General features: G+C 69.0%; 56 protein-coding genes and 1 pseudogene. 35 read left to right on the forward strand and 22 right to left on the reverse strand.

From position 1 onward, the window contains the following. Positions 1-181: 181 nt before the first annotated feature. The gene (locus ACFVAV_RS25580; RefSeq protein ID WP_379037800.1) at positions 182-355 is read right to left on the reverse strand and encodes a hypothetical protein; all 174 of its coding nucleotides are present in this window, start codon (positions 353-355) and stop codon (positions 182-184) included. 143 nt (positions 356-498) lie between these two features. On the opposite strand from ACFVAV_RS25580, the gene ACFVAV_RS25585 reads away from it, so the two are divergent. The 5 genes from ACFVAV_RS25585 to recN are packed head-to-tail and all read left to right on the forward strand — an operon-like array spanning position 499 to position 5,216. After that, positions 499-1,392 (forward strand): HAD-IIA family hydrolase, encoded by an 894-nt coding sequence (locus ACFVAV_RS25585; RefSeq protein WP_379037801.1) that lies wholly within the window; start codon positions 499-501, stop codon positions 1,390-1,392. Positions 1,393-1,405: 13 nt separating this feature from the next. Further along, positions 1,406-1,693: a hypothetical protein gene (locus ACFVAV_RS25590; RefSeq protein ID WP_379037803.1), complete on the forward strand. Its 288-nt coding sequence runs from the start codon at positions 1,406-1,408 to the stop codon at positions 1,691-1,693. 1 nt (position 1,694) lies between these two features. Beyond that, a complete protein-coding gene (locus ACFVAV_RS25595) occupies positions 1,695-2,516 on the forward strand; it encodes a TlyA family RNA methyltransferase (RefSeq protein ID WP_379037804.1) in 822 nt (273 codons plus the stop codon). Next, complete coding sequence (locus tag ACFVAV_RS25600; protein ID WP_379037805.1) at positions 2,513-3,469, forward strand: NAD kinase; 957 nt, start codon at positions 2,513-2,515, stop codon at positions 3,467-3,469. Before ACFVAV_RS25595 ends, ACFVAV_RS25600 begins: the two co-directional genes overlap by 4 nt. Further along, positions 3,447-5,216 (forward strand): DNA repair protein RecN, encoded by a 1,770-nt coding sequence (gene recN / locus ACFVAV_RS25605; RefSeq protein WP_379037807.1) that lies wholly within the window; start codon positions 3,447-3,449, stop codon positions 5,214-5,216. Before ACFVAV_RS25600 ends, recN begins: the two co-directional genes overlap by 23 nt. A 47-nt stretch (positions 5,217-5,263) precedes the next feature. On the opposite strand, the gene ACFVAV_RS25610 is transcribed toward recN, so the two are convergent. After that, complete coding sequence (locus tag ACFVAV_RS25610) at positions 5,264-5,683, reverse strand: SRPBCC family protein (protein ID WP_379037808.1); 420 nt, start codon at positions 5,681-5,683, stop codon at positions 5,264-5,266. Positions 5,684-5,901: 218 nt separating this feature from the next. On the opposite strand from ACFVAV_RS25610, the gene steA reads away from it, so the two are divergent. The 12 genes and pseudogenes from steA (at position 5,902) to ACFVAV_RS25670 (ending at position 17,829) form a co-directional block, all read left to right on the forward strand. Then, positions 5,902-7,104, forward strand: a complete 1,203-nt coding sequence (steA, locus tag ACFVAV_RS25615; protein WP_379037809.1) for a putative cytokinetic ring protein SteA — start codon at positions 5,902-5,904, stop codon at positions 7,102-7,104. 20 nt (positions 7,105-7,124) lie between these two features. Then, a pseudogene (locus ACFVAV_RS25620) lies at positions 7,125-7,507 on the forward strand (copper transporter). A gap of 172 nt (positions 7,508-7,679) precedes the next feature. Further along, positions 7,680-9,401 (forward strand): CTP synthase, encoded by a 1,722-nt coding sequence (locus tag ACFVAV_RS25625; RefSeq protein ID WP_379037811.1) that lies wholly within the window; start codon positions 7,680-7,682, stop codon positions 9,399-9,401. Between the two features lie 88 nt (positions 9,402-9,489). Next, the gene (locus ACFVAV_RS25630) at positions 9,490-10,143 is read left to right on the forward strand and encodes an NUDIX domain-containing protein (RefSeq protein ID WP_379037812.1); all 654 of its coding nucleotides are present in this window, start codon (positions 9,490-9,492) and stop codon (positions 10,141-10,143) included. Positions 10,144-10,203: 60 nt separating this feature from the next. Continuing rightward, entirely contained in the window at positions 10,204-11,142 is a 939-nt protein-coding gene (xerD, locus tag ACFVAV_RS25635) for a site-specific tyrosine recombinase XerD (RefSeq protein ID WP_379037813.1), read from the forward strand. A gap of 250 nt (positions 11,143-11,392) precedes the next feature. Then, a complete protein-coding gene (locus ACFVAV_RS25640) occupies positions 11,393-12,226 on the forward strand; it encodes a ParA family protein (RefSeq protein WP_229740260.1) in 834 nt (277 codons plus the stop codon). Next, positions 12,223-13,107, forward strand: coding sequence for a segregation and condensation protein A (locus ACFVAV_RS25645; protein ID WP_379037814.1), 885 nt, complete (start codon positions 12,223-12,225; stop codon positions 13,105-13,107). Before ACFVAV_RS25640 ends, ACFVAV_RS25645 begins: the two co-directional genes overlap by 4 nt. A 70-nt stretch (positions 13,108-13,177) precedes the next feature. Further along, complete coding sequence (scpB, locus tag ACFVAV_RS25650) at positions 13,178-13,834, forward strand: SMC-Scp complex subunit ScpB (RefSeq protein ID WP_379037815.1); 657 nt, start codon at positions 13,178-13,180, stop codon at positions 13,832-13,834. 8 nt (positions 13,835-13,842) lie between these two features. Next, positions 13,843-15,201 carry a pseudouridine synthase gene (locus ACFVAV_RS25655; protein ID WP_379037817.1) on the forward strand — a complete coding sequence of 453 codons (1,359 nt, stop codon included), beginning with the start codon at positions 13,843-13,845 and terminating at the stop codon, positions 15,199-15,201. Positions 15,202-15,239: 38 nt separating this feature from the next. Beyond that, the gene (cmk, locus tag ACFVAV_RS25660; protein WP_379037981.1) at positions 15,240-15,944 is read left to right on the forward strand and encodes a (d)CMP kinase; all 705 of its coding nucleotides are present in this window, start codon (positions 15,240-15,242) and stop codon (positions 15,942-15,944) included. Continuing rightward, positions 15,941-17,359, forward strand: coding sequence for a ribosome biogenesis GTPase Der (gene der / locus ACFVAV_RS25665; protein WP_379037818.1), 1,419 nt, complete (start codon positions 15,941-15,943; stop codon positions 17,357-17,359). Before cmk ends, der begins: the two co-directional genes overlap by 4 nt. 194 nt (positions 17,360-17,553) lie before the next feature. Continuing rightward, on the forward strand, positions 17,554-17,829 hold the full coding sequence (locus tag ACFVAV_RS25670; RefSeq protein WP_379037819.1) for a YggT family protein: 276 nt from the start codon (positions 17,554-17,556) through the stop codon (positions 17,827-17,829). 25 nt (positions 17,830-17,854) lie between these two features. On the opposite strand, the gene ACFVAV_RS25675 is transcribed toward ACFVAV_RS25670, so the two are convergent. After that, complete coding sequence (locus ACFVAV_RS25675) at positions 17,855-18,451, reverse strand: TetR/AcrR family transcriptional regulator (RefSeq protein WP_379037820.1); 597 nt, start codon at positions 18,449-18,451, stop codon at positions 17,855-17,857. A gap of 101 nt (positions 18,452-18,552) precedes the next feature. Between ACFVAV_RS25675 and ACFVAV_RS25680 the strand changes: the two genes are divergently transcribed. Continuing rightward, positions 18,553-19,440, forward strand: a complete 888-nt coding sequence (locus ACFVAV_RS25680; RefSeq protein WP_379037821.1) for an alpha/beta fold hydrolase — start codon at positions 18,553-18,555, stop codon at positions 19,438-19,440. Positions 19,441-19,608: 168 nt separating this feature from the next. Then, positions 19,609-20,190: a hypothetical protein gene (locus ACFVAV_RS25685; RefSeq protein ID WP_379037823.1), complete on the forward strand. Its 582-nt coding sequence runs from the start codon at positions 19,609-19,611 to the stop codon at positions 20,188-20,190. A 114-nt stretch (positions 20,191-20,304) separates the two neighbouring features. Here ACFVAV_RS25685 and ACFVAV_RS25690 read toward each other — a convergent pair whose 3' ends face one another. Next, the gene (locus tag ACFVAV_RS25690; protein WP_379037824.1) at positions 20,305-21,429 is read right to left on the reverse strand and encodes an ACT domain-containing protein; all 1,125 of its coding nucleotides are present in this window, start codon (positions 21,427-21,429) and stop codon (positions 20,305-20,307) included. Positions 21,430-21,629: 200 nt separating this feature from the next. Here ACFVAV_RS25690 and ACFVAV_RS25695 point away from each other — a divergent pair, with 200 nt between their 5' ends. Next, positions 21,630-22,886, forward strand: a complete 1,257-nt coding sequence (locus ACFVAV_RS25695) for an aspartate kinase (RefSeq protein WP_379037825.1) — start codon at positions 21,630-21,632, stop codon at positions 22,884-22,886. A 68-nt stretch (positions 22,887-22,954) separates the two neighbouring features. Further along, entirely contained in the window at positions 22,955-23,803 is an 849-nt protein-coding gene (locus ACFVAV_RS25700) for an alpha/beta fold hydrolase (protein ID WP_379037826.1), read from the forward strand. 6 nt (positions 23,804-23,809) lie between these two features. Here ACFVAV_RS25700 and ACFVAV_RS25705 read toward each other — a convergent pair whose 3' ends face one another. Further along, complete coding sequence (locus tag ACFVAV_RS25705) at positions 23,810-24,526, reverse strand: GNAT family N-acetyltransferase (RefSeq protein ID WP_379037827.1); 717 nt, start codon at positions 24,524-24,526, stop codon at positions 23,810-23,812. 187 nt (positions 24,527-24,713) lie between these two features. Continuing rightward, entirely contained in the window at positions 24,714-25,538 is an 825-nt protein-coding gene (locus tag ACFVAV_RS25710; RefSeq protein WP_379037828.1) for an SAM-dependent methyltransferase, read from the reverse strand. A gap of 574 nt (positions 25,539-26,112) precedes the next feature. On the opposite strand from ACFVAV_RS25710, the gene ACFVAV_RS25715 reads away from it, so the two are divergent. After that, entirely contained in the window at positions 26,113-26,397 is a 285-nt protein-coding gene (locus ACFVAV_RS25715) for a hypothetical protein (RefSeq protein ID WP_379037829.1), read from the forward strand. Between the two features lie 11 nt (positions 26,398-26,408). Here the strand turns inward: ACFVAV_RS25715 and ACFVAV_RS25720 are convergent, their stop codons facing one another. Together ACFVAV_RS25720 and ACFVAV_RS25725 are read right to left on the reverse strand one after the other, a co-directional pair. After that, positions 26,409-26,891 (reverse strand): cation:proton antiporter regulatory subunit, encoded by a 483-nt coding sequence (locus tag ACFVAV_RS25720; protein WP_379037830.1) that lies wholly within the window; start codon positions 26,889-26,891, stop codon positions 26,409-26,411. Positions 26,892-27,021: 130 nt separating this feature from the next. Continuing rightward, positions 27,022-27,861 carry an SDR family oxidoreductase gene (locus tag ACFVAV_RS25725; RefSeq protein ID WP_379037831.1) on the reverse strand — a complete coding sequence of 280 codons (840 nt, stop codon included), beginning with the start codon at positions 27,859-27,861 and terminating at the stop codon, positions 27,022-27,024. Between the two features lie 105 nt (positions 27,862-27,966). Here ACFVAV_RS25725 and ACFVAV_RS25730 point away from each other — a divergent pair, with 105 nt between their 5' ends. Beyond that, positions 27,967-28,704: a PaaX domain-containing protein, C- domain protein gene (locus ACFVAV_RS25730; protein ID WP_379037832.1), complete on the forward strand. Its 738-nt coding sequence runs from the start codon at positions 27,967-27,969 to the stop codon at positions 28,702-28,704. A 366-nt stretch (positions 28,705-29,070) separates the two neighbouring features. Here the strand turns inward: ACFVAV_RS25730 and ACFVAV_RS25735 are convergent, their stop codons facing one another. After that, positions 29,071-29,943 (reverse strand): TetR family transcriptional regulator, encoded by an 873-nt coding sequence (locus tag ACFVAV_RS25735; RefSeq protein ID WP_379037833.1) that lies wholly within the window; start codon positions 29,941-29,943, stop codon positions 29,071-29,073. Positions 29,944-30,072: 129 nt separating this feature from the next. Here ACFVAV_RS25735 and ACFVAV_RS25740 point away from each other — a divergent pair, with 129 nt between their 5' ends. Genes ACFVAV_RS25740 through ACFVAV_RS25750 form a run of 3 tightly spaced genes read left to right on the forward strand, consistent with a single transcriptional unit; the run spans position 30,073 to position 33,034 of the window. Next, positions 30,073-31,281, forward strand: a complete 1,209-nt coding sequence (locus ACFVAV_RS25740) for an acyl-CoA dehydrogenase family protein (RefSeq protein WP_379037835.1) — start codon at positions 30,073-30,075, stop codon at positions 31,279-31,281. Next, on the forward strand, positions 31,278-32,300 hold the full coding sequence (locus tag ACFVAV_RS25745; protein WP_379037836.1) for a phosphotransferase family protein: 1,023 nt from the start codon (positions 31,278-31,280) through the stop codon (positions 32,298-32,300). The genes ACFVAV_RS25740 and ACFVAV_RS25745 overlap by 4 nt, the downstream gene beginning before the upstream one ends. Further along, a complete protein-coding gene (locus tag ACFVAV_RS25750; RefSeq protein ID WP_379037837.1) occupies positions 32,297-33,034 on the forward strand; it encodes an SDR family NAD(P)-dependent oxidoreductase in 738 nt (245 codons plus the stop codon). Before ACFVAV_RS25745 ends, ACFVAV_RS25750 begins: the two co-directional genes overlap by 4 nt. Positions 33,035-33,055: 21 nt before the next feature. On the opposite strand, the gene ACFVAV_RS25755 is transcribed toward ACFVAV_RS25750, so the two are convergent. Together ACFVAV_RS25755 and ACFVAV_RS25760 are read right to left on the reverse strand one after the other, a co-directional pair. Beyond that, positions 33,056-34,036, reverse strand: a complete 981-nt coding sequence (locus ACFVAV_RS25755; protein WP_379037838.1) for a diiron oxygenase — start codon at positions 34,034-34,036, stop codon at positions 33,056-33,058. Between the two features lie 111 nt (positions 34,037-34,147). Then, entirely contained in the window at positions 34,148-34,996 is an 849-nt protein-coding gene (locus ACFVAV_RS25760; protein WP_379037839.1) for an SDR family NAD(P)-dependent oxidoreductase, read from the reverse strand. Between the two features lie 42 nt (positions 34,997-35,038). Here ACFVAV_RS25760 and ACFVAV_RS25765 point away from each other — a divergent pair, with 42 nt between their 5' ends. Then, entirely contained in the window at positions 35,039-36,034 is a 996-nt protein-coding gene (locus tag ACFVAV_RS25765; protein WP_379037840.1) for an alpha/beta fold hydrolase, read from the forward strand. A gap of 104 nt (positions 36,035-36,138) precedes the next feature. Beyond that, the gene (locus ACFVAV_RS25770; protein ID WP_379037842.1) at positions 36,139-36,495 is read left to right on the forward strand and encodes a calmodulin; all 357 of its coding nucleotides are present in this window, start codon (positions 36,139-36,141) and stop codon (positions 36,493-36,495) included. A 78-nt stretch (positions 36,496-36,573) separates the two neighbouring features. Here the strand turns inward: ACFVAV_RS25770 and ACFVAV_RS25775 are convergent, their stop codons facing one another. Continuing rightward, positions 36,574-37,221, reverse strand: a complete 648-nt coding sequence (locus ACFVAV_RS25775; protein ID WP_379037982.1) for a TetR/AcrR family transcriptional regulator — start codon at positions 37,219-37,221, stop codon at positions 36,574-36,576. Between the two features lie 108 nt (positions 37,222-37,329). Between ACFVAV_RS25775 and ACFVAV_RS25780 the strand changes: the two genes are divergently transcribed. Genes ACFVAV_RS25780 through ACFVAV_RS25795 form a run of 4 tightly spaced genes read left to right on the forward strand, consistent with a single transcriptional unit; the run spans position 37,330 to position 41,163 of the window. After that, entirely contained in the window at positions 37,330-38,166 is an 837-nt protein-coding gene (locus ACFVAV_RS25780; RefSeq protein ID WP_379037843.1) for an SDR family NAD(P)-dependent oxidoreductase, read from the forward strand. Positions 38,167-38,192: 26 nt separating this feature from the next. Continuing rightward, positions 38,193-39,116, forward strand: coding sequence for a ferritin-like domain-containing protein (locus ACFVAV_RS25785; RefSeq protein ID WP_379037844.1), 924 nt, complete (start codon positions 38,193-38,195; stop codon positions 39,114-39,116). Beyond that, a complete protein-coding gene (locus tag ACFVAV_RS25790) occupies positions 39,113-39,682 on the forward strand; it encodes an NAD(P)/FAD-dependent oxidoreductase (RefSeq protein WP_379037845.1) in 570 nt (189 codons plus the stop codon). The genes ACFVAV_RS25785 and ACFVAV_RS25790 overlap by 4 nt, the downstream gene beginning before the upstream one ends. Then, entirely contained in the window at positions 39,679-41,163 is a 1,485-nt protein-coding gene (locus ACFVAV_RS25795) for a flavin-containing monooxygenase (protein ID WP_379037847.1), read from the forward strand. The genes ACFVAV_RS25790 and ACFVAV_RS25795 overlap by 4 nt, the downstream gene beginning before the upstream one ends. Before the next feature lie 12 nt (positions 41,164-41,175). On the opposite strand, the gene ACFVAV_RS25800 is transcribed toward ACFVAV_RS25795, so the two are convergent. The 7 genes from ACFVAV_RS25800 to ACFVAV_RS25830 form a co-directional block, all read right to left on the reverse strand. Further along, a complete protein-coding gene (locus ACFVAV_RS25800) occupies positions 41,176-41,604 on the reverse strand; it encodes a cupin domain-containing protein (RefSeq protein WP_379037983.1) in 429 nt (142 codons plus the stop codon). Between the two features lie 236 nt (positions 41,605-41,840). After that, complete coding sequence (locus ACFVAV_RS25805; protein ID WP_379037849.1) at positions 41,841-43,994, reverse strand: MMPL family transporter; 2,154 nt, start codon at positions 43,992-43,994, stop codon at positions 41,841-41,843. Beyond that, positions 43,991-45,196, reverse strand: coding sequence for a peptide synthetase (locus ACFVAV_RS25810; RefSeq protein WP_379037850.1), 1,206 nt, complete (start codon positions 45,194-45,196; stop codon positions 43,991-43,993). The genes ACFVAV_RS25805 and ACFVAV_RS25810 overlap by 4 nt, the downstream gene beginning before the upstream one ends. 26 nt (positions 45,197-45,222) lie before the next feature. Continuing rightward, positions 45,223-46,266: an NAD-dependent epimerase/dehydratase family protein gene (locus tag ACFVAV_RS25815; protein ID WP_379037851.1), complete on the reverse strand. Its 1,044-nt coding sequence runs from the start codon at positions 46,264-46,266 to the stop codon at positions 45,223-45,225. Continuing rightward, positions 46,263-47,924 (reverse strand): fatty acid CoA ligase family protein, encoded by a 1,662-nt coding sequence (locus ACFVAV_RS25820; RefSeq protein ID WP_379037853.1) that lies wholly within the window; start codon positions 47,922-47,924, stop codon positions 46,263-46,265. Before ACFVAV_RS25820 ends, ACFVAV_RS25815 begins: the two co-directional genes overlap by 4 nt. Continuing rightward, the gene (locus ACFVAV_RS25825) at positions 47,921-48,826 is read right to left on the reverse strand and encodes a hypothetical protein (protein WP_379037855.1); all 906 of its coding nucleotides are present in this window, start codon (positions 48,824-48,826) and stop codon (positions 47,921-47,923) included. The genes ACFVAV_RS25820 and ACFVAV_RS25825 overlap by 4 nt, the downstream gene beginning before the upstream one ends. 8 nt (positions 48,827-48,834) lie before the next feature. Continuing rightward, a complete protein-coding gene (locus tag ACFVAV_RS25830) occupies positions 48,835-49,884 on the reverse strand; it encodes a 3-oxoacyl-ACP synthase III family protein (RefSeq protein ID WP_379037856.1) in 1,050 nt (349 codons plus the stop codon). 688 nt (positions 49,885-50,572) lie between these two features. Here ACFVAV_RS25830 and ACFVAV_RS25835 point away from each other — a divergent pair. From ACFVAV_RS25835 to ACFVAV_RS25845, 3 genes are all read left to right on the forward strand, one after another. After that, the gene (locus ACFVAV_RS25835; RefSeq protein ID WP_379037857.1) at positions 50,573-51,004 is read left to right on the forward strand and encodes a DUF779 domain-containing protein; all 432 of its coding nucleotides are present in this window, start codon (positions 50,573-50,575) and stop codon (positions 51,002-51,004) included. A gap of 240 nt (positions 51,005-51,244) precedes the next feature. Beyond that, on the forward strand, positions 51,245-51,721 hold the full coding sequence (locus tag ACFVAV_RS25840; RefSeq protein ID WP_379037858.1) for a hypothetical protein: 477 nt from the start codon (positions 51,245-51,247) through the stop codon (positions 51,719-51,721). A 149-nt stretch (positions 51,722-51,870) separates the two neighbouring features. Beyond that, complete coding sequence (locus tag ACFVAV_RS25845) at positions 51,871-53,106, forward strand: cytochrome P450 (protein ID WP_379037860.1); 1,236 nt, start codon at positions 51,871-51,873, stop codon at positions 53,104-53,106. Between the two features lie 39 nt (positions 53,107-53,145). Here ACFVAV_RS25845 and ACFVAV_RS25850 read toward each other — a convergent pair whose 3' ends face one another. From ACFVAV_RS25850 to ACFVAV_RS25860, 3 genes are all read right to left on the reverse strand, one after another. Next, positions 53,146-54,357 (reverse strand): cytochrome P450, encoded by a 1,212-nt coding sequence (locus tag ACFVAV_RS25850; RefSeq protein ID WP_379037985.1) that lies wholly within the window; start codon positions 54,355-54,357, stop codon positions 53,146-53,148. A 99-nt stretch (positions 54,358-54,456) separates the two neighbouring features. Further along, positions 54,457-54,876, reverse strand: a complete 420-nt coding sequence (locus ACFVAV_RS25855) for a roadblock/LC7 domain-containing protein (RefSeq protein ID WP_379037862.1) — start codon at positions 54,874-54,876, stop codon at positions 54,457-54,459. Continuing rightward, the gene (locus ACFVAV_RS25860) at positions 54,873-56,294 is read right to left on the reverse strand and encodes an ATP-binding protein (RefSeq protein WP_379037863.1); all 1,422 of its coding nucleotides are present in this window, start codon (positions 56,292-56,294) and stop codon (positions 54,873-54,875) included. Before ACFVAV_RS25860 ends, ACFVAV_RS25855 begins: the two co-directional genes overlap by 4 nt. Positions 56,295-56,405 lie beyond the last annotated feature (111 nt).

Genomic DNA, 56,405 nt, shown 5'->3' on the forward strand with positions numbered 1-56,405 from the left:
CCGTCCTCACCTCTGTCTCACGCTGTCTTTGTTGGGGCGGGGGGGGGGGGGGTGTTTTTTTCATCATGCCGTGGGGCCGGGGGGCCTCCGGGGGGGGTCCCCCCAATCTTTTTTGTGGCCTGGTGGGGGGTGGCGGGCGCCCCCTCGGCCCCCCCCCCCCCGCGGCCGTTCCGCGTCGGGCTCAGAAGGCGCCGAGCATGGTGTTCACCAGGCAGAACAGGATCAGCACACCACCGACTATGGAGAGGTGCTTGCCGAGCAGGCGAAAGAGCGCCGCGAGCTGGTTGCGGCCGAGGTGATCTCGATCACCAGGGCAGTGGCGACGCGCGCGACGCCGTGCGCCGAAACCGGGCACACCGTGCACGGTCGGTCACCGCATGCTCGATCATGAAGAGTGCGAGCACGATTCGACGGACCGGCGCGGCCCGGAGCTGTCGGTGGGCTCGCCTAGGGTCGGCAGGTGTGTTCGGCCCGGCAGTGACGACGGAGTGAGGGTGTGTGAACCGGCTACGCGATCAATACGACGCTTTGCTGCTCGACCTGGACGGAACGCTGTATCGCGGTCCCGAGGTGATCGACGGCGCCCCGAAAGCGCTCGCTCCGGACGGTGATTCGGCGCAGCGGCTGGTGTACGTCACCAACAATGCGGCTCGCGGGCCGGGCCCGGTCGCCGGGCATCTGGCCGAGCTGGGCTATCCGGCCACGGCCGAGGACGTGGTGACCAGCGCTCAGGCCGCGGCCGGAATGCTGGCGCACCGGCTGGCCCCAGGTGCTCGGGTGCTCGTCGTCGGCACCGACGACCTCGCCGCCGAGATCGAAGCGGTCGGTCTCGTGCCGATCCGGCGGTTCGGCGACATACCGCCCGAGGCCGTCGTCCAGGGGCATTCGCCGACCACCGCGTGGCCGGACCTCGCCGAAGCCGCGTACGCGCTGCGAGCAGGCGCGCTGTGGGTCGCCGCCAACACCGACCGCACTCTGCCGAACGAGCGTGGCCTCGCGCCGGGCAACGGGTCCATGGTCGCCGCGCTGCGCACCGCCTCCGATCGTGAACCGCTGGTCGCGGGCAAGCCGTACGCGCCGCTGATGGAAGACGCGCTCGAGCGCTCCGGCGCCCGCAACGCGCTGGTCGTCGGCGATCGCCTCGACACCGACGTCGAAGGCGCCAACGGGCTCGGGCTCGACTCGCTGCTGGTGCTGACCGGGGTCAGCACGCTCGAGGAAGTCGTCATCGCGCCACCGGCGCAGGTGCCCACCTACATCGCCACCTCGCTGGACGCTCTCAACGACGACATAGTGCCCGGAGCGGTCGCGCCCGCGGCTGCCGCGGAACTGTTGCGACAGCACCCCGGCCGGGCGGTACGGGTGCGCGCAGTCGATTCGGAAATCCGATAGCGTTGACGACACGATGAGTACTCCGAGTTCACCACCGCCCGGCGCGCCACAGCCACCCCGCCCAGGGATCCCCCTGCCCGGCAGTCATCTGCCCGGTGGTCAGGCGCGGCCGGAACCGGCCGACCCGAACCGGATCAAGGTCGAGGTCGACGCGCTGCTCGCCGAACTCGGCGCGGCACCCGCGGTCACCGGCCCGGCCGAGAACACCGAGGCAGGTGCCGACATCACCCGCCGTGCGCGCATCCTCGAGCAGGCGCACGACGTGCTGGTGGATGCCCTGGCGACAGTGGACAAGATCTGAGGTGGCCAGGCGAGCGCGGGTGGACGCCGAACTGGTTCGCCGCGGATTGGCGCGATCGCGAGAACACGCGGTCGAGTTGATCAGCGCGGGGCGCGTCCTGATTGCCGGCACCGTCGCGGTGAAACCGGCGACGGCGGTAGAGACCGGTACCCCGCTGATCGTGCGGGAGGAACCCGACGAGGTGTCGTGGGCGTCGCGTGGTGCGCACAAGCTGCTCGGCGCGCTCGAGGCGTTCGAGCCGCAGGGTCTCGGTGTCGCGGGTAAGCGATGCCTGGACGCGGGCGCGTCGACCGGTGGGTTCACCGATGTCCTGCTGTCGCGGGGCGCACGGGAGGTGGCCGCGGTCGACGTCGGGTACGGCCAGCTGATCTGGCGGCTGCAGAACGACGACCGGGTCCAGGTGTACGACCGGACCAACGTGCGCAACATCACCCCCGAAACCATCGGCGGCACAGTCGAATCCGTCGTCGGTGACCTGTCGTTCATCTCGCTGGGGCTGGTGCTGCCCGCGCTCGCGGCCTGCGCCGCCGACGGCGCCGATCTGCTGCCGATGGTGAAGCCGCAGTTCGAGGTCGGCAAGGAACGCGTCGGTTCCGGTGGCGTGGTGCGTGATCCGGCGTTGCGCGCCGAAGTGGTGCGCGAGGTGGCCGCCGCGGCAGGTGCGCTCGGATTGCGGACACAAGGTGTGGTGGCCAGCCCGCTGCCCGGTCCGTCGGGCAATGTCGAGTACTTCTTGTGGCTGCGCAAGGTCGGTCCGTTCGAGTACGACGCCGCGCAGGTGGAGGCCCTGGTGGCCCGCGCGGTCGAGGAGGGTCCGCAGTGAACACGCACGACGGCGGCAGGGAGATCCTGCTCGTCGCCCATCCCGGTCGCGCGGAGATCATCGAGACCGCGCACCGGGTGGCGAAGATCTTCGCCGAAGCGGGCATCTGCCTGCGGGTACTGGCCGACGAGGCCGACAGCACCCGGTTCGAGGACGAGCCCGCCGGCTACCCGGTGCGGGTGGTGCCGCACAGCCCGTCCGCGGCGCTGGGCTGTGAGATGGTGCTCGCCCTCGGCGGTGATGGCACCTTCCTGCGCGCGGCCGAACTCGGTCGGCCGACCGGGGTGCCGGTGCTCGGAATCAACCTGGGCCGTATCGGTTTCCTCACCGAGGCCGAGGCCGAGCATCTCGACGAGGCGCTGGCCCAGGTGGTCGACCGGGACTACCCCGTGGAAGACCGGATGACCATCGATGTCACCGTCCGCGTCGACGACACGATCGTCGAACGAGGATGGGCGCTCAACGAGGCGAGCATCGAGAACGCGCAGCGCATGGGCGTGCTGGAAGTCGTGCTCGAGGTCGACGGCCGGCCGGTCTCGGCGTTCGGCTGCGACGGCATCCTCATCTCCACGCCGACAGGGTCGACGGCCTACGCGTTTTCCGCAGGCGGACCGGTGGTGTGGCCGGAACTCGAAGCGATGCTGGTCATTCCGAGCAACGCGCATGCCCTGTTCGCGCGTCCGCTGGTGACCAGCCCGGAATCGTTGATCGCCGTGGAGACGGTGGCGACCGGGCACGACGCGATCGTGTTCCTCGACGGCAGGCGCACCCTGGCCTTGCCGCGCGGCGGCCGCGCCGAAGTGGTCCGTGGCGAACGACCGGTGCGGTGGGTGCGGCTGGATTCCGCACCGTTCGCCGACCGGATGGTGCGCAAGTTCCAGCTGCCGGTCACCGGCTGGCGGGGTAGACATCGAACGGAGAACAGCCGCGATGCTGACAGAGATCAGGATTGACGGACTAGGCGTCATCTCGACGGCGACCGCGCAGTTCCATGCGGGTCTGACCGTGCTCACCGGTGAGACCGGTGCGGGCAAGACCATGGTCGTCACCAGCCTGCACCTGCTCAGCGGTGCGCGCGCCGACGCGGGCCGGGTGCGGCTCGGCGCCGCGAAGGCTGTGGTCGAGGGCCGGTTCGTCATCGACGATGTCAACGAAGCGGCCCGCGCGGCCGTCGGCGAGGTGCTCGAGTCGGCCGCCGCCGAGGCCGACGAGGACGGCAGCGTGATTGCGGTCCGCACGGTCAACAGCGACGGGCGTTCGCGCGCGCACCTCGGTGGTCGCGGCGTGCCCGCGGCGGTGCTCGGTGAGTTCACCTCCCGGCTGCTGACCGTGCACGGCCAGAACGACCAGCTGCGCCTGCAGCGGCCGGAACAGCAACTCGCCGCGCTCGATCAGTTCGCGGGCGACGGCGTGGCCGGGCTGCTGCGCAAGTATCAGGTGCACCGCCGATCATGGCTCGACGCCCGGACCGAGCTGCTAGAGCGGACCGCGCGCAGCAGGGAGCTGGCACTCGAGGCCGACCGGCTCAAGCATTCGCTCGCCGAAATCGACGGCATCGCACCGGAACCCGGCGAGGACACCCGTCTCGTCGCCGAGATCCGTCGGCTCAGCGACCTGGATTCGCTGCGTGAGGCGGCCGTCGCCGCGCACGAGGCGCTGTCCGGTCCCACCGACGCGCCCGCCGACGGCGGCGGTGTGCTCGACCTGCTCGGCGGCGCGCGGGCCCGGTTGGATTCCGCCGACGATCCGGGATTGACCGGGCTCGCGCCGCGGCTGGGCGAGGCGATCGCGGTGGTCGTCGACGTGACCACCGAACTCAGTGGCTATCTGTCGGAGCTGCCGTCGGATCCCGGCGCGCTCGACTCGATGCTCAACCGTCAGGCCGAGCTGAAGTCGCTGACCCGCAAATACGCGCCCGACATCGACGGTGTGATCGCCTGGGCCGACGAGTCACGTGCCCGCCTGGACTCGCTCGATGTGTCCGAGGACGCGCTGGCCAAACTCGCGGGCGAGGTCGAGACCGCGGCGGGCAAGGTGCGCGAGGCCGCACGCAAACTCAGTGCCGCCCGGGCGAAGGCGGCGGGCAAGCTGGCCACGGCGGTGAGTGCCGAGCTCGGCGGGCTGGCGATGGGGAAGGCGCGGCTCGAGGTACAGGTGCGTTCGCTGCCCGCGGGCGCGCAGGATTCGGCGCCGATCGATATCGGCGGAACGCGGCTGCATGCCGGGTCCCACGGTGTCGACGAAGTGGAGTTCCGGCTCTCGGCGCATTCCGGCGCGCAGTCGCTGCCGTTGAGCAAGAGCGCCTCCGGCGGTGAGCTCTCGCGGGTGATGCTGGCGCTCGAGGTGGTCCTGGCCGGTTCCGATCACGGCGCGACCATGGTGTTCGATGAGGTCGACGCCGGCGTCGGCGGCCGGGCCGCGGTGGAGATCGGCAAGCGGCTGGCGCGGCTCGCCCGCACCCACCAGGTCATCGTGGTGACCCACCTGCCACAAGTGGCGGCCTTCGCCGACACCCACCTGGTGGTGAACAAGTCCGATGACGGAAAAGGCAAGGTGGACAGCGGAGTTCGCACGCTGACCGACGACGAGCGGGTGGTGGAACTGGCGCGCATGCTCGCGGGCCTCGACGACACCGAGACCGGTCGCGCGCACGCCGAGGAACTACTGGAAACCGCGCGAGCGGAGCGAGCACCGGCCTGACACGCGGGTGACGTCGCCCGCGTGGGACGCGGGCGACGTCGAGGCGATTACTTCAGGGCTTTGCGGACGCCGCCGATGAGCTGGTTGGTCAGCTGGCGCAGGCCGAACTCGAGCACCGGCGCGGGCACGGGCAGCGACGGCTCGGACTCCATCGTGTAGACCACGCGGGTGCCGCCGGCGGAGGTGTCGGCGAAGGTGATGATGCCGACGTGGCGCTTGACCGGCGCGCCCTTGACGATCTTGTACTCCATCCGCTCGCCGGGGACCAGCGCGGTGATCTCCTCGGTGACGCCCGCCTTGCCGAAGCCGAGCAGGTGCTGCGCGCCGACGCCGGTGGCCGGGTCGCCCTGCTTGATCAGCTTGACCTGGATCGGCAGGTACGGGCTGACGGCCTCACGCTCGGTGAAAAGGCGGTAGACGATGTCGCGAGGGGCTTCGAAAACAGTCTCGACGGTGCTGCGGGGCATGGATGTCTCCTGTCCGGGGTGTCTGTGACCCGCAGCATACGGGTAGTTGCGCGCCGCGTACCGGCCTGCCGGGCAAACCCCGTGCGCGGGGTGCTGCCTCGGCGACCGGCCGGTCGGGAAGCGGATGATGCCGGCGGGTTGCTGTGCTGAGAGGAATGCGACCGGCAATTCGGCGCGCCTCCACCAAAGGTTGAGGGTTTGCCCGCATCATCGGCCACATGAAGATGCCGGCGATGTTGTCGAGGAGCATGGAAACGCTGCCCGGTGTCACCGGGACCGCCCGGGTGGATCGCGACACCCGGCGACTGTTGCGGCGCATCAGCCCCGGGGACGTGGTGGTCCTCGACGAGACCGATCTGGACCGCCACATCGCGGACCGGCTGGTCGAGGCCGGTGTCGTCGCGGTGATCAACACCTCGCCGTCCATCTCGGGCCGGTATCCCAACCAGGGCCCGGAGGTACTGGTGGCCAACGGGATCGTGCTGGTGGACACGGTCGCCCCCGACGCCTTCGGCAAGATCAAGGACGGCACCAAGGTGCGCATCGACGAGGGCATCGTCTACGAGGACAAGCTGGTCATCAAGAAGGAACCCGAGGTCCTGGTCGAGGGCATCGCGTTCGACGAGTCGGATGTCGCCGACCTGATGATCGAGGCGCGGAACGGCCTCGCCGATCACCTCGACGCGTTCGCGGGCAACACCGCCGAGTTCGTCCGTACCGAGAGCGCGCTGCTGATCGACGGCATCGGTGTCCCCGACATCGAGCTGCAACTGCGCAACCGGCACGTGGTCGTGATCGCCGACGGGGCGGGGCATCTCGAGGAGTTGCAGCGGCTCAAGCCGTTCATCAAGGAGTACGCGCCGATCCTGATCGGCGTCGGCCGTGGCGCCGACACGTTGCGCACGCTCAAGTACAAGCCCGATCTGATCATCGGCTATCCGGACGAGATCAGCACGGAGACCTTGTTGTCCGGCGTCGAGATGATCCTGCCCGCCGACACCGAAGGGCACGCCATGGGCCTGGAGCGAATCCAGGATCTCGGCATCGGCGCGACGACCTTCCCGTCGTCGGGCTCGCCGACCGATCTGGCGCTCATGCTGGCCGACCATCACGGCGCGTCGCTGATCGTGCTGGCCGGCGCGCCCGCGTCGCTGGAGGACTTCTTCGACCGTGGCCGTCGTGACAGCAATCCGGCGACGTTCCTGACCCGGTTGAAGGTCGGCGCGAAACTGGTCGATGCGAGGGCGGTGTCGACGCTGTACCGGCAGCGGTCCTCGGGCGCGGCGCTGGCGCTGGTGGTGCTGGCGGCGCTGGTCGCGATCGTCGTGGTGATCCTGGCCACGCGTAACGGGTCCGAGGTGCTGGACTGGGCGGTCGAGTATTGGAACCGGTTCGTCCTGTGGGTGCGTGGTCTGCTGTGATCTCGTTGCGTCAGCACGCCATGCCGCTCGCGGCGATCTTCCTCGCCTACGGCGACACTCCCGTGCGACCCGCGCAACTCGCCGTGGTGGTCACCGGCAACGGTGTCGCATCCGACACCGGACAGGGTTCGACTATCGCCCGCTTCACCGGCGCGGTCCGTGCCAGGGCGGCAGGCGCCATGCTCGCTGGCCAGGCCCCGGCCGCCGAAGGCAGCGGCGCCATCGCCCATGTCCGCGCGCAAGAACCCCTGGCCACCACGGTCACCACGGTGACGATGTCGACCGCGAAATAGGCAGGGTGACAACAGCTCTCGCCTTCACCGAGCAGCTCTCCGGCGGCGCGGGCCGCTACGGAACCGGCTCGACGGCAACCTCCCTGACGATGGTCGCCATGCCTCGCTGACAGACACCTTCACGGCCCGTCGAGACAACTGATTTCGTGTGCACAGGGGTAACTCGCCGGGCACGCCCAGAAGCCGCCGACCATCTCACCGCAGGCCCGACTGCCAACACACCCCGTCGCAAACGACCCGCTAAATACGCGGAGAGGCGGGCGCCTGTTACTCTGGAGTTCCGTGGGTCAAACACGGAATCAGGCTCGAAATGCCACCAAGCACATCTTCGTGAGCGGTGGCGTCGCCTCCTCTTTGGGTAAGGGTCTCACCGCCTCCAGCCTCGGTCAGTTGCTGACCGCGCGCGGTATGCGGGTGACGATGCAGAAGCTCGACCCGTATCTGAATGTCGATCCGGGCACCATGAACCCGTTCCAGCACGGCGAGGTGTTCGTCACCGAGGACGGCGCCGAGACCGACCTCGACGTCGGCCACTACGAGCGGTTCCTCGATCGCGATCTGTCCAAGGACGCGAACGTGACCACCGGGCAGATCTATTCGACGGTCATCGCCAAGGAACGGCGCGGCGAGTACCTGGGCGACACCGTCCAGGTGATCCCGCACATCACCGACGAGATCAAGAACCGCATCATGGCGATGCAGGGTCCCGATCTCGAGGGCCAGGTGCCGGACGTGGTGATCACCGAGATCGGTGGCACCGTCGGCGATATCGAGTCGCAGCCGTTCCTCGAGGCGGCGCGCCAGATCCGCCACGACGTGGGTCGCGACAATGTGTTCTTCCTGCATGTGTCGCTGGTGCCGTATCTGGCGCCCTCGGGTGAGCTCAAGACCAAGCCGACGCAGCACTCGGTCGCCGCGCTGCGCAATATCGGTATCCAGCCCGACGCGCTGATCCTGCGCTGTGACCGCGAGGTGCCGCAGGGGCTCAAGAACAAGATCGCGCTGATGTGCGACGTCGACGTGGAGGCGTGCATCTCCACGCCCGACGCGCCGTCGATCTACGACATCCCGAAGGTGCTGCACAGCGAAGGCCTCGACGCCTATGTGGTGCGCAAGCTCGGTCTGCCGTTCCGCGATGTGGACTGGGCCGTGTGGGGCGACCTGCTCGACCGGGTGCATTCGCCGCGCGAGACCGTCGAGGTGGCGCTGGTCGGCAAGTACGTCGACCTGCCCGACGCCTACCTGTCGGTGACCGAGGCGCTGCGTGCCGGTGGCTTCGCGCACCGGGCGAAGGTGAACATCCGCTGGGTGCCCTCGGACGAGTGCGAGACCGAGGCGGGTGCCCAGGCGGCGCTGCGTGACGTCGACTCGGTGCTGATCCCCGGTGGTTTCGGCATCCGCGGCATCGAAGGCAAGCTCGGTGCGATCCGGTACGCCCGCCATCGTGGCATTCCGCTGCTCGGCCTGTGCCTGGGCCTGCAGTGCGTGGTCATCGAGGCGGCGCGCTCGGTCGGTATCGACGACGCCAACTCGGCGGAGTTCGAGCCCGACACGAAGAACCCGGTCATCTCGACCATGGCCGACCAGGAAGACGTCGTCGCCGGTGAAGCCGATCTGGGCGGCACCATGCGGCTGGGCGCCTACCCGGCCACGCTGCAGAAGGGCTCGGTCGTCGCGCAGGCCTACGGCGCCGAGCACGTCTCCGAGCGGCACCGGCACCGGTTCGAGGTCAACAACGCCTATCGCGAGGCCATCGCCAAGAGCGGCCTGGTGTTCTCGGGCACCTCGCCCGACGGGCACCTGGTGGAGTTCGTCGAGTACCCGGCCGCGGTGCATCCGTTCTTCGTCGCCACCCAGGCGCACCCGGAGCTCAAGAGCCGTCCGACCAGGCCGCATCCGCTGTTCGCCGCGCTGATCAACGCGGCATTGAAATACAAACTGGCCGAACGCCTTCCCGTAGACTTCCCGGAGGAAGAGCTCGCGGAGCACGCCGCGGATCTCTGAGGAAATCCGGCATGAGCGGTCAGCGGCCGGAGGAGGTAGCGGAGCGTGACCACGCAGGCCGCCCGAGCATGCCGAATGGAAACAGGACATGAGCCAGCCCGGTAGCCACGACTTCGAGACGGTCTCCAGCCGGGTGCTCTACAGCGGCGCGATCCTGGCCCTGCGCCAGGATCAGGTCGCGATGCCGGACGGGCGGATCGCCGATCGTGAGGTCATCGAGCACCACGGTGCGGTCGCGGTGCTCGCGCTCGACGACGACGGCAATGTCGTCCTGATCCGCCAGTACCGGCATCCGATCGGGACGCGGCTGCTCGAACTGCCCGCCGGGCTGCTCGACATCGACGGCGAGGACCCGCTCACCGCGGCCAAGCGTGAGCTGGCCGAGGAGACGGGCCTGGCTGCCGCCGAGTGGTCGGTGCTGGTGGACGTGGCGTTGTCGCCGGGATTCACCGACGAGGCGCTGCGGGTGTTCTTCGCGACCGGGCTCACCGAGACCGACCGGCCCGACCCGGAGCACGAGGAAGCCGATCTCGAGCTGGTCAGGATGCCGGTCGCCGAGGCGGTCCGCGCCGCGCTGGCCGGGGAGATCGTGAACGCGACCGCGGTCGCCGGTGTCCTCGCGTACGCCGCGGCGTCGGCGAGCGGGGCGCCACTGCGTCCGGCCGATGCGTCGTGGCCGGGTCAGCCGACAGCGTTCCTGCGTCGCAAGGCCGCCGAGGCGCAAGCCGGTAGCGACGCGTGACCACCACGTCGGCCCTGGTCCCTGCCGCAGCAGTCGGCGGGGATTAGGCGGGCATCGGGCGTGCTCGCGCGGGAGATCGACGCCTATCTCGACCACCTGGCGGTCGAGCGCGGAGCCGCGCGCAACACCCTCGGCGCCTACCGGCGTGACCTGGCCCGCTACCGGGATTTCCTCACCGCACGTGGCATCGCGAACCTGAGCGCGATCGCGCAGGGTGATGTCGCGGAGTTCACCATGGTGCTGCGTTCCGGTGGGGTAGATCATCCGCCGCTGGCCGCGGGATCGGTGGCCAGGGCGCTGATCGCGGTCCGCGGTCTGCACCGGTTCGCCGCCGCCGAAGGGATCACCGACACCGACGTGGCGCATGCCGTGAAACCGCCTGCCCCGGGCCGGCGGTTGCCCAAGGCGCTGCCCTACGACCAGGTGCTGCGACTGCTCGAAGCGGCAGGCGGTGACGGTGATTCGGGCGGCGCCGACGGTGGACCGCGCGGTCTGCGCGACCGGGCACTGCTGGAACTGCTGTACTCCACGGGGGCACGCATCTCGGAGATGGTCGGGCTCGACGTCGACGACATCGACGCCGAGCAGCGGTGTGTCGTCCTGCACGGCAAGGGCGGCAAGCAGCGGCTCGTCCCGATCGGCCGACCCGCCCTCGCCGCGGTCGACGCGTACCTGGTCCGCGGCCGTCCCACCCTCGCCGCGAGTGGAAAAGGCTCCGCCGGAGCCCTTTTCCTCAATGCGCGCGGCGGCAGGCTGTCCCGGCAGAGTGCCTGGCAGGTACTACAGACCGCGGCCGAACAGGCAGGCATCGGGGCGACGGTGTCGCCGCACACTCTGCGGCATTCCTTCGCGACGCACCTGCTCGACGGCGGCGCCGACGTGCGCGTCGTGCAGGAACTGCTCGGCCACGCCTCGGTGACGACCACCCAGATCTACACGCTCGTGACGGTGAGCACGCTGCGCGAGGTCTGGGCGACCGCGCATCCGCGGGCCACGTAAACCACCACCGCACGGTCGCGCCCAGCAGGTATGGTGCGAACACGCCCGGCGTTGCCATGCCGTACCTCACCGGTCCGAGCGGTAGCGTCTACCCAGAGCTGGACCGTACGAAAGCAAGTCCGAGCCGAATCGGCCTCGCTACCCTCGACAGGGGTTACCGGCAGGAAAAACGTATAAGGAGCAGCGGATCGTGACGACAGCGGAAACACCGTGGGACGGTGGACCGGACGAGGTCGCCGAGGCCGTCGAGATGGGCCCGACCGGGCGCCCGCTGCGACTGGTACCCGAGCCCCCGCAGGTGCAGCGCCACGGCGACGCGCTCGTGGTGGCCATGTGCAACCAGAAGGGCGGGGTCGGCAAGACCACCTCGACCATCAATCTCGGTGCGGCCCTGGCCGAATACGGCCGTCGCGTGCTGCTCGTCGACCTCGACCCGCAGGGTGCGCTCTCGGCCGGTCTCGGCGTCGCCCACCACGATCTCGACCTCACCGTGCACAACCTGCTGATCGGCGGGAAGGCCACGGTCGACGACGTGCTGCAGACCACCAAGGTCGACGGCATGGACCTGTTACCCAGCAATATCGACCTCTCCGCGGCCGAGATCCAGCTGGTCAACGAGGTGGGTCGCGAGCAGTCGCTGGGCCGTGCCCTCTCGGGCGTGCGTGACCGCTACGACTACATCCTCATCGACTGCCAGCCTTCGCTCGGCCTGCTCACCGTCAACGCGCTGGCCTGCTCCGACGGCGTCATCATCCCGATGGAATGCGAATACTTCTCGCTGCGCGGCCTGGCCCTGCTCAACGACACCGTCGAGAAGGTGCGCGACCGGCTCAACCCGCGACTGAGCCTCTACGGCATCGTGGTCACCATGTTCGACGCGCGGCTGCTGCATTCGCGTCAGGTGATGTCGCGCGTGGTCGAGGTGTTCGGCGATCTGGTCTACGACACCGCCATCTCCCGCACCGTGCGGTTCCCCGACGCCAGCGTCGCCGGTGAGCCGATCACCACCTGGGCGCCGAAATCCGCGGGCGCCGAGTCCTATCGGGCCATGGCTCGCGAAGTCATCCACCGGTCGGGCCGGTGATCGACGCAATACCCGAGGTGCAAGAGGCTCACGAAGATGCGGCACCCACCGCCGAGAACACCGGTTTCCACCTGCGGCTGAAGAACTTCGAAGGGCCGTTCGATCTGCTGCTGACGCTGATCAGCTCGCGCAAGCTCGATGTCACCGAGGTCGCGCTGCATCAGGTCACCGACGAGTTCATCGCCTACACCAAGGCGCTGACCGCCGAGCTCGCCGAGAACACCAAGCTGCGCGCGGACAAGATCCTCGATCAGACCACCGAATTCCTCGTCGTCGCTGCCACTCTGCTCGATCTCAAGGCGGCGCGGCTGCTGCCGTCGGGTGAGATGACCGACGCCGACGACCTGGAACTGCTCGACGCCCGCGACCTGCTGTTCGCGCGCCTGCTGCAGTACCGCGCGTTCAAACAGGTGGCCGCGTTGCTCGCCGAGCTGGAAGCGGCCGCGCTGCGCCGGTATCCGCGCTCGGTGGCGCTCGAGGAACAGTTCGAGGGGCTGCTGCCCGAGGTGACCCTCGGCGTCGACATCGCCGCGTTCGCCGAGATCGCCGCCGCCGCGTTCCGGCCACGCCCGATTCCCCAGGTCGGCCTCGGGCACCTGCACATGCACACCATCTCGGTCGCCGAGCAGGCCGAGCTGGTGCTGGCCCGGCTCAAGGAGCGCGGTCCCGGCGGATGGACCACCTTCGCCGAACTGGTCGCGGACTGCACGGTGCCGGTGGAAATCGTCGCCAGGTTCCTGGCGTTGCTCGAGCTGTACCGCGGCAAGACCATCGCGTTCGACCAGCCCGATCCGCTCGGCCCGCTGGCCGTGAGCTGGCTCGGTGAGCTGGATCCGGACGCCGAAGCGGCCGCACTGACCTTCGAGGAGGATTACGGATGATCGGGTCCAGCCCGGAGGCGGCAGCGCAGCGTAACCACAGAGGGCTCCCGATCATCCAGGAGGACACAGCATGACCGAGGCAGTGGTGGAGTTCACTTCCGAGCCGCTCGCCGACCCCGAACTGCGGTCGGCGCTGGAGGCGATGCTGCTCGTCGTCGACGCTCCCGCGCCGGTAGAACAGCTGGCAGCGGCCCTGGACGACACCGCGGAGCGGGTCGAGACCACGCTGCGGGCCATGTCTGCGGAGCTGTCGGCGCGGGGCAGCGGCATCGACCTGCGTTTCGTCGGTGACGGTTGGCGCTTCTATACTCGACAGGAGTACGCGCCCTATGTCGAGCGTGTACTGCTCGACGGGGCCCGGACCAAGCTCACCCGGGCCGCCTTGGAGACCTTGGCGGTGATCGCCTACCGCCAGCCGGTGACCCGGACCAGGGTCAGCGCGGTTCGCGGGGTGAACGTCGACGGAGTGATGCGCACCCTGCTGGCCAGGGGCTTGATCGCGGAAGCGGGTCAGGACCCCGACACCAACGGCACGATGTACCGCACCACCGAGTTGTTCCTCGAACGGATCGGGCTCGCCTCACTGGGCGACCTGCCGCCGCTGGCGCCGCTGCTTCCCGGCGTCGACCTGATCGACGAGATCAGCGAGAGCCTGGAGACCGACCCACGGTTCACCAGGCTGAAGAAACCGACCGAGTCCGATATGGATCTCGGCACCGACGATTGACAGGACAGATGAATAATTCCGCTCGCCGAGATGGCACACCGGACCGAAGAAAACGCAGCGACCAGCCCCGTAGCGGCGCGAACCGGACCGCGGGAACCCGCGGCGGCACCGCGCGCACCGGGCAGTCAGGCAGCCGCAGCGAGGCGAGCGGCCGCCGCGGCACCGGCGGATACGAGCGCGGTGAGTCGACCGGTCGCCGCCCCTCCTCGGGTGGCTTCACCCGTGGCGGCACCGACGACCGGCGCGGATCGGCGGGACGCGGCTACCAGCGTGGCGCGACCGACGACCGCCGTGGCGGTTCCGCCGGCGGCTACGAGCGTGGCGGCGACGATCGCCGTGGTGGCTACCAGCGTGGCGGCGACGACCGCCGTGGCGGCTACCAGCGCGCGGGCGAGGACCGCCGTGAGGGTGGCTACCAGCGCAGCTCCGGCTCGGCAGGCAGCCCGGCGCGTGGCGCTCAGCGCGCAGGCGGCACCGCCCGCCCGGCGACCTCGCAGGCACCCGCCGCACGCAAAGCCAAGTCGGCCAAGCCGCAGCGTAAGGTCGTCGCGCCGACGATCCTGAACAACGCCAAGCCCGCGCGTCACCAGCACGCCGAGAACACCGAAGGCCCGAAGAAGCTGCCGTGGGGCGAAGGCGAACGCCTGCAGAAGGTGCTCGCCAAGGCCGGTGTGGCCTCGCGCCGCGCGGCCGAGGACATGATCGCCGCCGGTCGCGTCGAGGTCGACGGCAAGATCGTGCGTGAGCAGGGTCTGCGCGTCGATCCGGAGAACGCGGTCGTGCGCGTCGACGGCACCCGCGTCGTCGTCCGCGACGAACTCGTGCACCTGGTGCTGAACAAGCCCAAGGGCTGGCAGTCGACCATGTCCGACGATCTGGGCCGCCCCTGTGTCGGCGACATCGTCGCCGAGCGGATCGCCGCCGGGCAGCGCCTGTTCCACGTCGGCCGGCTCGACGCCGACACCGAGGGCCTGCTGCTGCTCACCAACGACGGCGAGATGGCGCACCGCCTGATGCACCCCTCCTTCGAGGTGCCCAAGACCTACCTGGCCACCGTCAACGGCGAGGTCAACTACCGCCTGGTCGGCAAGCGCCTGCGCGAGGGTGTCGAGCTCGAGGACGGCCCGGCCAAGGTCGACAAGTTCATGCTGCTCGAGGCCTACGAGGGTCGTTCGCTGGTCAAGCTCGTGCTGCACGAGGGCCGCAAGCACATCGTGCGTAGGCTGCTCGACGAGGTCGGCCACCCGGTGATCCGGCTGGTGCGTACCCACATCGGCCCGGTGGCACTGGGCGACCAGCGTCCCGGCACGCTGCGCGTGCTCGGCCGGGACGAGATCGGCAAACTCTACGAGGCGGTGCAGCTGTGAACGGAGTGGACTTCCCGGTGGAGTTCGCCGGCGACCGGATGACCGGCGAGGGCACGCTCGTCGTCGCGATGGACGGCCCGTCCGGCACCGGCAAGTCCAGTGTGTCGCGCCGGCTGGCCACCCGACTCGGTGCCAGCTACCTCGACACCGGCGCCATGTACCGGGTCGCGACGCTGCGCGTGCTGCGCGCCGAGGTCGACCTGACCGATTCGGCCGCGATCGCGGAAACCGTTGCGGCGCTGCCATTGTCGATCGGCACCGACCCGAGCCACGAGGTGATCGAGCTCGACGGTGAAGACGTCTCGGCCGAGATCCGTGGCGACGCCGTCACCAAGGCCGTTTCCGCGGTGTCCGCGGTCGCGCAGGTGCGCGAGCAGCTCGTCGCCCTGCAGCGTGAGATCGCGGCGATGGCCGGCCGGATCGTGGTCGAGGGCCGTGACATCGGCACCGTAGTGCTCACCGGCGCCGACGCCAAGATCTACCTCACCGCCTCCGCGGAGGCGCGCGCCCAGCGGCGCAATGCCCAGAACATCCGCGAGGGACGCGGCGACGACTACGCGGCCGTGCTGGCCGATGTGCAGCGTCGCGACACCCTCGATTCCACCCGCACGGTGTCGCCGCTGCGCCCCGCCGCCGACGCGGTGCTCGTCGACACCAGCGACCTGACGATGGACGAGACCATCGACGAGCTGTACCGCGTGGTGGCCCAGCAGCTTTCGGCCACGACAGGAGGTTCGCGATGATCGACGAAGAGGTTCTGGTCGGAGACGGCACCTGGTCCGACGAATCCGATTGGGAGATCGCCGATTTCGAGGGCGAGTACGAGGGTGACGAGCACCTCGCGATGCCCACCGTCGCGGTGGTCGGCCGCCCGAACGTGGGCAAGTCGACCCTGGTGAACCGCATTCTCGGCCGCCGTGAGGCCGTCGTCGAGGACGTCCCCGGCGTCACCCGCGACCGCATCTCCTACGAGGCCAGCTGGGCCGGGCGCCGATTCCTGGTGCAGGACACCGGCGGCTGGGAGCCCGACGCCAAGGGCCTGCAGCAGCACGTCGCCCGCCAGGCCGAGGTGGCGATGGCGACTGCCGACGCGATCCTGCTCGTCGTCGACGCGACGGTCGGCGCGACCGCGACCGACGAGGCCGCGGTACGCAAGCTGCGCCGCTCCAAGATCCCGGTGATCCTGGTGGCCAACAAGGTCGACGACCAGAAGGTCGAACTCGAGGCGGCCAGCCTGTGGTCGATGGGTCTCGGTGAGCCGCGCATGGTGTCGGCCGCGCACGGCCGTGGCACCGGCGACCTGCTCGACGACGTGCTCACCGCACTGCCCGAGACCCCGCGCGAAGGCACCGGCGCCGCCGGTCCGCGCCGCGTGGCGCTGGTCGGTAAGCCGAATGTCGGCAAGTCGAGCCTGCTCAACAAGCTCGCAGGCGACGAGCGTTCGGTGGTCCACGATGTCGCGGGCACCACGGTCGACCCGGTCGACTCGCTGGTCGAACTGGGCGGCAAGGTGTGGAAGTTCGTCGACACCGCCGGTCTGCGCCGCAAGGTGTCCAATGCCTCGGGCACCGAGTTCTACGCCTCGCTGCGCACCAAGTCGGCGCTGGAGGCCTCCGAGGTCGCGATCATGCTGATCGACGCCTCGGTGCCGATCACCGAGCAGGACCTGCGCGTGATCAGCCTGGTCGCCGACTCCGGTCGCGCGCTGGTGCTGGCCTTCAACAAGTGGGACCTGGTCGACGAGGACCGCCGCTACATGCTCGAGCGCGAGATCGATCGCGATCTGGTGCGGGTGCCGTGGGCCCAGCGGGTCAACATCTCCGCCCACACCGGCCGCGCCGTGGCCAAGCTGGTGCCGCAGATGGAGACCGCGCTCGAGTCCTGGGACAAGCGCATCTCCACCGGCCGCCTGAACACCTGGCTCAAGGAAGTCATCGCGGCCACCCCGCCGCCGATGCGCGGCGGCCGCCAGCCCCGCGTCCTGTTCGCCACCCAGGCGGGCACCCGCCCGCCGACGTTCGTGCTGTTCACCACCGGCTTCCTCGAGGCGGGCTACCGCCGCTTCCTGGAGCGCCGCCTGCGTGAGGAGTTCGGCTTCGACGGTTCGCCCGTGCGCATCTCGGTGCGTGTGCGCGAGAAGAAGGAACGCAAGAAGTAGAGCGTCCCCCCGCGAGCCCCGGGCAGTTGCCCGGGGCTCGCCGCGTTTCCGGACCGAAGTCAGCCAGGCCGCGCCTGTGCGCTACGCCGCGATCCGGGGCTGATAATCGGCTGAGAACAATCGGAGAAGGACACCTCGGCGCGGCCGGCCGCGTTGACAGGGGTACGAGGTCCTGGCTTCCTGAGGAGTGCGTCATGAGTCTGATCGGAACCGTGGTCGGCTATGCGCTGACGGTGTTCATGTTGTTGCTGCTCGCGCGGATGGTGTTGGACTGGGTGGCGTTGGCCGGGAGAGGGCCGCACTGGGTGGGGAAGGCGCGATCGGTGACCCACGCCGCGACCGAACCGGTGATCGCGCCGGTGCGGCGGATCTTGCCGCCGGTCCGGATGGGCGGGCTGGGAATCGACCTGGCCTTCACCCTGGTGTTCATCGCCGTGCTGATTCTGCGCGCGGTCGCCTTCAGCCTGTAGCGCCGGTCGCCGGAGCGATTCACGGTCAGGCGTCTACCACCCTGTCGAGCAGATGGTCGACGAGTTGCGTTGCGCGAGCGGCCATGTCGTTGTCGGTGAGCATGCCCTGGGCCAAGCCGGCGATCGTGAGGAGCGCGACTTCGGCATCCGCGCGGATCGTCGTCTCCGCTGCCTCAGGACCCCGTAGCTGGAGGAGTTGGGCGGCGACCGCGTCGATGATGTAGCGGGGTGTACCGGCGGTGTCGGCGGATTCGAGGTCGGGCCCGGTGAGCGTGGCCGCGTGGAAGATGCCGAGGATGACGGCGTTCTGCCTGCTGGTTTCATCGAGCGGCAGCAGGCCGATCAGCACGGTGCGGATGATGTCGCGCGGGCCCGCTCCAGGGCCAAGGGCGGCCAGTGCCTGATGTAGCCGGGCGCCCGAATCCTCGACGACGGCACGGTGTGTGGCGAGCAGGAACTCACGCTTGGTGCCGAAGTAGTACTGCACCGACCGCACCGAGACCCCCGCCTCGGCGGCGACCGATTGAAAGGTCGCCGCGTCGAGCCCACCCCGGGCGATGACCCGGCGCGCGGCGCCGGTGATGGATCTGCGCCGTTCTTCGTGATCGGCCAACCGTGGCACGCTCGCCTCCTTCTGCTCCGGCTCGTCCCGCAGGTTCTTGATGGTACGCCCATACCATCTTTGTGGTACGGTGATATCACCAACGAGGTAAAGGGGTGGTCATGGCCAAGATCGGGCGGTTCAAGAACGACAAGGCACGCGAGGAATTCCTGCGGGCCTATCGAGACCTGGAGAAGCAGCAGCCGATTCCGTCGACAACGGTCGACGTCGCCACCTCCTTCGGCACCACCCGGGTGCGCACCTTCGGCCGGGGCGGCGGCGTGCCGATCGTGCTGATGCACTCGCTCGGGGGCAACAGTCTGGCCTGGACCCACGTCATCGAGGAGATCGCGCGCGATCGGGTCGTCCACGCACCCGAGTTCCTCGGCACGCCGGGTCTCAGCATCCAGACCGCGCCGATCGACGAAACGCGGTTCGGTGCCTGGTTTCTCGAGGTCCTCGACGGTCTCGGCGTCGACCGAGTTCACCTGGTCGGCTACTCGCAGGGTGGATGGCAGGCGATGGCGATCGCGGCGAGCGAACCGCGACGGCTCGTCAGCCTGACGGTGATCGAGCCCGGCGGCACCTTGACGAAGGTCAGGTGGGGCGTGCTGTGGAAGATGATCAAGGCGGGCGCGCGGCCGACCGACAAGAACCTCCGCAAGCTGAACGAGTGGCTCAACCCCGGCGTCACTCTGACCGACGCCGAATTCGCCGGTGTGAAAGCCGCTCTGGGCTACGTCCCCTCGATCGGCTACCCGCGGATGTTCACCGACGAGCGGCTGGCGACGATCACAGTGCCGACTCTGGGCCTGTTCGGATCCGAGTCGCTCGTCGCCGACGCGACCTTCGCGACCCAACGCCTGCGCGACAACGTGCCCACCTGCGAAACCGAGATCTTCGCGGGCGCCGGCCACGGCATTTTCCACCAGATCCCGAAACAGGTCAATGCCGCCATCCTCGACTTCACCCGCCGCTACGAACCGACGGACGCCCTCCGAGGCGAGTAGCCCACCAGTCCAGCGCTATTCGCAAGGCGGTGGACTGGCGGAATCCCCACGCCCTCGGCAAACACGTGCAGAGAACATAGGCTGCATGGACGCGGGTTTTGGGGGATTCAGCGTGCTTGCCGAGCGCGTCGGCCCGCCGCCGAAGTCACCCGTCGACTAGGAGGACCAGTGAGTTCGACCGACGACACTGCCCCCACGGAGAAGGCTGGGCAACCTCCGGGCCGGGCTGAACTTCGCCGCTTCCTGGCGGCAGCGGTTCTCAACGCAGTATGTGAGGAACCGGAGCTCTTGGAAGATGACGCCCATGAGATAGCGATGATGTTCCGTATCGGTTGGTGTTTGGTACCGATGATCGAGTGCGATGGTAGCGATCTTCGTGTCGATTGCGAGTACAACCGCATGACCGATGCCGGCGGGGTTCGCGTTCCGAAGCGAGCGCCCGATGCAGACAACAAGCATTCCGGTGGAAATGACGACCCTCACAGGACGAGGCGCAAATTGATCCGTCCTGATCTGATCGTCCATCGCCGCGGAAACAACGACTTGAATCTGCTTGTCGTCGAGGCCAGGAAGAAGAACGGTCTCGGCGACGGTCTGCCGGGCATGCTGAATCGTCTACGAGGGTTTCGGTCCGAGACGGGGCTGAGGTATCAACATGCTGTTGCCGTGGTCCTCGCGGAAACACCGCTGTGGCAGTGGGTCGATGAGGATGAGGAGCTGGTCCCGGTGGGATCGGATTCGAACGGCTGAGTGGATATGCCTCTGGCGAGCCGCCCTCCGCCCCATGTGGCAGACCGGTGAATCGCGAATCGGCGAACGTGCGATGCGTTGAACGGCTTTCGTGCGGAAAGGTCGATGACGTCGCTAGTCGTCGGTGCCCTCGATCCGCCAGCGGGTCGTCACCGCGCGGACGCAGGGTGCTTCCGCGAGCGCGTCGACCGTGTCGCTGAGCGCCACCTCCAGGGCGCGGTGGGTGAGGACGATCAGGTGGGCGTCGTCGCCGCGGTGCTCCTGGCGCACCCGCGCGATACTCACGCCGTGGCCCGCGAACACCGCCGCGACCTGGGCCAGCGCACCGGCGTGGTCGGTGACCCGCAGGTTCAGGTAGTAGCGGGTGGGTGTGTCGCCGAGTGGGGCCACGGGGAGTTCGGCGTAGTAGGAGGCGCGGGGTGCGCGGCCGCCGTGGACGCGGTTGCGGGCGGCGGTGATCAGGTCGCCGAGCAGGGCCGACGCGGTGGCGGTGGTGGCGCCGTCGCCGTAGAACATCAGCCTGCCCGCGCACGCCGCGTCGACGGCCACCGCGCTGAACGGCGCGTCGACCCGGGCGAGGGGATCGGTCGCCGGGAGCAACGCGGGGTGGACGCGGACCGAGATCTGTTCCTTGCCACCCTCTTCGGCGACCCTGGTGCACACGGTGAGCGTGCGCAGGCGCAGGCCCAGCGCCTCGGCAGCGTCGAGATCGGGTGCCGCCGCCGGGCCGGACTCCTCGAAGTGCACGTCACCGACTTCCACCCGGGTGTGGAACGCCAGTGTCGCCAGGATCGCCGCCTGCGCGGCCGCGTGCCTGCTGTGTTCGGCGGGGAAGACCCCGAGCACCTGGTGCACCCGGTCACCGGAGAGCGACTGGGTCAGCGGCCGCACCACCGGAACTCCGCCCGCCACCGCCGCTTCGAAGAACAGGTCGGCGCCGTGCTGCTCGGCGGCCGCGGCCAGCCGGTGCCCGTGCTCGGCGATCAGCGCGGTGTTCGCGGTGATCACCGACCGGCCGTCGCGTAGCGCGTCGAGCACCGCCGTCACCGAGCCGACGTGCTCGGTCGCATCCACCACCAGCTCCGCCCGCCCGTCGAGCACCAGTCCCGCACCGGCGCGTTCCCGCAAATCGCCGCGCGTGTCGCGCAGGATCCGCGTGACCTCCGCGGCGAGCGCTCCGGTGCCGAGAACGGCGACCCCGAACGGGGGCCGCGGGGAACGAAAGAGCTGATTGGTCATGGGAATTCGCCTAACCGCCGAGAACTGCCGAGCCGGGGACGAACGCCGCTCGCGCCACCCCCGTCCAGCCAGTATCGCGGCCGAATCGTCTCGGCGGCAGCCGTTTTCACCACGAATCAGGACAGTCGTGCCAGAAATGCCGGGATACTCGGAAGGGTCACCGCGGATCACGCGTGGGCGAGCAGGGGAGAGGACGAGGGATGGCCCTGGTTGTGCAGAAATTCGGCGGATCGTCGGTGGCGAGCGCAGAGCGGATCCGGCGGGTCGCCGAGCGGATCGTGGAGACGAAGAAGCAGGGTCACGATGTGGTGGTGGTCTGCTCCGCCATGGGCGACACCACCGACGAATTGCTGGACCTGGCAGGCCAGGTGGCGCCCGCGCCACCGCCACGTGAGATGGATATGCTGCTCACCTCCGGCGAACGGATCTCGAATGCCCTGGTGGCCATGGCGATTCACGCGCTCGGTGCCGATGCCCGATCGCTGACCGGCTCCCAGGCCGGCGTGATCACCACCGGCGCGCACGGCAACGCCAAGATCATCGAGGTCGACCCGGGCCGGGTCCGCCGTGCTCTCGACGACGGTGAGGTGGTGCTCGTCGCCGGCTTCCAGGGCGTCAGCCAGGACAGCCGTGATGTCACGACCCTGGGTCGCGGCGGTTCCGATACGACCGCTGTCGCGCTGGCCGCGGCGCTGAATGCCGATGTCTGCGAGATCTATACCGACGTCGACGGCGTCTTCACCGCCGATCCGCGCATCGTGCCCGACGCGCAGAAACTGGACCAGATCTCCTACGAGGAGATGCTGGAGATGGCGGCCTGCGGTTCGAAGGTGCTGATGCTGCGCTGTGTCGAATACGCGCGCCGCTACCACGTGCCGGTGCATGTGCGCTCGTCCTACACCGACGCCGTCGGCACCACCGTGTTCGGCTCGATGGCCGACATCCCCGCCGACCAGGCCGTGCTGACCGGCGTCGCGCACGACCGCACCGAGGCCAAGGTCACCGTCGTCGGCCTGCCCGACGAGCCGGGCTACGCGGCGCAGGTGTTCCGCGCGGTCGCCGACGCCGAGATTCCCATTGACATGGTCGTGCAGAACACCGGCACCGGCCGCACCGACATCACCTTCACCCTGCCCGCCGCCGACGGCGCCCGCGCGGTGGCACTGCTGCGCGAGCGCCGCGCCGACATCGGCTTCGCCGACGTCCGCTACGACGATCGCGTCGGCAAGGTCTCGCTGATCGGTGCCGGGATGAAGAATCATCCGGGCGTCACCGCGACGTTCTGCGAGGCGCTGGCCGCGGCGAACATCAACCTCGACCTGATCGCCACCTCGCAGATCCGGATCTCGGTGCTGGTCCGCGACACGGACCTGGACGAGGCGGTGCGCGTGCTGCATCGAGCCTTCGACCTCGGCGGCGCCGAAGTCGCGGTCGTACACGGCGGAACCGGTCGTTGACGGTCAACTGAGCACGAGGTAATTTACCCAGAAGTCAATTAGCCTGTCGATCGACCGGAGGGTTCCCTTTGAGCAACCGACTGACCTCCTTCACTCGTGCCGGACTCCGTTTCGACGTGGTGGACTCCGGTCCGATCGACGGCCCTGTCGTCCTTGCGCTACACGGTTTTCCGCAGACCGCGAGCTCGCTGTCCGAGCTCACCGCGCTACTCAATGCCCGCGGCTACCGCACCATCGCCCCGAATCAGCGCGGCTATTCGCCGGGTGCGCGGCCGCGGGGCCGAGTCGCCTACCGGGTCTCCGAACTGGTCGGCGACATGGTCGCGCTGATTCGCGAGATCGACCGTGGGCCGGTGCATCTGGTCGGTCACGACTGGGGCGCCATGGTCGCCTGGTCGCTGGCCGGCGCCCGGCCCGACCTGGTCCGCAGCCTGGTGACGGTGTCGGTGCCGCATCCCGGCGCGTACGTGCGCTCGCTGGTCAGCAGCGATCAGCTCGCCCGCTCGTACTACATGGGCCTGTTCCAGCTCCCGGTGCTGCCCGAGCGGCTCCTGCTCGCCCGGCCAGAACTGCTGGACCGGGCGCTGGCAGGCACCGGCATGGCACCGGACGCGATCGCCCGGGTGCACAGCGAGATCGTCGACACCGGTGCGCTCACCGGTGCGTTGAACTGGTACCGCGCGCTCCTGCTGGCCGGGCCGCGCGCCGTGTCGGCGCCGGTCCGGATACCGGTGACCCATGTCTGGAGCTCCGGGGACACGGCACTGACCCGCCGCGGCGCCGAACTGACCGAGCGTTACGTCACCGGCGACTACCGTTTGGTGGTGATCGACGGCGCCTCGCATTGGCTGCCCGAGGAGCGCCCGCAGGAACTCGCCGAGATCATCGTGGATCGGATCGAATCCGTCACGGGGTGACCCTGGTCAGCCGATCGGAGAAGCCAAGGGCCGCAATGCCTCGGCGGTGGCCGGGATCAGCGGCGCGCGCGGCATCGCGGCGCGGGCGGCAAGCTGCTCGGTGATCCGCAGGCGCACTCCCGACCATTCGTCGTGCAGGATCGAATAGAACGCGGTGTCGCGCACCGCGCCGTCGAGCCCACGCGAATGTGCCCGGCGCACACCGTCGCTCACCGCGCCGAGGCGCTCGATCGCCGCGCGGGACCGCAGGTTGCGGGCGTCGGCGCGCAAGCTCACCCGGCGCACACTCCAGCCGTCGAAGGCGTGGGTGAGCATGAGCAGCTTGGATTCGAGGTTCACCAGGCCGCCGCGGACCGCGGGCGTCAGCCAGGTGTTGCCGATCTCCACCGCGTCGGGGATCGCCCCGCCGGGCAGGGCGGTGACGGGTTCGGCCGACAGCGGCCAGCTCAGCGGACCCTGCCAGTAGTCGAGCCGGGTGAACCTGGTCGCCCCGACCACGCACTCCTCGTCGACGGTGACGATCGCGAAGGCCAGGACGGTGCCTGCCAGCTGCGCGGCCTCGGCCTGGAAAACGTAGGTGCGCGCCTCCTGCTCACCGTGCGGGACGATGGTGAACCCGGCCGGGCCGAGCGCCGCGGCAGCCGCGACCAGGCCGGGAACATGGTGGGGGGCAAGGGGTTCCAGCCGTACGATGCGGCCGTGGAGGATAACGGGTGCGGGCATGGTGACCAGCGTCCTTCGTCTGATGAGGGTCGCCGGAAACACGAGGCGTGGATCTCACGCGGCACGTGATTGCGGCGAGGCGACACGAACGATCCAGCAGCATCGAAAAAACTAGATCGAGACGATAGCCGAACGCGACGCGTTCACCCGCAGGAACAGACGAGATGTCGTGGCCCGAAATTTCGCCTTACCGCTTGTCGCCGATGGCCGCCACGATGAGCTCCTCCCACACCGACAGCTCGGGAACGGGCGAGACGAGCTGGGGGGTCCCGTCGCCGCCGGGCGCGTCCGGATGCCACCGCGCGGCCGCGATCACGCCCGGCTCCTGCAGCTGCAGGTCGCCGAACAGTGCGGTGATCTCCTCGTCGGTGCGCCAGCGGCCACGGCCGAAGGTGGACTGCAGCTTCGCCTCGGCCGCGACGGTCTCGGTGTTGTGCCCGGACCGGAAGTGGGTGATGAACACGCTGCTGCCGACCTGGATCTGGTCGGTCCAGTACTCGACGACGGCCCGCGGGTCCTCGTCGTCGTTGAGGTGATGCAGGATGGCGCTGAAGATCAACGCGACCGGCTGGTCGAAGTCGATGAGCCGGTTCACCTCCTCGTCGGCGCGGATGCCGGCGGAATCGCGCACGTCGGCCTGCACGACGGTGGTGTTGGAGTTGGTCGCCAGCAGGGCGCGGCCGTGCGCGAGCACGATCGGGTCGTTGTCGATGTAGACGACGCGGGTGTCGGGGTTGATCCGCTGCGCGACCTGGTGCACATTGTCGGCGGTGGGCAGGCCGCTGCCGAAGTCGAGGAACTGGGTCAGCCCGGCCTCGGCCATCTCGCGCACCGCGCGGGTGAGGGCCTGCCGGTTGGTGGTCGCGATCGCCACGGATCCGGGCAGATTCAGCTTGAAGTGATCGCCGATCGCGCGGTCGACCTCGTAGTTGTCCTTGCCGCCGAGTAGATAGTCGTAGACCCGGGCGATGCTCGGACTGGACTGGTCGATCGCCTTCGCGTTGTCGCTCATCGTTCGACGCCCCCTCACACAGTGCTGATGTTGTGCCGCCGCCCATCGTAGGAGAACTCCGGCGTGCCGGCATGGTTTCGCTGTCGGTGAGACCCGAAAACTGTTCCGGGCGTGTCGATTCCGCTGCGGGTGCGCCGCGTGGGCGGTTCGCTGCCGTGACGGTGTCGTGTCGGGGTTCCGGGCAGGTTGCGGTGTTTCTCCGTGCGTTTTCCCACGTCAGTGGCGTAACGGTTCGATAAATAACATCGCTGTGTGCCTGCTGGCCAAATGTCCAGTTACGCAGAGGTTCTGCCAGCTCCGAGGGGTTTTTGTCGGAAATGTAACGCGCGTTACCGCTCCGTGTCGAACCTGTGTTCGATGTGATGCAGATCACACTGCCTGTCAATCGGCTACCGGAGCTGGCACGCTCGTAATTGCTGAACGTTAACCGTTCGTGATCGTCGGCAAGGTCGTCGGGGGCCTTCCGTCACGAACGCCCCGCCTGTCCGTTACGGCGCGACCGGCCTCGCAATATCCCCTGTGGATTGCCTACCGGCCACGTCAGGACGGCCGCCCGGAAAGGGACCCCATGGTTATGAGCAGCATCTACTTCGAACCGAATGGCAATCTGTCAGTTACCGGCCGAGATCGCCGCGCGTCTCCGGCCGTCGAATCGTCCATCGCCCCGCTGGCTATGCCCGGGCTGATCATCGGCCTCGTCCTGGTCGTCCTCGGCCTCGCCGCGTTGCTGCGGCTGGCGGACTGGGCGGGTAATTACGGTCCCGTCCTGGTCATCCTGGCGTATGCCTTCTACATGGCGGCCGCGGTGCGCCTGGTGCAGTGGGGCGTAGTCACCGTCCGATCGTTGCACCGCCGATAGATTCCGCCTGCTCAGCCGTCGTGCAGAATCTGCGCGGTGGCCTTCAGGCTGTCGGCCGATCCCACCACGATGAGCACATCGCCTGCGGTGAACACGAATTCCGGCCCCGGTGAGGCGATGACGGCGCCCGCGCGCATCACCGCCACGATCGAGGCCTTGGTGCGCGTCCGCAGCCGCGTGTCGCCGAGCGTGCGGCTGTCGTAGGGGGAGTGCGCCGCGATCGGGAACTGGCGGGTGCTGACCCCGTCGAACTCGCGGTGCTCGGCCTCGAGCTGGGCGACCACCTGCGGTGCGCCGAGCAGTCCGGCCAGCGCCGACGCCTCCGCGGTCGACAGGGCGACCAGATCGCTGGCATCGGGATTGCCCGGCTTGCCGACGATCAGATCGATCGAGCCGTCACGGTGCTCGATGACGCCGATGCGCCTGCCGCCCTTGCGTACGGGGAAATCCTTGCGAACACCGACCCCGGGCAGGGGCGTCACCTCGATCTGCACCCTTTCACTGTAACCAGGCAAAACGGACGCGAGCTGGTCACAGTTCGACAGCAGGCCGGTGTCGGCATCGGCGTGATCATCGGCGCTGGATCAGATCACCGCGGCGGCGGGGAGCTGATCCAGCGCGCGGTCAGGCCTGCGGCGGGTCGACGAAGATGTCGTACTCGAGGGTGCCCGACCCGCCGTAGCTCGACAGATCGGTGATGCCCTCGGCCGCGAGGACATCGACATCGAGGAAGGTGTTGCCGGTCGTCGTGCGGGCGTCGCGGCCCAGGATGGCGACGGCCGCGTCGGCCACGATCTGCGGGGTGCGGGCCTTGGCGATGGCGTCGTCGCCGCCGAGCAGGTTCTGCACCGCGGCGGTCGCGATCAGCGTCTGTGGCCACAGGCAGTTGGCGGCGACGCCGTGTTCGGCGTATTCGGCGGCCCAGCCCAGCGTGAGCAGCGACATCCCATACTTGGCCACCATGTAGGCGGGGCTCTGGCCGAGCCAGTGCGGAGCGAGGTTCAGCGGCGGCGACAGGCTCAGGATGTGCGCGTTCTCGCTGCGGCGCAGGTGCGGCAGGCAGGCGCTGGAGAGCAGGTAGGTGCCACGCAGCTGGATCTGCTGCATCAGATCGAAGCGCTTGATCGGCAGTTCCTCGGTCGGGGCCAGCGCGATCGCCGAGGCGTTGTTGACGCAGTAGTCGATGCCGCCGAACCGCTCCACCGCCTGGGCGACCGCGTTCGCCACCGAGGCCTCGTCGCGGACGTCGCCCACTACGGCCAGCGCCTGACCGCCCGCCTCCTCGATCTCGGCGGCCGCGGTGTGGATGGTGCCGGGCAGGCGCGGATCGGGGACGTCGGTCTTGGCCAGCAGCACGATGTTGGCGCCCTGGCGCGCGGCGGCGACAGCGATGGCCAGGCCGATGCCGCGGCTGCCGCCGGACATGATCATCGTGCGCCCGGCGAGCGGGAAGGTGGCGGTCATGAGGTGGGCTCCTTGTCGTCGACGACGCCGGCGTGGCGACTGATGCTTGGTGACGTTACAGATATCAAACGACCGTGGCAATAGTGAAATATGTAGACTCGACCCGTGCAACCCCCTGTGACCGGCTCCGATACCGGTGTCCGCCCGGTGTCGGCCCGCTCGGCGCTGGTCCGCATCCTCATCGCCGCCGATTCGCCGACGATGACCTCGCGGGAGATCTGCGCGGCCACCACCGCCGTCGGCTACCCGGAAGCGACCGTCCGCGTCGCCGTCTCCCGGATGGTCGCCGCCGGTGATCTGCTGCGCGAGAACCGTGCCTACACCCTCACTTCAGCACTGCGCGCGCGGCGCAGCGAACTCGCCGCGCCGCCGACCCTCCCATGGACCGGCGACTGGGAACAGGTCGTCGTCACCGCCACCGGCCGTCCCGCCGCCGACCGCGCCGCCCTGCGCGCGACGCTGCTGTCACTGCGCCTGGCCGAACTCCGCGAGGGCGTCTGGATGCGCCCGGCCAATCTCGACCGCACCTGGCCCGCCGGCCTCGACGACACCACCTTCCGTCTGCACACCCGTCCCGTCGACGATCCCACGCTGCTCGCCGCCCGCCTCTGGTCGCTGCCCGACTGGTCCGCCCGTGGCCACGCACTGCTGGTGGCCATCGAAACTCCGGACCCCACAGCCAGATTCGCCGCCGTCTGCGCCGGCTTGGATCACCTCACCACCGATCCCGTCCTGCCCGGCGAACTGGAGCCCGCCGACTGGCCGGTCGCCCGGCTGCGCACTGTCACCTCCGACTATCTCGAATGGTTCGCCGCGCTGGGCGCGGAATCCGTTGCGCCCTAGCGAACGGCTCCGAGCCGGCACCAGCGGCTTACGTCAGGTGATCAGGGAACCCGCAGCGGCGGGTTGGGGGATTCGACGGCGCCGAGGAGAATGTTCTCCGCGGTAGCCCGTGTGTGGTTACCGGAGAGATCAGGTTGTCGCGTCTACCATGGACCCTGCCGTGCGACGTGGCGGCGCCGCATGGTGCATGGGGAAGGGCCCGCCCCGAGAGTTTCGGGGCGGGCCGCACCATCGACGGCGTCGGACCGGACGTGTCGCATCCGTTTCGGATGCAGCGCAACAAGTCTCGTGAGGCTGAGTATCTGACCACGCGATAACGGCAATCGGGCCACGGCCGTCGGGTGATGCGCTCGACGGCCGTCGGCGTTACGGACGGATGCCGAGCAACCCGAGGGCGAAGTCGGCGTACTCGGTAGCGATCTGTTCGGGGGTGGCCGGGCCGTCCAGCCGGAACCACTGCGGCAGAGCGGTACACATCGTCGCGATCGCGCGTCCCGCGGTCCGTGCGTGCCCGGTGCTGAGGTTCGCCTCGCTGAGCGCGGTGTCGATGTCCTCGTCGAGGAGATACTGGATCTCGTTGCGGGACGCGGTGATCCGGCCACGGTTGTCGGGATTCAGGCTGCGCATCTCGCTGGCGCCGATGAAGGCGAGTTCGCGGCGGTGGGTGTGGAACAGGGCGAGTGCTTCGACGACCCGGATCACCCGCTCGCGGCCGGTGTTCGCCTCGCCGCGGGCCGCGCCGACCCGCCAGCGCAACTCGTCCATGGTCAGGTCGAGCGCCCGTACGAGCAGGTCCTGTTTGTCGCGGTAATGGTGGTAGACGCCCGGCACGCTCATGCCGGCGCGCTGCGCGATCGACCGCATCGTGGCGCCGTGGTACCCGGTTTCGACGAAGGAGTCGATGGCGGCGGCGAGGACGGGATCGATGTCCTGCGGCGGGAACTCGCGCCAGGCGCGGGCAGTCTCGTGGACCGGATCGGTCACGGGGCCGCGCTGCCGAGGTGCCGGTGTCCTGGGCGGATGCTCGCCGATCAGCCACTGCGTCGTCGTGCCGAGTTCGGCTGCCAGCTGATGGAGCCGGGGGACCGAGACGCCCGTTTTGCCGGTCTCGATGGCGCTGAGGGTGGCCGGGCTGACCTCGATGCGGCGCGCGGTCTCCCGCAACGACAGGCCCGCCGCGGTCCTCGCCTGTCGCAGGCGTGCGCCGAGCGTGGTCGGTTCGCCCTCCGGTACGTTCATGGTGTTCAGAATAGCTGAACATATACCAGTTGTGGAAGCTGGCAATTGACAGCACTTATCGCGGTGTGCCAGTGTCGTGGGTGTTCAATGCCGATCGAACGTTCGGCCAGTCGATGGAGGAGTGGACCCGTGGCGATCGACCTGTCTCATCCGCCCGAGGTGCAGCGCCTGGCCGAGCGCACCCGCGCGTTCATTCGCGACCGGGTCATCCCGCTCGACGACGCGCACGACGGCGACATCACCGCCGCCGGCGGCGACGCACTGCGCGCCGACCTGCAGCGGGAAGCGCGCGAGGCCGGTGTGTTCGCGCCGCACGCGCCGGTCGAATACGGCGGGCACGGCCTGGGGATGTCGGACCGCGCCCCGATCTTCGAGGAAGCGGGCTACTCCCTGTTCGGCCCGACGGCGCTGAACATCGCCGCGCCGGACGAGGGCAATGTGCACATGCTCGCCCACATCGCCGACCCGGAGCAGAAGGAGCAGTTCCTCGCGCCGCTCGCCCACGGTGACGTGCGCTCGGCCTTCGCGATGACCGAACCGGCGCCCGGCGCGGGTTCCGACCCCTCGGCGCTGACCACCCGCGCGGTGCGCGCCGAGGGCGGCTGGCGGATCAACGGCCACAAGTGGTTCATCACCGGCGCCGACGGCGCAGGCTTCTTCATCATCATGGCCCGCACCTCCGGCGAGCCCGGCGAGCGCGGCGGCGCGACCATGTTCCTCGCCCCCGCCGACACTCCCGGCATCCGGGTGGGCAGGCATATCGACACCCTGGACCGGTCGATGCTCGGCGGCCACTGCGAGGTGTTCTTCGAGGACCTGCTGGTCCCGGATTCGGCGGTGCTCGGCGCGGTCGACCGCGGCTTCGAATACGCCCAGGTGCGACTGGGTCCCGCCCGCATGACGCATGTGATGCGCTGGCTCGGCGCCGCGCGCCGCGGCCACGACGTGGCGGTGTCCCGGGTGGCCGAGCGGCACGGATTCGGTTCGCGCCTCGGCGATCTCGGCATGATCCAGAAGATGATCGCCGACAACGAGATCGACATCGCCGCCACCCGCGCGCTGCTGACTCGTGCCTGCTGGGAGCTCGACCGCGGCGAGGCGGCGGCGAACGCCACCTCGATCGCGAAAACCTATGCCGCCGAGGCGATCTTCCGGATCATCGACCGCAGCATGCAGATGTGTGGCGGCCTCGGCGTGTCCGCCGACCTGCCGCTGGCCCGGCTGTCCCGCGAGGTCCGGCCGTTCCGGATCTACGACGGTCCGTCCGAGGTACACCGCTGGGCCATCGCCAAACGCGCGGTGAGCGCGGCCAAGCGCGCGCAGAAGGACGCCGAATGAGCCTGCCCGGCATGGATGTCGCCGCACTGGAACAGTTCCTGCGTGACAGCGGCGTGGTGGTCCGCGGTGAGCTGCGGGTGGAACTGATCAGCGGCGGCCGCTCGAATCTGACCTACACGGCAGCCGACGACGACTCGACCTGGGTGGTGCGCCGTCCGCCCGTCGCCGGGCTCACGCCGTCCGCGCACGATATGGCACGCGAATTCACCGTCACCGACGCACTCCAGGGCTCGGCGGTGCCGGTCGCGAAGACTGTCGCGTTCGACGCGCAGGGAACCGCCCTGGGCGCGCCGATGACCGTCGTCGAATACGTCGACGGGCTGGTGATCCGCGATCAGGACGACCTCGCGACCCTCACCGACGACCAGGTCGAGGCGAGCGCCGCCGAGCTGGTCCGGGTCCTGGCTCGCCTGCACGAGGTCGACCCGCACGCGGTGGGGCTCGGCACGTTCGGGCGGCCCACCGGGTTCGTCGAACGCCAGGTGAATCTGTGGGCGTCCCAATGGGATCGGGTGAAAACCCGCGAACTCGCCGATGTCGCGGTGCTGCACGCGGCGCTGGCCGAGGCGGTGCCGCGCGCATCGGCGGCCTCGATCGTGCACGGCGACTTCCGCATCGACAACACGATTCTGGACGCGGCCGATCCGGGCCGGGTGCGCGCCGTCGTCGACTGGGAGATGTCGACCCTCGGCGACCCGCTCACCGATGTCGCCCTGATGTGCGTGTACCGCTCGCCGGTCTTCGACCTGGTCCTGGGCTCGTCGGCCGCGTGGACCAGCGACCGGATGCCCACCGCCGACACCCTCGCCCAGTCCTACGCGACGGCGGCCGGTCGCGATCTCGGCGACTGGGGCTTCTACCTCGCGCTCGCCAACTTCAAACTCGGCGTGATCGGCGAGGGCATCACCCACCGGGCGCTGCGGGGCTCCGGCGCAGGCGCCGCGGCCGAACGCGCCGCCGAGGCCACGCCGGAGTTCATGGCGGCCGGCCTGCGCGCACTGAAGGGACACCGGAAATGACCAAGTCCGCACTGATCAGCGGCGCGTCCCGGGGTATCGGCCTCGGCATCGCGAATCGGCTTGCCCAGCAGGGCTATTCGCTCACCATCACCGCGCGCGATGCCGAACGCCTCGAGGTGGTCGCCGCCGGGTTGCGTGCGCACGGCGCCGCCGAGGTGGTCCCCGTCGCCGCCGACATGTCCGACGAGGAGGGCGTCGCGCGGGTACTGGCCGCGCACACCGACCGGTTCGCGACGATGTCGGCCTTGATCCTGAACGCGGGCGTCGGCACCGCGGGCACACTGGCCGAGTCGTCGATGCGGCGTTTCGACAAGACGATCGCGGTCAACGTGCGCGCCCCGATCCAGCTCATCCAGGGTGCCTTGCCGATGCTGCGCGCGGGGGCAGCCGCCGCTCCCGCGCACGGCGCGAAAGTCGTTGCGCTGTCCTCGATCACCGGCGTCTATGCCGAGGCCGGATTGGCCGTGTACGGCGCGGCCAAAGCGGCGCTCATCTCGCTGCTCGCCACCCTCAATGCCGAAGAATCCGGCAACGGCGTCACCGCCACCGCGATCGCACCCGCCTACGTCGACACCGAGATGAGCGCCTGGATCCACGATCAGGTTCCCCCCGAGCAGATGCTCGCGGTGAACGACATCGTCGAGATGGTCGACTCGCTGCTGCGCCTGTCCGCCCGCGCGGTGGTCCCCACGATCGTCATGTCCCGCGCGGGCACCGACGGCTACCGCGCCTGAGCCGTCGGCGGGGTCCGGCGATCAGGCGACGCGGCGATGCGGCTCGCTGCGGTAGCGCGCGTGCCCGCCGTCGATCTTCAGCAGCTTCCACAGCTGCTTGGTCACCGGGTTCATCAGCCCCAGCTCGTCGGCCAGCGCACGCATGTCGCCGAAGAATCCGCTGAGGATCTCGCGGGAGGCGGGGCTGCGCCAGAACGCGTCGGCGAACACCTCGTCGGGGATGTCGAACTTCTTCGCGAACGACTTCGACGGCTTGACGAGCTCGTCGGCGAGCCAGCGCATGGCGATGGGGAAGGCGACGGCGCAGACCGCGGTGCTCACCGGGTTCATCCGCGCGAGGTGGGCGCGCAGGAACTCGTTGGCGAAGGAGATGTGGCGCGCCTCCTCGGCGATGTGGATCTCCATGATCCGCAGCAGCGTCGGCTGGGTCGCGTTCCCCGACCTGATCAGGGCTTTCTGGTAGTGGTCGATCGGTTCCTCGCCGCCGAGGATGCCGATGAACAGGATGGCCCAGAAGTAGCCGCCCGCGACGCCGATGAACGGTGAGGCGACCTTGAACATCGGCCGCATGCCCGGCACGTCGTCGCCGATGCGGTTGACCAGCTCCTGGAACATCTGGATGTGGTTGCACTCCTCGGTCATCTCGTGGAGGCAGTACCGGAATTCGGGGGAGCCGTTGGGCAGCGCCATGGCGTACTGCATCATCCCGCGGATGAGGATGGACTCGAAGGCCAGCCCGACCTTGGCGGCATTGGCCTGCCGCCAGCGGCCGATCTCGATCCGGCGCTCGAGTGGCAGCTCTTGATACCAGCGGGTGGCGCCCAGTGGGTCGAGCTCGGCCGAGAGCACCCAGCGCGGATCATCGCGGTCGATCGCGAATTCGGGTGAGTCCCAGTCGATATCGAGGTAGGGATCGAATCGGCGGTGGACCGACCCTTCCGACAAGGTCAGCAGGGTGTCGGCGTAGTCCGGGTCGGTGGCTGCGGTCTTCGAGAACGTCATTGTTTCTCTCCATCGTCACAAGGATCGCCGTCGAGCCGGCGGGCCCTGATTTGAATGTAACGCACTGTCTCACCTATTTCCAGGGGTGTGCGCAGACCGCTCGGGCCCAGGTCAGTCGGCGCGGGGAATCCGGCCGTCGACGTCGGTGAAGCCGTAGGCTTCGGCCAGATCGGCGACCTTGCACGCGGTGCCCGCGCGTACCGTCCGATCCGGATCGGCGGCCAGGGCCACTACGGCGCGGCCTGAGAAGCGGGGCGTCTCGGCGGCGTTCAGATCGAAGGTGCCCTCGCCCGGCAGGGTGACCTGACGACGGCCCTGTTCGTCGGCCGGAACCAGCTGCAGCAGTTCGGTGTCCACGATGCCGGGCCAGATCGAGATCGCCGTCGCGCCGGTGCCGTCGAGGTCGTGGGCGAGATCGGCGGTGAGTCGGTCCAGAGCGGTCTTGCCGACGCCGTACACGGCGTTGTGCATATAGCGGCGTGCACCGGGAGACGACACGTTGACGATCAGGCCTGCCGACTCGATCAGCAGCGGAGCGGCGAAAACGCTGGCCACATAGTGTGATCGCACGCCGATGTCGAAGGTCTCGTCCCACGCCTTCGGCGGCACGTCCCAGAACTTGCGCCCGAGCCAGCGGGCGGCGGCGGGGGAGTTGTAGACGTTGTTCACCAGCACGTCGAGCCGCCCCTGCTCGTCACGGACCTGGGCGAAGAGTTTCTCGACCGCGGCGTCGTCGGCGTGATCGCAGACGACGGCGACCCCGTGTCCGCCCAGTGCGGTGATCTCCTCGGCCGTGGCGTGCACGGTGCCGGGCAGTTTGCCCGGCGTGGTGGTGCGGCCGGTCACGTACACGGTGGCCCCGGCCGCCCCCAATTCCTGGGCGATGCCTTTGCCGATGCCGCGGCTGGCCCCGGTCACCACCGCGACCTTGCCGGCGAGAATCTTGGGTGTTCCGCTCATGACCTCCAGACACTACCGTCAAAATAAGAACACGTTCTAGAAATGGAGACGGTAGTGGAGCTGACCCATCGATTCCTGGACACCGGCGGCATCCGGATGCACGTCACCGAGCAGGGACAGGGGTATCCGGTCGTCTTCTGCCACGGATTCCCGCACACCTCGTTCGTGTGGCACCGCCAGCTCGCGGCCGTCGCCGCCGCCGGATTCCGCGGCATCGCCCCCGACCTGCGCGGGTACGGCCGCACCGAGGCCCCCGCCGATGTCGCCGCCTATACGAACGAGGCGGTGATCGGTGACCTGCTGGCGCTGCTCGACGACATCGGCGCCGAGAAGGCCGTCTTCGTCGGCCTCGATTTCGGTGCCCAGCTCGTGTGGGAGCTCTCGCTGCGTGCGCCCGAACGCGTGGATGCCGTTGTGGTGCTCAACAATCCGTTCTCCCCGCGGCCGCCGAGAGCGCCGTCCGAGTTCTGGACCAAGGCGGCGCAGCGGCATTTCCTGCACCTCGCCTATTTCCAGGAGCCAGGTGTGGCCGACGCCGAACTGGCGGCCCGTCCCCGCGAATTTCTCGCCCGTGTCTACTTCTCGCTCTCCGGTGACTACCACTACCTCGACACCTGGAAGAACCCGCCGGGACTCGGTTACCTCGATGTCCTGCCGCAAGCCCCCGAGCTGCCGTGGTCGTGGCTCTCCGAGGCCGAATTCGACACGCTGGCAACCGAGTTCGAACGCACCGGCTTCACCGGCGGCCTGAACTGGTATCGCAATCTGGACCGCAACTGGGCACTCACCGAGGCCTTCTCGGGTGCGCAGGTGCCGGTGCCCACCTACTTCCTCTACGGCGAGAACGACCCCGACATGGAGGGTTTCAGCGGCCGTGACCCGCTCGCCGTGCTGCGCGCGAATGTCCCGGATCTCCGTGCGGTGGTGAAGGTTCCGGACGCGGGCCACCTCGTGCAGCTGGAGCGGACCGATGCTGTCGACGAGTTCCTGACCACCGCGCTGCGCGACCTCGGGGTAGGAGCCCGGGTGGCGCCGTAAGGTCCGAGCTCAGCGCACGCGGTCGTAGGTAATCACGCCCCACCAATATAAGATCGACCAGCAGGTCCCATTTCTTCCAACCCGATTGCATCGAGGAGGGCGTCATGGCACAACCCGCGTACTTCATGTTCACCCAGGACAGCAGCCCGGGCTCCGAATTCGTCATCCAGCTGACCGACGACAAGCTCATCCAGCAGGCCCGCCGCATCGTCTCCGGCGAGGAGAAACAGGAGGTCCATGCCCACGGCAGGCTCATCAAACGTAGGGTGCCGTACAACCCGAAATGGTCTTTCCACCTCGATCCGGCGACGATCAGATTCTTCGACATGGCCATCGAGGTGTGCGACGCCGATATGAACTACGTCGAAGAGCATCTCGACGAGGCAGGCGGAGCCTTCCTTCCGGGCGGCCATTGGTGCCCGTGGTCGTCCAGACTGGACCGCGAAGTCCAGGTCACATAGCGCGAAGGCGGCGAAATCACGACAGCCCCAGAGGATCCTCTGGGGCTGTCGTGATTTCGCCGAGTATCGAGAAACGATCTATTGGTCGCCGATGATCTCCGCCGGTAGGAACATCGTTCCCAGTTGTGCCGCGATCGCGCTGGTGTGCTCGACGATGCGCTCGGCATCCACCTCGAGCACGCCGGTGCGCCACGCGGACAGCAATTCGATGAAGCCGCCGATCCCGGCGAGTGTGCTCATACGGATGGCGGTCTCGTCGACACCGGGACGCAGATAGGGCCACGCGGCCGCGATCAGCAGATCGGTGGCATCGGTGAGCATGGTCTTGCGCCGCTGCTCGAGGACCGCGCTGCCCGCGTGGTCGGCGAGCAGGATCCTGGCCCGGCCGCGGGGATCGGACTGCAACTCGACGGCGCGGGCGATGGCCGCGCGCAGGATCTCGAGCGGTGTGCGCTCCGCGTTCTGGGCGACGATGCTCGCCAGGTCGACGAACACCTCGGTGCACACCTCGTCCCAGACCGCGGCGAGCAACTCGTCGCGATCGGCGAAGTGCTCGTAGAAGTACCGGTCGTTGAGCGAGGTCCGCTGACAGACGCCGCGCATGGTCACCGCGGCCCAGCCGTTCTCGATCCAGATGGACAGGGCGGCGTCGACCAGGCCGGCCCGCCGCTGCGCCCTGCGCTGGTCGGCGGTCAGCCCGCCCCAGGTCCGTGCCGGTGCGCGCACATCCATGGTTGACAAAGTACTCCTCTGCGAGCCTAATTGGTGTCAGGTGCGGCCAATGGTGGCAGTTGCCACCAGTTAGAGCCTCACCGGGTCGACCCGGGAGTTGCCATGCGACTGTTTCCCTTCGGCGGACGCCGCCGGACCACGAGCGCCGATGCCGTGGTGACCGGCGCGGGCAGCGGAATCGGACGCGCCTTCGCCGTCGAACTGGGCAAGCGCGGCGGCCGCGTCGTCTGCTCGGACATCGATCCCGATCGCGCTGCCGAGACCGCCGGACTGGTCGAGGCGGCGGGCGGGAAGGCGATCGGCACCGTCTGCGATGTCACCGCGATCGCCGAGGTCACCCGGCTGGCCGCCACCGCGCAGGACTGGTTCGGCGAAGCACCCACCGTCGTCGTCAACAACGCGGGGATCGGGGCGGGCGGACCGGTGGTCGGTGAGTTCGCCCTCGACGACTGGCAGCGCACGCTCGGCGTGAACCTGTGGGGCGTCATCCACGGCTGCCACGTCTTCGCGCCGATCCTGCGGGAGGCCGGGCGCGGCGCGATCGTGAATGTCGCCTCGGCGGCGGCGTTCGGTGCCGCGCCGCGCATGGCCGCCTACAACGTCAGCAAGGCGGGGGTGCTGGCACTGTCGGAGACGTTGTCGGCCGAACTGGCCGGCACCGGCGTCGGCGTCACCGTGCTGTGCCCGACCGGCGTGAAGACCAACATCATGCAGGCGGATTCCCCGATGGACGAGACCGCCGAGCGGCTCGGCGGACTACTCCTGCGCTGGACCGGTCGCGCGCCCGCCGCGATCGCCCGCACCACCCTCGACGCCGTGGACCACGGCGAGTTGTACGTGGTGCCGCAGCTCGAGGCCAAGATGCTGTGGCAGGCCAAACGGTGGATGCCCGCGACCTACACCCGTTCGGCCGGCCTGCTGGAGCGGGTCGTGCGCTGATCCACCACACCGAAGGAGATCGAACAATGACGTTCGCCTATCCCGATATGCTCGCCACCGTCCGCGCCAAGCAGTGGGCCCTGGCCGACATCGACTGGGACGCACCGGGTGCCGACACCATCACCGACGAGCAGCGTCCCCGGCTGGCCACCTTCATGGCCGATCTGGTGTGGATCGAACACGTCGGCGCCCGCGGCTTCGCCGCCCTCGTGCACCAGGCGCCGCCCGGCCCGCTACGGGAGATCTACCGGTACTTCCACGCCGAGGAACAGAAGCACGCCAATGCCGAACTGGCGCTGATGCGCCGCTGGGGCATGCTCGACGGCGACGCGATGCCTTTGCCCAACAAGAACATTCGCCTCGTCATCAGCTGGCTCGACCGCTACGCCGACCAACTCACCCTGCCGGTGCTCGGCACTGTCATTCCCTCGCTCGAGACCGCGCTGGACGGCGCGCTGGTGAAGTTCCTGCTGGACGAGGTCGAGGATCCGGTCTGTCACGAGGTGTTCCGGCACATCAACAGCGACGAATCCCGGCACCTGGCGGTCGGTTTCCAGGTTCTCGAACAGCTCGGGGCCGGGCCGTTGCGCCGCATCGCCATCGAGACAGCCGGATTCGCGGTGCGCCCGTCGTTCGTGCTCGGCGCGCTGCTGTACGCGCCACTGCTGTCGCGGATGTCGACCAACATCATCGCCCTCGGGCTCGACGAGGAGAAGCTGTGGCAGGCGGTGCGCCGCTACGAGAACGTCGGTGAGCGCAGCCCGGCGATCCGGCGGATACCGCTCTATCACGTGGTGAAGATGCACGGTAAGGCCACGATTCACCGCCGCCAGCCGTTCCAGTTGCTGGCCGATGTGTCCAATGCCTGTATCGACCGGTTCCCGGTCCGGGTGCTGGGGCGCAGGCCGTCCTGGTCGGACGAACTCACCTACGAACCGGTGGCGAAATGACGCCGCGATTCGCCGAGACCTTCACCGGCCGCCAGACGCACCGCACCGAGTTCGTGCCACGCCACGAATTCACCGGCCGCCGCGTCGCGATCATCGGCAGCGGGGCGGCGGCAGCACGTCTACTGCCCGGCATCGCCGCCGAGGCCACGCGGGTGACGGTGTTCCAGACCGACGCGGTGTGGATCCTGCCACGCGCACCGCTGCCCGGCGCGGCGGTCCTGCGCCATACGCCGGAGCGCTTGGTACGGCTGGTCGCCCGCGTCAATCTCCGCGTCCAAGTCCAGGATTCGTGGCTGCGGCACCGTCTCACGCCCGACGACACCGCGGGCGTCGCCGTGCACAACAGCTACTACCGGACGCTGCGGCAACCACACTGCACCCTGGTGACCTGGCCGATCGCACGGCTGGTGCCGCTGGGCGTCCGTACGGTCGACGGCATCGAGCATCGGGTCGACACCATCGTCTACGCGCAGGACGCCGATCACGTCGTCCGCACCGTCGCCCGTCCCGGCCGCAGGCACCCGTCGCCCGAACTCGTCACCGCCCGGATGAAGGAGATCGCATGACCACCACCGGAATCGACCACGAGATCGTCATCGTCGGCGCCGGATTCTCCGGGATCGGCGCAGCGATCGCCTTGCGCAACGCCGGATTCGACGACTTCCTGATCGTCGACGATGCCGACGGCGTCGGCGGAACCTGGCACTGGAACACCTATCCCGGTGTCGCCGTGGATATTCCGTCGTTCAGCTACCAGTTCTCCTTCGAGCAGCGCACCGACTGGTCACGGGTCTACGCCCCGGGCAGCGAACTCAAGGCCTACGCCGAATCGTGCGTCGACAAATACGAGCTGCGACCGCGAATTCGCTTCGGCACCACCGTTCTCGGCGCCGACTTCGACGAGCATGCCCGGCGCTGGGTCTTGCACACCGACGACGGCGGTGAACTGACCGCGCGTTTCGTGATCAGCGCGACCGGTGTGCTCACCCGGCCCAAACTGCCCGACATCCCCGGCATCGAGAGTTTCGCCGGCGTCACCATGCACACCTCGCGCTGGGATCACCGGCAGGATCTGCGCGGCAAGCGGGTCGCGATCATCGGCACCGGCGCTTCCGCCGTGCAGGTGATTCCCGAGATCGCACCGGAGGTCGCGCACCTGACGGTGTTCCAGCGCACGCCGATCTGGTGTCTGCCCCGCCCCGACATGCCCCTGCCGCTGCCCGCTCGCCTGGCCTTGAAAGTCCCGGGTGGGCGTACCCTGACCCGGCTGCTGAGCCAGACCTATGTCGAATTCACCTTCCCCCTCGCCGCCCACTACTACCGCTCGCTGCCGACTGCCGCGCTCGGCGAACGCGCGGGCCTCGCGCATCTGCGCCGCCAGGTGAAAGACCCGGCCATCCGTGCCGCACTCACTCCGAAATACGCGCTCGGCTGCAAGCGCCCCAGCTTCTCCAACGACTACCTGTCGACCTTCAACCGCCCCGATGTCACCCTCGAAACCACCGCGATCAGCGAGATCACACCCACCGGCGTGCGCACCGCGGCCGGCGTCGAACACACCGCCGACGTCCTCATCCTCGCCACTGGCTTCAAGGTCATGGAATCGGGCAACATGCCGACCTACGACCTGCACGGCGTCGGTGGCCGCGACCTGGAAACCTGGTGGGACGAGAACCGTTTGCAGGCCTATGAAGGCGTGAGCGTGCCCGGCTTCCCCAACTTCTTCTCCATCATCGGCCCCTACGGCTACAACGGCGCGTCCTACTTCACCCTGATCGAGAACCAGACCCGCCACATCCTGCGCTGCCTGCACCACGCCCGCAGCACCGACGCCGACCGCATCGAGATCAGCGAAGCAGCCAACGACCGCTACTTCCGCGAAATGCTCGCCCGCCGCGGCGGCCAGGTGTTCTGGCAGGACAGCTGCGCCACCGCCAACAGCTACTATTTCGACAAACACGGCGACGTCCCCCTCCGCCCCGCCTCCACTCTCGAAGCCGCCTGGCGCAGCGGCCATTTCGCCCTCAGCGACTACGTCTTCTCGTAGGGGACAGCCGTCTCAGCTGCGGAAGTCCGCGAAGTCGAAGCCCGGTGCGACAACACAACTCACCAGCACCTCGTCGTCACCGCAGGGCCGCGCGGCCTGCCAGTGGCCCGCGGGAACCACGTACTGGACGCGGTGACCGGCTTCGATCATCGGACCGAGCGTCACCTGCTCCACGGCGCCCGGCGCGTCGCCGTCCCCACCCAGCACGAGCTCGAGCGGCCCGCCGCGATGCCACAACCACACCTCGTCGGAGCGCACCGCGTGCCAGATCGACTGCTCGCCGGGCGGGAGGAGGAAGAGAATCCCCGTGGCGGCCGCCCGCACACCCGGATAGCCGTCGGGGGTGAAATCGTGGGCGGTACGCCAGGTTTCGCGATACCAGCCGCCTTCGGGATGAGGCAGCAGGTCGAGCGTCGCGGCGGTCGACGGCCGGTGCAGCAGCTGCGTGTGCCGACCGGCGGGCCCACGCCGGGCCCAGCGAACGTCCGCGACGGCATCGACGGGGACGTCCTCGGCGATCGGCGAAATCCCGCTGGTGGTGAGTACCAGGACCTGCGCGGCGCCGGGCAGGGCGTCGGCGGCGAGCAGGGCCGCCGCGTCGTCGTCGACAAGTACCGCGGTCTCGTCGATCCGTAGCCGGTCACGGGTCGACTGCCATCGCTCGAGTGTCGTCACGATCATCGGCGCGCTCCTTCTGCTGGTCGGTCGATTGCCGCCTCCATGGTGCTCTCCTCGGTCGCTCGAGGCACGGCGACGTCCGACCTGTCGAGTGTGCGGAAGGGCAACCACCAGTTGGCCGGGCCCATCAGCTGGACCAGGGCGGGGACCAGCAGCATGCGGACCAGAGTGGCGTCCAGGATCAGGGCGATGATCATGCCGAGGCCGAGGAAGCGCATCGGGGTCAGCGGGGAGAGGGCGAAGGCGCCGGTGACGAGGATGAGCAGGACGGCGGCGGCGGTGATGACGCGTGCAGTCTTGACGGTGCCGATGCGCACGGCGGTGGCGGTATCGGCGCCCGCGCGGTGGGCCTCGGACATGCGGGACAGCAGAAACACCTCGTAGTCGGTGGACAAACCGAAGACGACCGCGATGATCAGGACCAGCATGCCGGCGGGGATCGGACCCGCGGTGATGCCGAGCGGATCGGCGAAGTGGCCGTGATAGAAGATCATGGTCAGCACGCCGAACGTGGCGGCCAAGCTGAGAAATGCCATCGCAACGGCCTTGAGCGGCAACATGATCGAGCGGAAGGCCACGGTCAGCAGCGCCATGGTGGCCAGCACCATCATCGCGATCATCAGCGGCATCCGCTGGACCATCGAGTCGACGGTGTCGGCGGTCGCCGCGGTGTCGCCGCCCACGGCGAGGGAAGTGCCCGCCGGCGGTTCGAGTGCCCGGATGGACCCGACGGTGGCGGTGGCGTCCTCGCTACGGTCGGCGGCGGTGAGGAAGACGTGCAGGACGACGAAGTCGTCGTCGCGGCCCACCTGCAGCACATCGCGGACTCCGGTGATCGCGTCGACATCGTCGAGTACCGCGGTGACCGCGCCCGACTGCGGTGGGGTGCCGTCGACCCCGCGGATCAGCACGGTCGCCCCGCTCGCCGCGGCGGGGAACTTCGCGGTGAGTTCCTCGACGGTGCGGCGCATCTCGCTGTCGGGCGGCAATGCCCGATGGTCGATATCGCCGAGCTTGATCCCGGTGAGCGGCGCGGCGAGGGCGAGCAGGATCGCGCCGACGACGAGCGTCACGACGCCGGGCCGCCGCAGCACGCCGTCGACGACCTTGGTCCAGAAACGTTCGGTGCGGGTCGTCGGCTTGGCGCGACCGATGCGGGTGCCGAACAGTGCCAGCAGGGCGGGCAGGACCGTCAGCGAGAGACCGGCGGCCAGCGCCACCGCGGCGACGGAACCGATACCCAGCGATCGCAGCACCGCCTGGGGGAACACGAACGTGCCCGCGAACGCACACATCAGCAGCAGCGCGGACAGGGCGACGGTGCGCCCGGCGGTGGCGTAGGTGCGGGCGATGGCGGCGGGCACGTCGTGGCTCTGGGCGTACTCCTCGCGAAACCGGTTGACCAGGAACAAGCCGTAGTCGATGGCCATGCCGAGGCCGAGCAGCGACGCGATATTGACGGCGAAGGTGGTGACCTCGGTGGTCTCGGTGAGCAACCGGATGACGCCCAGCGAACCGGCCACCGCGAGCACACCCACCAGCACGGGCAGCGCGCCCGCCAGCACGCCACCGAAGACCAGGACCAGGATCAGCAGCGTCAACGGCAGCGAAATCGACTCCGCCACGACGAGATCACGCTGCGACCGCTCGACGAGCTCGGAATTGAGCGCGCTGTACCCCGATAGCCGGGTGTCGATGCCCGGCACCCGCAACGCGTCGGCGATCGACGGGTAGGCGGCGATGCGCGCGGTGTCGTCGCCCGCGGTGAACACCACCGCCACGGCCTGCCGCCGATCATCCGAGACCAGGAAGTTCTTCACGGGCGCAACGGCGTTCCAATAGCTCTGGACCGGCCGGGCCAGCAGGGCGGGATCGATCTGCGCCAGCGCCGCGCCGACCTGCGGACCGATCTCGTCGACGGTCCGTCCCTCCGGCACCGTGTACAGCGCGACCACATCGGGACTCTGCGGCCCGAGCTGCTCGGTGACTACCCGGTCCACCAGCGCGGATTCGCTGCCCTGATCGGTGAATCCGCCCGCGCTGAGCCGCTGGGTGACGTCGGCTCCGAACGCCGCGCACAACCCGATGAAGACCACGACTGCGGCCAGCACCGTGCGCGGACGAGAGGTGACGAGACGAGCCAGTGCTGTCACAGCGACCGGTCCACCGAATTCTGCACGGCCAACTCGGATTCGAGCATCGCCACGATCCGATCCAGCAGTGCTTCCAGCCGCGCCTCCACCCCGTCGCCGTTGCGCGCCGACACCGTCAGGTCGGTCCGGCCGTCGAACTCGGTGAGCCCGAACAACAGTGGCATCGCGACGCTGTGCTGGGGAAGCACGTACAGCCCGGTGGGCTGGAAGCCGGGCACGGCCAGTTCCTCGGCGCTGAACCGGCCCATGTGGGACACGGTGGCCGACGCCAGGTTTCGGCCGAATCGGGCGCCGAGCCAGTTCGTCGTATGCAGGACACCACGATTGACGACATCGGGCACGAGCGTGATCCGCGTATTGGCCAACTGGTTCAGCTCGCGCCGCTCGTGCAAGCCCGTCTTGATCTGATCCTTGACCTGCGTCCAGTCCCGGCCGGACTCGATGTCGAGGAACAGCGGCAGGGCGAGATTGGCGGTCGAGCGCAGCTCCGGGTCGTGCCTGCGCAGGTCGACCGGCATCATGATGCGGGAAGTCCCCGGCGTCTCGGCGGCGAGCAGCGCGCAGACCCGGGCCAGCGCACCCGGGCCCGCCGCGTCGATGCGCCGGTGCCGCAGCAGATGCCGGGCCACACCCCGCCGCTGCCTGCCCCCGCCGACGGCGCTGCGATAGCGCGGCACCATCGCCGTCGGCTTACCCGGCGCCCCGACCCGCGGCACGAGTTCCTGATCGGCGATCGGATCCGGCTGGGGGATGGGCTCCTCGCCGCGCAGTGCGCGCAGCACATTGGTCACCCACAGCACCATGCCCATGCCGTCCATCACGCCGTGGAAGACCCGGAACACCAGCGTCACCGGCGCGCCGGTCAGCAGCAGCACCTCCACGGTGGTGTCCGGCGTCGGCCCGATCGGACTGGTGAGCACGGGATCCGTTTCGAGCGCGGGCGCGTGCAGGACGTGCCCGCGCACCACCCGCACCGCGGGGGTGGTGCCGCTGTCGAGCCATTCCGCACCGCGGCGTACCAGGCGCGCGCCGGGGGTCACCGCGGCGGCGGCCGCCACCGCCTTGCCCAGCCGAGCGGGGTCGATGTCGCCCGCGCCGGGGATGACCAGTTGCATCAGGAACGGCGGCGCGAGATCACGCATGGGGAAGTACATGCGTTCCGTCGTCGAGATCGGTCGGCGGAAGGTAGTGCTGCCGTTCATGATTGCCTCCGGAAATCGTGCGGTGACTAGCGCAGGTGCCTGGTGAGTGTCTCCACGCCGCCGACGGCGTCGAGCCAGGTGAGGAACTCGGTCAGCCCGGTGTCGCGGTCCGTGACCGGTGCGTAGCCGAGATCGCGGCGTGCGGCGCCGGTGTCGTAGGTGGCGCTGCGCGTCATCAGGGCGACGGCGTAGCGCGACAGCGGCGGCGACCAGCGTTCGGCCACCGCCGGTATCCGCCACACGGTCTCGATGGCCGCGACCACCGCGGCGAGGACCCGGGGGTTCGGGCGGCGTGACGGCGGCGCATAGCCCAGCCGGGTCGCGACCTCGCCGAGAAAGCGCCACACATCGGTCTTCTCGGCGTCGGCGATGAAATAGGCCTTGCCGCCCACGGCGTCCGCGGTGACGGCCAGCCGGCACGCGTGCACGATATTGTCCACGTGGCACAGCGAGGCCTCGACCGTGCGGCCGTACGACAGATCGGGCAGCGAACCCGCCGCGGTCCGGCCGAGCAGCCGCACGATCGGACCCGAGCGGTCGCCCGCGCCCCAGATCGCCCGTGGTCGCAGCGCGACAGTGGTGAATCCGTCGGTGTTCGCGGCGAGCACAGTACGTTCGGCGGCGGCCTTGGTCGCCGAGTAGAAGTTCAGATAGCGGCGCGGATACGGCAGCGATTCGTCGACGTCGAGCTGATCGCCGCCGTCGCGGTCCATCAGCGCGCTGGGACTGGACACGAAGACGAACCGGGTGGCGCCACTACCGCGGGCCGCGTCGAGCAGCAGCTCGGTGGCCTGCACGTTCTCCGCCCAGAACCGGGCCATGGTGCCGCGCTCGTCGACCCGCGCCGCACTGTGGATCACGACGTCCATGCCCGCGACGGCACGCACCAGCGATGCCGGGTCGGCCAGATCGCCGTGCACGACCGTGACCCGGTCCAGCGCCGCGCCGAGATCATCGAGAACGCTGGTGGGCCGCACCAGGATCGACACATCGTGCGCGCCGTCGGCGACCAGCGCGCGCACGAGCGCACCACCGAGGAATCCGGACGCGCCGGTGACCAGAATCTTCATCGTCGCGCCTCCAGACGCTTGGCGGCCCACTGGGCGAGTTGTTCGCGGCCGATCTTGGCGTTGTGCCGGATATCGACAGGGAACCGGGGATGAACCAGGAACTCACTGATCGGCTCCACGGTCTCGAATTCCACCGCGCGCGTGCGCAATCGGGTCTGCACCGCAGTCGGATCGGCGCCCGGCTCGAGCTCGACGCACAGCACCGGCCGCTGCGCACCGCGCGCGCCGACACCGACGAGCGCCGTCCGAGCCACCCCGGGCACCACGTTGAACACCTGCTCGACCTGCACGGTGAACATCGGCCCGTGCGCGGTCTCGACCCGCTGACTCTTGCGCCCGCAGAACCAGATCCGGCCCTGCTCGTCGATCCAGCCCAGGTCGCCGGTGCGATGCCAGGTCCGCTCGCCGTCGGCGATCTTGCCCGCCGCGGTCGCCGCCGCGGGCCAGTAGTAGCGGGTGCTGACATTCGGGCCCGTCACGACGATCTCGCCCACCTCACGCGCACCGGCGGGGTAATCCGCGTCGTCCCAGGTCGCGACCGGGTCGTCGGTGATCGCGAGCAACCGCACCTCGACGCGATCGGCCGGACGGCCGATACACGTCCCGTCACCCTGATGCGCCCGCTCGACCAGGCCGTCGAGCAGTTCCCTGGATTCGATCGTCGACATCGGCAAGGCTTCGGTCGACCCGTATCCCGCGTAGATCTGGGCGTCGGGGCGCAGCACCTCGCGCAGGCCGGCCACGCACCAGTCCGGAACGGGCGCGCCACCGGAGAACACGCTGGCCAGCGTGCTCAGCTTGGCAGGCTGCGCGCGCAGGTGCTCGAGCAACGGAATGAGCAGGGCCGGGGAGGCGAACAGGGTACGGACGCCGAACCGCTCGATCGCGTTCACCACGTGCGCCGGGTCGGTGGAGCCGACCTTGCTGGGAATCAACGGCGGGAGTACACACCGGGATCCGAGCAGCAGATCGAGCACGCCGACCAGCGGCAGGGTGATCAGCGACGTCTCCGGCGGGGTGTTGCCCCGGGCGGCGTGCACCTGCTCGACCATGGCGGCGAGATTGCCGTGGGTCAGCTCCACCGCCTTGGCCGGGCCGGTACTGCCGGTGGTGAATCCGATGATCAGCACGTCCTCGGGTGCGGCGGGCACCCGCGCGGGCAGCGCGCCCGCCGGTGTCCGGCCCCACGCGCGCAGGGTCGGACCACCCCAGAACCAGCGCCGCCCGACCGTGAGCGTGGTGCGCACGCCGCGGAAACTGCGCGCGAACAACACCCGCAGGGCATGCGCCTGCGGGATCCCGATGAACGCCTCCGCCTCGACCGCGCGCAGGCAGTGCACCATCCGGCGCACACCCATCCCCGGGTCGATCACCACCGGCACCGCACCGATCTTCAACAGCGCGAACAGGATCGCGTACAGCTCCGGACTGGGCAGTACCAGCACGATGGTGCGTGTCCCGCTGCCAACCCCCGACCGGGTGAGCTGCTGGGCGATCGCATCCGACCACCGGTCGAGTTCGCGGTAGGTGATCCGCCGGTAGTCCGGCAGGCCGGCGGCGGTCTGCCCGTCGGGGTAGATCACCGCCGCCCGGTCCGGGTCCGTGTCGGCGAAGCGCCGGAAATCGTCGATGGTCTGCCAGTAGGTCGCCGTCGTCACGCGGTGGTCTCCGCGGGGAGACGGTAGAGCGCGGCGGCCGCGGTCGGACCGGCGCCCGCGGCGACGAACAGCACGTGGGTGTAGCCGGACAACGAGCTTTCGGCGATCGCGCGGTCGTAGGCCAGGGGCAGCGAGGCGGTGTGCGGGTCGCCGTCGGTCAGGTCGGGCGCGCGCACCGCGTCCTGGTCGATGCCGAGGGCGTCGGCCAGCCGCTTGGGGAAATGCGGTGTGGGGGTCGACGCGATCAAGGCCAGGCTCGCGCGGTCGGTACCGGACTCGTCGATCGCCGCGCGCGCTGCCTTGTTCGCCACCTCCAGGATCCGATCTTCGAAATCGGCGTCGCGCTCGACGGTCATCAGGCTGCGGCCGACGGTGCCCATGGTCGCGGTATCGACGTAGGCCCGCTCGGCGGGACTGCCCGTCGACCTCGCCGTGTGCACCGGACCGAAGCCCTCCGGCCCGTCGACCTGTTCGAGCAGTAGCGCGGCACCCGCGGTGGCATAGGGGAATTCGGCATCGGCCGTGCTGCGGGTGAGCGACGGATGGGTGTCGCCCGCGACGATCAGCACGTGCCCGGTGCTCCCGGTCGCGAGCACCGATCCGGCGACCCGGACGGCATCGAGCACGCCGACCGCGCCGTTCATCAGATCGAAGGAGAATGTGCGCGGATCGTTTTTGGTGTAGTCGAGCCCGATGCCGGCCGCCTTCTGGATCAGTGCGGAGACAGCCGGTTCCACCGTGTTCGAGTCGCGGAAGATCCCGGTATTGATCAGCACGCCCACCTGGTCGGGCCGGATGCCGGCCCGCTCCAGGCACTGCCGCGCCGCGCGGCCACTGTGCTCGACGATGCTGTGGGTGTCGGCAGCCCTGTCGGCGCCGGTGGCTTGGATACGCACGCCCATGACGAACCTCAGACCTTCAGCGAAGAGATGGTGGTGGACAGGAAGCCGGCGACCACGCCCGAGGCGGCGGGCACCATGAGCAATTTCGCCCCGGCCTCGATGCTCTGCTCGGACAGCTGATCGTGCAGCACGATGAAATGCGAAGTGGTCGAAGTATTTCCGTACTTCTCGATCACATTCAGATCCGGCGGCATCGGTGTGCCGAACTCGCGCGCGGCGACGCCGTTGAGGTACGGCACGGCCGCGGCGCCGAACTGGTGATGAATGATGTAGTCGAAGTTCTCGTCGGCGAAGCTGCGACCCTGCTGCTCGAGGAACGCGCCCTGCGCGTCCGGCCACAGCAGGAACCTGGCCTCGTTGTGCATCTTGCGGTTGTCGGTGTAGAGCGCGACGCCCGCCGACTTGTCGCTGGGCATGCCGAGGCACAGGTGTGAATGCTCTGCCGCGGTGAACAATTCGACGTAGTGGATCATGTCCGCCTCGTCGACGGCCTGGTCGAGCACCACCGCGCACCCGGAGTCGCCCACCGACAGCGACGCGAACTGCAGGTCGTACTTCTCGGAGATCTCGTTCACCGCCGTGTCGGCGATCGGGGTGATCGACTCACCGCTGACGACCATGCCGTTGCGCACCACGCCCGACCGGATCATCCGATCGAGAATGTAGGTGCCGGTGAGCATTCCGGCGCACGCGTTCGATACGTCGAACGTGATCGCCGAGTCCGCGCCGAGCGCCTGCGCGATCGTCGAGGCGAACGAGGGCTCCATGTACATCCGGGTGCCCTGATTGCTGCGGGTGATCGAACAGGAGATGATCACATCCAATTCGCCTGCGCCGTAACGGGACCGGGTCAGGCAGTCCTGTGCGGCCTGCATCGCCAGCGCGAACGAGTCCTGCACGCTGTCCGGCCGCGTGTCACGCACGCGCCGTTCCTTGATCCCGGTGATCCGCTCCAGGTCGAACGAGGGTGGCACTTTCAAGCGGGAAATCAATTCCGCTGTCGAAACGATATTCGACGGAAGATATGCGCCGATCGATTCAAAACGTGAATGCAACACGTGAACTCCTGAACGTCTGTAAGTGCGCCTGGGGTCATTTCCGACGGTCGGTGCAATGGAACGTTACCGGAGAGTAAGCGTTGGCCTGGAGGTGATCTGGGCGGTCGGCGGCGGGCCGGTACGTCCATAAACGCGTATATGTGACCGAAAGTAACATTTGATCGGCAATCGTGAAGTTATGGACCATGTGCACGGGTGATTCGGTGCTTTACGGTGTACGGGCTACGCGCTGGCTATCGAACTTCGGCGGCTTGTCCTGAACGTCGCGCGCCGGGGACCGAGGGTTCGGCGTGAGGGACCTCACGAAAGTGCTCCCGGTGGAATGTGTGGCGCGGACCGCTCAGTTTGTCGCGTGCGCAAAAACGTCGGCGCGAAGTTTGTCGCGCGAGGAAAACCGCCGTGATCGTGTCGGCATCGCCGAGTCCCGGTCCGGGCTTGGGCCGAGGCCGGGTAGCTGTCGGGCCGGTGTGCGGAGGCCGACCAGCCGAGCGCGGTCGTGCGCCGGCCCCGGCGGACACTGTCGGTGAAACCGGCGGAGCCATACCGGTTGTCAACGCAGGGGCCGCGCGGGATGCCGCGAATTCGTCACACCTTCGCAAGATTCGACGGGCACCAACCCTGGACCAACCTTGCCCGCCGATAGTGTCTGGCGAACCCGACAGCCTTCGAGAACTTTGCAAGGAGCACGATGCCCTACCAAGCCGGGTCCGGACACCGCGATCACCCTCCGCTCGTCCACACGCCGAACCATCGCCACCGCGCGGTCGACACCTCCGAAGACGCCCGCCACGTCCTGCAACTGCTGACCGTGATGCACGGCCCGGTCGTCCTCCACCTGCCGTCCGACTCCGACGGTCACACCCCGATCTGCCTGCGCCGCACCGACTTCCACGCCGATCCCGGCGACATCCTCGCCGGTCAGACGGCCGGCCACACCGAATTCTGGATGGCGGGCCACTTCCACGTGGGCCTGGAGGACATCGACGTCAGCATCGATGTCCACAGCGTTCCCGCGTCCGACCGCCGCACTTCCTCGCTGGAAACCGCGTGTGGTTTCCGCTTCGCTCTGCGCATCCACGCCGCAGCCGGCGCGGCCGCCCTCGTCGAGGAGGCCTCCTAGCCGTACGCCGATCGTCGGGGGGTTGTCGGTGGGTGTGGTTAACCTGCCGGAATGGTCGGAGTGGACACGGCGTTGCGGCGATTGACGCGAGAGGCGGGAAAGCTGCTGGCGCCCTATGGCTTTCAGGGTTCAGAAGCCAGGTGGGTGCGAGTGGCGCCCGGCGGGGTGGCGTCGGTCGGCCGTAGCCGGACCGTGCGGATGTGGACGGACGGGCGGCAAGTCGTCCGCTTCGGATTGGAAGTGAGTGCCACGCCGACGAGTTGGTGGGAGTTCTGTGCCTGGCGCGATGCGCAGGTCGGCCGCCCGTCCACGCTGCTCGCGGAGGCGACCGGCCCCGGGCTGATCGACGCGCGTGGCCTGCCCGCCGAGCTCACCGAATGGTGGTCCCTGCGTGCCGATCCGGCGCAGGAGGGGCAGCAGGCACTGCAGGCGGATGTCGAGCTGATTCGCGCCGAACTGCCTCGGCGGGTGCACGCGTACGCGCGCCGGGCCCTGCGGCTGCTCGAACCCGACCGCTACCTGGACGAGCTGCTGGCCGATCCGGACCCGGGAATCGCCACCAGGGAAGCGATCGTCGTCCTGCTCGCGGACCGTGGACCCGGCCCGCAGCTGGACGATGCGCTCGCGCAGCTTCATCGGTGTCTGGACCAGCGCGGCGGTGCGGTCGGCGGCCCGAACGCCATTGCCTACGTGCGGGATCGGGCGCCCGCGGTCTGACAGATCGGTTGTCCGGACTGCCGGACTCGCTGCGATGACCAACGCCGGCCGGTAGCATCGCTAACCGGATCGGAAAATCTAGTCCAGCAGTATGTTTCGATGCGATCGCCTGCATTGGGGTCCGGGAAACACCGGTGATCGAGAGGTTCATGGTGGAATCGGTAGCGAGTCGGTTGGTAATCGATACGACGGGGGAGGACATCCAGGGCGAGATCACACGCATCCGGGAGCAGGGACCCGCAGCTCTGGTCGAGCTGCCCGGTGGTGTGGAGGCGTGGTCGATCACCGACGCCGCGCTGCTGGAGAAGCTGCTGACCGATCCGCGGGTGTCCAAAGACGCCAAGCAGCATTGGCCGCGGTTCGTCGCAGGCGAGATCCCCGCCGACTGGCCGCTGTTCTTGTGGGTGGCGGTGGCGAACATGTTCACCGCGTACGGCCCCGACCATCGGCGACTGCGCCGCCTGGTGGCGCCCGCGTTCACCGCGCGCCGCACCGAGGCCATGCGCGAACAGGTCGAGCGGATCACCACCGACCTGCTGGACGGGCTGGCACAGACGCCGCCGGGCGAGGCTGTCGATCTGCGTGAGCGGTTCGCGTATCCGCTGCCGATCCAGGTGATCTCGGAGCTGATGGGCGTCCCCGAGTCGCTCAATCCCGGCCTGCGCACGTGTGTCGACGGCATCTTCGACACCACGCTCACCCCGGAGCAGTCGCAGGCCAACTACATGGAGATGTACCGGATCCTCGGTGAGCTGGTGGCCCTGCGCCGCGAGCAGCCCGGTGACGACATGACCAGCCTGCTCATCGCCCAGCGTGACGAGGACGAGGACGGGCAGCTCACGGAGGAAGAGCTGGTCGGCACCCTGCTGCTGGTCATCTCGGCCGGTCACGAGACCACCGTCAACCTCCTCGATCAGGCGATCACCGCGCTGCTCACCCGGCCCGATGTGCTCGCCGAAGTCCGTGCGGGCGCCATCACCTGGGCGGATGTGGTCGAGGAGGCGCTGCGGTACGAGTCCCCGGTCGCGCACCTGCCGTTGCGGTTCGCGGTGTCCGACATCGACATCGACGGTGTCCACATCGCCCAGGGCGAGGCGATCCTGGCGAGCTACGCGGGCGCGGGCCGTGACCCGAAGCGCCACGGCGCGACCGCCGACCAGTTCGATCCCACCCGAGCCGACAAGTCCCACATGGCTTTCGGCTACGGCGCGCACCACTGCCTCGGTGCGCCGCTGGCGCGGCTGGAAGCGCTGGTCTCGCTGCCCGCGCTGTTCGAGCGGTTCCCGCAGATGAGTCTCGCTGTTCCGGTCGATGAACTGGGCACGGTGCCCAGTTTCATCTCCAACGGTCACCGGCACCTGCCGGTGCGCATGCACGGCGAGTAGCCGGGGGCGGTCCCTGCTCGTCGCGAGCAGGGACCGCGCTCACCGCATCGACAGCGGGGGCGTCTTCGGGAACTGGACCGGCAGTCCGGCCAGCGCCCGGTGGAAAGGCCCCGGCCGCCACACCAATTCGTGCTCCGGCACCGCCAGTGCGAGTTCGGGCAGCGCGTCGAGCAGCTGATCGATCGCCTCCTGGGCGATCAGGTAGGCGGGGGATTTGGCGGGGCAGCCGTGCGGGCCGGTGCTCCACGCCAGGTGCGCCCGGTTGTCCAGGAAGTCACCGGTGCCGATCGCCGGATCGTTGTTGCACGCGGCCATGCTGATGACGACCGGCTGATGGGCGGGCAACCACACATCGTCGACGAGGATCGGCTGGCGCGGGTAGGTCGTGCAGAAGTTGGCCATCGGCGGATCGGTGTAGAGCACCTCGTCGAGCGCGTCGCGGGTGGACAGGCTGCCACCGAGCAGGCTGCCCGCGAAGCGCTGATCGGTGAGCATCAGCCGGATGGTGTTGAGGACCAGATTGAGCATCGGCTCGATCCCGGCGCCGTACATGGTCAGCAGCTGGTTCATCAGCTCTTCGTCGTTGAGCTGCTGCGGATGCTGGACCAGCCGGGTGGTGATGTCGTCGCCCGGCGTGGTCTGCTTGAGCCGGACCAGGTCGTAGAGGGCGTCCTCGAGCATCTGCGCACCCTGGACCGCGGTGTCACCGCCCTCGAACATCTGCGCCATACCGGTGGCGACCCGCCCGCCGATTTCCTCGGGCACACCCAGCATCGCGTTGATCGTCGCGAAGATGACGGGAAAGGCGTACTGGCTCAGCAGATCCGCGGTGCCGTCGGTGCAGAACGCGTTGATCACCGGCATCGCGATCTGCTCCACCGTGCGATGCAGCCGGTACAGATCCACGCCGGCCAGACCGGCGACGGTGACCTGGCGGTACCGGACATGCTCGGTGCCGCTGGTCCGAATGGCGTTGGGGCGGTAGCACATCATCGGCAGCACCGGGCAGTCCGCGGGAATGTCGCGCTGCCACATGCGCGGATCGGCGGGGAAGTGGTCGGGGTCGTTGAGGATCTGCACCGCCGTGCGGTAGCCGATCACCAGGGTGGCGGGGACACCGGGCACCAGGTCGACGGGAACGAGCGAGCCGTAGCGATCCCGCATGGCGCGGTAGGCGCTCTGTGGGTCGTCGGCGAATTCCGCCGAGTACAGCGGTACCCGGTCCTGGCCGCCGCGCGAATCCGGCGACACCGGGTCTCGGGTGGGATCGGAGTAGAACGATGCTTCGAGTTGCACAGCGTGTTGTCCTCTCGGTGGAACAAGGTCGTCGGCGGAACCCCCCATCGGAATTCAGGACGGGGATCGATCACCGCGTCTCGGCGCCGTACCCAGTTCGCGCCCCACCCGCGCCGCCAGTTCGTTCATCCGGTGCGCGACGAGGGCGAGGTCGACATCGCTGGTCGTCGCGACGCCGAGCTGCGTGCCCGCGCCCGCGGTCGTGGTCAGGATCATGCCGTCGTCGTACTCGGTCATGTTCTGGCGCACCGGGTTTCCGGGGCCGCCGCAGAACTCGCCGAGGGCCTTGCCCAGCGACCGCAACCCCGACGCGGCGGCGGCGAACCGCTCGGCGTCGTCGCGGGTGATACCGGGGGAGTGCGCGACGCGCAGCCCGTCGTCGGACAGCAGGACCGAGAAACGGACGCCGTCGAGCTCGAGATCGTCGAGTAGCCACGCTAGGCGGTTGGTGCTGTCTGCGATCGGCATGCTCATCGGATGTCCTGCCCTTCGGTCGAATGCTCGGCCGCGGCGCGGCCGTGTCGGGAACCGCTGTGCCAGGCGGCGGCCAGTTCGGGCCTGCCCGGCGTCTCTGCGGTGTTGGCGCGGTCGTCGAGCGGGGCGACCGCGCGGCGCCTGCGCTTCGGGAGTCCGCCGGTGGTTCTGGCGTAGTCGTCGGCCTCCGGCTCGGCGACCTTCGCGGCGGGCAGCACGGCAGGCGGGCGGTGCTTTCCGGTGGTCATCGAGTCCTCCGTTGCGACGGAAACCGGTCTGCGCGAGGTAGGTTCAGGGACATCGACGTCGATCCGGCGCGCGTCGGCGGCGTTGACCAGCAAGGCCGCGGGGATGAAGACCATGGCCCGGGTGCCGCCGTAGATATTGGGTCCGTCGACATAGGCGGCGAAGCCGTAGCGGCGGGCGAGCGCGGCGACGCCGGGGAACCCGACCCGGGGCGAAGGACCGAGCGAGTTGATGTCGACGGCTCGCTCGCCCGACAGCACCTGGCGCGCTTCCTCCATCTGTTCCTGGCTCATCCGCACGCCCGCGTCGTCGATGATCAGGGTGACGCCGTGATGGCCCTCCTGGAAGGTGATGTCGACGAACGACGACGGCGGCGAATAGCGCAGCGCGTTGTCGAGCAGCGTCGCCACGGTGTGGACCAGCGGTTCGACCGCCCGGCTGACGATGACCTGATCGCAGTTTCCCGTCCGGATCCGCAGGTAGTCGCGCACCCGGCTGGTGGCGCCACCGACCACCTCGGTGACGGTCTGCTGCGGCCAGCGCCTGCCGGGCAGGCCACCGGAGACGATGACGTAGGACTGCGCCTGCCGGATCATCTGCTGCACGGTGTGGTCGATGCGGCTGAGGATCGCGTAGACCTCGTCGTTGCGGTTCTCCCGCAACGCATTACTGACCACCTGCCCGACGTCGGCGCCGAGACTGACCACCGTGGTGCCGAACGCGCGGACGGCGCTGTTGGTCGCCGCGCGCGCGTCGGCGGCGACCTGGGACCGCGCCGCCGCCTCCGCGGTCTCGACCTGCGCCGCGGTCCGCTCCTCGGCGACTCGCTCGACGGCGACCCCGGTCTCGTGTTGCACCTGGCGCAGGTCGTCGGCGTGCGCGACCGCGATCCGGGCCAGCTTCTGCGCGAAGGGCGAATCCTGCAGCAGGGCGGGAACTTCCGCCGTGACCACCGGCTCGCTGTGCTGGCGGAGGGCGTCGGTGATCCTCGGCAAGGTCAGCTCGACGAGTCGCGTCATCGACTCCTCATGGGCGAAGAGCTCACGCTCAGCCACGTCCAGGCGAGTGCGGACCCGGCGCTCGTTACGCAGTGCGAGAACCGCTACCGTCACCGCCCCAAGCAGCACCAGAGTTGCGATACCGAACAAGAACACCGCGAGTGTCGGAGTCATCGGTTCCTTTGTCGTCACCGACCGAAGAGCCCATGTGGCCGGAACCCCGCCGGGCCGTCCGGCGAGCCGCGTCGCCGACGTTTGCTATTCGAAGTGGCTGTACCGCTGAAC

It is taken from the genome of Nocardia sp. NPDC057663 (assembly GCF_042799895.1).
Taxonomy (GTDB): Bacteria; Actinomycetota; Actinomycetes; order Mycobacteriales; family Mycobacteriaceae; genus Nocardia.

What these genes read in the sequence shown, in the direction of transcription:
- ACFVAV_RS25590 (WP_379037803.1), top strand. Translation starts at nt 1,406, where the DNA reads ATGAGTACTCCGAGTTCACCACCGCCCGGCGCGCCACAGCCACCCCGC.
- recN (WP_379037807.1), top strand. Translation starts at nt 3,447, where the DNA reads ATGCTGACAGAGATCAGGATTGACGGACTAGGCGTCATCTCGACGGCG.
- ACFVAV_RS25610 (WP_379037808.1), bottom strand. Translation starts at nt 5,683, where the DNA reads ATGCCCCGCAGCACCGTCGAGACTGTTTTCGAAGCCCCTCGCGACATC.
- steA (WP_379037809.1), top strand. Translation starts at nt 5,902, where the DNA reads ATGAAGATGCCGGCGATGTTGTCGAGGAGCATGGAAACGCTGCCCGGT.
- ACFVAV_RS25630 (WP_379037812.1), top strand. Translation starts at nt 9,490, where the DNA reads ATGAGCCAGCCCGGTAGCCACGACTTCGAGACGGTCTCCAGCCGGGTG.
- ACFVAV_RS25640 (WP_229740260.1), top strand. Translation starts at nt 11,393, where the DNA reads ATGGGCCCGACCGGGCGCCCGCTGCGACTGGTACCCGAGCCCCCGCAG.
- scpB (WP_379037815.1), top strand. Translation starts at nt 13,178, where the DNA reads ATGACCGAGGCAGTGGTGGAGTTCACTTCCGAGCCGCTCGCCGACCCC.
- ACFVAV_RS25655 (WP_379037817.1), top strand. Translation starts at nt 13,843, where the DNA reads ATGAATAATTCCGCTCGCCGAGATGGCACACCGGACCGAAGAAAACGC.
- cmk (WP_379037981.1), top strand. Translation starts at nt 15,240, where the DNA reads ATGACCGGCGAGGGCACGCTCGTCGTCGCGATGGACGGCCCGTCCGGC.
- der (WP_379037818.1), top strand. Translation starts at nt 15,941, where the DNA reads ATGATCGACGAAGAGGTTCTGGTCGGAGACGGCACCTGGTCCGACGAA.
- ACFVAV_RS25670 (WP_379037819.1), top strand. Translation starts at nt 17,554, where the DNA reads ATGAGTCTGATCGGAACCGTGGTCGGCTATGCGCTGACGGTGTTCATG.
- ACFVAV_RS25680 (WP_379037821.1), top strand. Translation starts at nt 18,553, where the DNA reads ATGGCCAAGATCGGGCGGTTCAAGAACGACAAGGCACGCGAGGAATTC.
- ACFVAV_RS25690 (WP_379037824.1), bottom strand. Translation starts at nt 21,429, where the DNA reads ATGACCAATCAGCTCTTTCGTTCCCCGCGGCCCCCGTTCGGGGTCGCC.
- ACFVAV_RS25695 (WP_379037825.1), top strand. Translation starts at nt 21,630, where the DNA reads ATGGCCCTGGTTGTGCAGAAATTCGGCGGATCGTCGGTGGCGAGCGCA.
- ACFVAV_RS25705 (WP_379037827.1), bottom strand. Translation starts at nt 24,526, where the DNA reads ATGCCCGCACCCGTTATCCTCCACGGCCGCATCGTACGGCTGGAACCC.
- ACFVAV_RS25710 (WP_379037828.1), bottom strand. Translation starts at nt 25,538, where the DNA reads ATGAGCGACAACGCGAAGGCGATCGACCAGTCCAGTCCGAGCATCGCC.
- ACFVAV_RS25715 (WP_379037829.1), top strand. Translation starts at nt 26,113, where the DNA reads ATGAGCAGCATCTACTTCGAACCGAATGGCAATCTGTCAGTTACCGGC.
- ACFVAV_RS25725 (WP_379037831.1), bottom strand. Translation starts at nt 27,861, where the DNA reads ATGACCGCCACCTTCCCGCTCGCCGGGCGCACGATGATCATGTCCGGC.
- ACFVAV_RS25735 (WP_379037833.1), bottom strand. Translation starts at nt 29,943, where the DNA reads ATGAACGTACCGGAGGGCGAACCGACCACGCTCGGCGCACGCCTGCGA.
- ACFVAV_RS25745 (WP_379037836.1), top strand. Translation starts at nt 31,278, where the DNA reads ATGAGCCTGCCCGGCATGGATGTCGCCGCACTGGAACAGTTCCTGCGT.
- ACFVAV_RS25750 (WP_379037837.1), top strand. Translation starts at nt 32,297, where the DNA reads ATGACCAAGTCCGCACTGATCAGCGGCGCGTCCCGGGGTATCGGCCTC.
- ACFVAV_RS25755 (WP_379037838.1), bottom strand. Translation starts at nt 34,036, where the DNA reads ATGACGTTCTCGAAGACCGCAGCCACCGACCCGGACTACGCCGACACC.
- ACFVAV_RS25760 (WP_379037839.1), bottom strand. Translation starts at nt 34,996, where the DNA reads ATGAGCGGAACACCCAAGATTCTCGCCGGCAAGGTCGCGGTGGTGACC.
- ACFVAV_RS25765 (WP_379037840.1), top strand. Translation starts at nt 35,039, where the DNA reads ATGGAGACGGTAGTGGAGCTGACCCATCGATTCCTGGACACCGGCGGC.
- ACFVAV_RS25770 (WP_379037842.1), top strand. Translation starts at nt 36,139, where the DNA reads ATGGCACAACCCGCGTACTTCATGTTCACCCAGGACAGCAGCCCGGGC.
- ACFVAV_RS25780 (WP_379037843.1), top strand. Translation starts at nt 37,330, where the DNA reads ATGCGACTGTTTCCCTTCGGCGGACGCCGCCGGACCACGAGCGCCGAT.
- ACFVAV_RS25785 (WP_379037844.1), top strand. Translation starts at nt 38,193, where the DNA reads ATGACGTTCGCCTATCCCGATATGCTCGCCACCGTCCGCGCCAAGCAG.
- ACFVAV_RS25790 (WP_379037845.1), top strand. Translation starts at nt 39,113, where the DNA reads ATGACGCCGCGATTCGCCGAGACCTTCACCGGCCGCCAGACGCACCGC.
- ACFVAV_RS25795 (WP_379037847.1), top strand. Translation starts at nt 39,679, where the DNA reads ATGACCACCACCGGAATCGACCACGAGATCGTCATCGTCGGCGCCGGA.
- ACFVAV_RS25810 (WP_379037850.1), bottom strand. Translation starts at nt 45,196, where the DNA reads ATGAACGGCAGCACTACCTTCCGCCGACCGATCTCGACGACGGAACGC.
- ACFVAV_RS25815 (WP_379037851.1), bottom strand. Translation starts at nt 46,266, where the DNA reads ATGAAGATTCTGGTCACCGGCGCGTCCGGATTCCTCGGTGGTGCGCTC.
- ACFVAV_RS25825 (WP_379037855.1), bottom strand. Translation starts at nt 48,826, where the DNA reads ATGGGCGTGCGTATCCAAGCCACCGGCGCCGACAGGGCTGCCGACACC.
- ACFVAV_RS25835 (WP_379037857.1), top strand. Translation starts at nt 50,573, where the DNA reads ATGCCCTACCAAGCCGGGTCCGGACACCGCGATCACCCTCCGCTCGTC.
- ACFVAV_RS25845 (WP_379037860.1), top strand. Translation starts at nt 51,871, where the DNA reads ATGGTGGAATCGGTAGCGAGTCGGTTGGTAATCGATACGACGGGGGAG.
- ACFVAV_RS25855 (WP_379037862.1), bottom strand. Translation starts at nt 54,876, where the DNA reads ATGAGCATGCCGATCGCAGACAGCACCAACCGCCTAGCGTGGCTACTC.
- ACFVAV_RS25860 (WP_379037863.1), bottom strand. Translation starts at nt 56,294, where the DNA reads ATGACTCCGACACTCGCGGTGTTCTTGTTCGGTATCGCAACTCTGGTG.